We start from the raw sequence: 57,671 nt of genomic DNA, 5'->3' as shown, positions 1-57,671 counted from the left end.
CATTTAAATATTTTCAGAAACATCGAAATCATAACTCAGATCGGGCGTTACCTCTTCAGGCACCGGGCAGGTTTCATGCCGGACTACATTAAGTGGTCCACTAACTGATCAAAGGAGAATTTAATGAAGTTTACACAACACCTTAAGGTGGCTGCGCTGTCGTGCGCCTTTGCTTATCCAGCAATCACCTTTGCTCAACCAATGCATCAAGAAGCGATGGTTGATCAAGCAACTAAAGAGTCGATTGGTAGAGCAGGCCATCGAGTGACCGTGAGTGACTTGTTGCCACGTCTTGCTGACCTGACAGGAAAACGCATTATCACGTTTGATGGCACTGGTTTGATTCAACCTATTGTGATCACTGGGGGCGGTGACGTGAAAGATCTTCCGTTAGAGGCTATTTACACAGCCTTTGTTGCCAACAGTATCAGCACCGTTGAGTCAGGTGATGATATCGTTGTTGGTGCAACTTCTTCGCTCGTTAAGAATTATGCTGGCTTCGAAGTGGTCGGTCCGGGCGTCGAATTTGATCGAAGTAATCCGTCTGCACTGATTGTCAAAATCTTTTCTTTTGCAGATACTGAGGCGGCATCTGCGGCTTCTGACTATCTCTATGACATTCTTGATGGTGCCGCTTTGTCACTCGATGTTCAACGTGCGCAGCTCGCCGTGTTGGGGCCAGTAGTGCAGTGCTCGCAAATAGAAAAAATGCTTGCGAAATCGATACTATCAAGTGGTTCAAGAGCATCTCATGCCGCCAGCTTGGTGTCTCTGTCATTTTCTGGTGGCCTGGTCTCGGACTACGTCAAGAGTCTCCAAGCCGTGCAGCCGAAACTCAGTGTGTTAGTCGGGGCTGATGCAGGCAGTATTCAATTGCCTGCGATTGAACTACATCAGGTTTCTGCTCGTTCAGCATTGATGGTACTGGATGGATTATCGCCAGCGGGTGATGTCCTCAAGGCCATTCATGTTATGGAAACAACACCGTATCCATCGGTTGGAGGTGAACCGGTCTTTCAACTCACGCTGCATGAAGCAAGTGCACGTGGACGAGGTTCCTCTAGTTCTCCTTATCGTCGAACGAATGAGCTTGGTCTCGGGCGAGCAAAAGACTGGAATGTTTGGTCAATTCGTTCCATTTTATCTGGCGAGTTGACCAGTGACGATATCCTGGCGACGATGCAAGAAGGCTTGGCGATGGTCTCCAGTGATGGGCCTGCTGCAGAATTATCCTATGACAACAAGACAGGATTGTTAATGGCTGCTGGCACCCCTGCTCAGGTTGTGATGGTTGGCAGAATGATCGAACGTATGCCTGAAACGAAGTAAGCAACTATTCAATCGTCCGAAGCACGGTGGCTGAACTTGATTCAGTCGCCGTGCTTTTGGCGTAGTCGGGGGCTGAGCGAGAGAAGAAGTGATACACGTTCACACTCATCGAGTACTTCATCTAGTACTGCTCGAACAGGATTTTCTGGTGGGGGCGCCAGTACATTTGAATCAGGTCCCAGCGTTTTTCGGGCGATGGATCGGTATCGGCTTAAGGTGCGATCGCCTATTCGTGAAATGGGCTCGAAGTCTTCAGCCATAAACCACGTGATGGGTACTCGAAAACCTGCGTTGATGGGATTTGCAGTAATGAGTTCAGCAAAATTCTCAAGACGTGGGATAAAACGAATTCGAAGATGCGTTGGGTTTGCTTCGGTGATGCGTTGTAAAGAAGCGCCCTGTAGGGCGCAATCGCCACACCATGGCCCAGTCATGCACAAAATGTGAATAGTGCGTTCCCATTGTTGAGCGCGTTTTGTTTGATCGGGATCAAGTTCAAGGAGGTCATACCGATCACGCCACTGTGGCCGTCGGTCAGGTTCAGCCATGTCGATGAGGCCGGCAAAATCAACACCTTGGTCGTAATGGGCTTTCAGAATGGAAGCGTTCATTAACATTAGTAAGTTACTTTCTAATCTCCGTGAATGGCTCGTAGGCGACCACTGAGCCGAAGTAGAAGATGTACGCGTTCAAACTCGTCGAGCCACTGTTGTAACGTCTCGTGAATTTCATCTTCAGGTAATATTTGGCTTGGTAGTGGGCAGACTGCGACGCCATGTCGTTGTGCCATTGCACGATAGCGGCTTAGGGTTCGATCGCCCATGATCGACACTGGCTCGAAATCTTCAGCCATGAAGATCACAACGGGGACACGCTGCCCTGCATTGATCATGAAATGTTTCGTGAAATCAGCGTGCTGATCACGATCAATCCAACGGAGGTCCACGCATTTGTTCGCTTGAGCGATTCGCTCAAGGAGCGGTCCTTGTTGCACACAATCGCCACACCAAATGCCACTAATGCAAAGTACTCGCATGGTGCGGGTGAATCCATGAATCAGGCGTTCTTGGTCAGTGTTGAGTTGTATTTGGTCGTAGAACTCCTGCCATCGCTTGGCCTTTTCTGGATCTGTGGCGAGATAGGCGGAGAAATCAAGTGCTTGATTGAAAATACTGTTGAGTTGGGTTTTATTCATGCGATCAAACAGAAGGGGGGGGCGTGTTGTTGATGTCAGAGTTTATTTTACGAAGGAGGTCAAATGCAGCCATGGGTGTCATGGTATCGAGTTGGAGATCGCGTAGTTCCTGCATTGCAGGATGTTCGGTCGATGAGGCAAACAAAGAGAGTTGTTCATTGTCATTATTTGGTCTGTCAGGGAGTGCTGAAGAGTGTTCTACGGCAAGAGAATCGAGTAGTTCACTGGCACGTTGGAGCGTCTCTTTAGGGACACCAGCAATTCGTGCGACGTGGATGCCATAGCTTCGATCAGTGCGGCCTGGCTCGACGCGGTGAAGAAACACGATCTGATCACCCCATTCTCGCACCGTCACATGCAAATTCTTAATATTGGCATGGGTATCGGCGAGTGTGGTGAGCTCGTGATAGTGGGTGGCAAAAAGTGTTCGGCACCCGATGCTGGCCAGTGATTCGGTGATTGCCCATGCAAGGCTCAGGCCGTCAAGGGTGCTGGTGCCACGGCCAATCTCATCAAGAATGACCAGACTTCGATCAGTTGCATGATGGAGGATGTTTGCGGTCTCAGTCATTTCAACCATGAATGTTGAGGCGCCCGCATGTAGTTCATCTGAAGCACCGATGCGGGTGAAGATGCGGTCGGTGAGTCCGATTGTCGCCTTTTCAGCAGGAATGAAGCTGCCGGTATGAGCGAGTAGTACCAAGAGTGCCACCTGACGAATATAGGTGCTCTTGCCAGCCATGTTGGGGCCGGTGATGAGCCCAAGTGGTGGAGAGTTGAGGTCGGCTGCGCCACCGAGCTCAGTATCATTGGGCACAAAGCCATCTCTCAACATGCGGTCAAGTACTGGGTGTCGGCCACCTTCAATTGAAAGTACTGGTTCTTTAGAAATCTTTGGTCGAACATGTTTGTATGCGACAGCGTTTTCCGCAAAGCATAAGAGCACATCGATTTCGGAAACAAGCACTGCAAAATCTGAGATGCTCGCGGCAGCATCTTGTGCGCGATGGCAGAAATCTTCAAAAAGCGTTTGTTCTCTTTCCACGCTCAGTGTCTTTGCATGAAGAATCTTTTCCTCAAACTCTTTGAGTTCGGGGGTAATGTAGCGTTCAGCATTTTTGAGTGTCTGCTTGCGTGAAAAATGATCGGGAACATTTGAAGTATGAAGATGTGTGACTTCAATGTAATAACCGAATACTTTGTTGTATCCAACTTTGAGTGATGGAATAGAAGTTTCTTCGATCAAAGACGCTTGGTAGTTTGCGAGCCAACCTGATGCATCAGTTTGCAAAGTGCGTGCTTCGTCGAGCGCTGCATCAATGCCTGTACGGAAGAGGCCTCCATCTCTGAGATGGGGGGGCGGTGAATCGACACAAGCTTCAACAATATCTCTTGAGAGTGGCCGGAGTTGATCTGAAAGTTTCTCAAGCCTCTCTTGGAATGGAGCAAGGGCTGGAGCAGCATCAAGCGGTCCAATAAGCCCGTCAAGTCGACTGATCGACTGGCCAAGTGCAACGAGATCGCGAGGCGTTGCCCGCCGTGTAGCAATGCGACCCACAATCCTTGCGACATCCTGAATCGGAGCAATTTGCTTGGAGAGGGAGTTGGCTAGGGCGCGATCATCGAAGAAGACCTGCACGATATCTTGCCTGGATTCGATCGTTTCGACATCTCCAAGCGGGAAACAGAGCCATTGACGGAAGAGACGCTTGCCCATCGGTGTGGTACAGCTTTGAAGTGCTGCTAGTAGTGACCCATCAACTTGCCCGCTACGAAGTGTTCGCTCGATTTCGAGGCTTCGAATGGAGATGGCATCAATATGAAGTCCGGTGCCATCATTGATTCGCTGGGGAGGTTGCAGGTGGGAAAGTCGAGAAGGCGAGTTTTGATCATCACAAGCTTGTGTTTCTTGGAGATAGCGAAGCAAGCCGCCGGCAGGGGATAACTCAATATCACCCTTGCTGAGCCCAAACCCCTCGAGTGTGTTGACGCCAAAATGAGATTCGAGACGTTCGCGCGCATCGGATTGTGCAAAAGACCAGGCTGGTCGGCTGGTTAACGCGCAACCGGTAAGCTCGGCGCAGCGGCGAGCAATTTCTGGTGGCTCTTCGAGCGTGTCTTCATAAAGCAGCTCAGATGGTCCCATCGCTACCAAGACGTCCAGAAGTGCTAATTCGGGTTGAGCAGCAACCTGGAAACGTCCCGTTGATAACTCTGCGATAGCGACTGCTGGTTCAGGATCTAGAATGAATGCGGCCACATGATTGCAGGCAGCTTCATCTAAGAGTGTTTCATCAACAAGCGTTCCAGGTGTGACCAGTCGTGTTACAGCTCGATCAACAACACCCTTTGCATCGCGCGGGTCCTGGATTTGATCACAGATTGCCACACGTTGGCCATGTTCGACCAGTCGACGCAAGTATGCCTCAAGCGCATGGGCGGGGACCCCAGCCATGGGTACACCTTCACTGCGCTGCGTTAGGGTCAATCCCAGAAGCTTGCTGACATGGACTGCATCCTCATTGAAGAGCTCATAGAAATCACCCATTCGGAAGAGAAGTACACAATCGGGATGCTGCTTCTTAAAACGCGACCACTGTTGCATCGCAGGGGTCGCTTGGGGATCGCGAGCCTTCTTCTTGGGCTGCTTGCGGGGTGCCTTCTTGGCGGATGATGGACCTGGAGGATGCTTCACCATGAAGTCAGTATTGTACTGGTCAGGAGCAAGGATTTAGCAGTTGGGTTGATGCTCTGGACAACTTGACGTGATTGGTCTCTGGGGGCGAGCATTGCCCCACAGGTTTTGGGAATATGGCAGATTTGGAGAAGCCAGCAATGGGTCAAGCAGCCATTTTGGGACAGGTGGTTCGATGCAGTGAGCAATTCATGCTTCGGCTCATGGTCGGATTTGATGAACAATCAGCACTGGAACAAAGGCCTGGGCTTCCAAATCATCCGATTTGGACGTTGGGCCACTGCGCCTTCACCATGACTCGGGTGGCAGCTAGCTTAGATGGAACGGATTTGCCAGCTGATGACTTCACTGAATCTGATAGCGATCAAGGAGAAAGAGTTCGTTTTGAAATACCGTCAATTTGTCGAGGGTCGCTGCCAACAAGTGATTCCCACATGTATCCTTGCCTGATGCGGAGTCAATCAATCTTTGCCTTCGCTTGCCAGCGTCTGGCACATACAGTGAGTCATCTTAAAGATGATGAGCTAGAGGCTGAATTGCAATGGCATGATGGCTCAATCTCAGTCGTTAATCTTATTGCTAGAGTTTGTTTTCATAATGGAGCTCACAGCGGGCAACTTCTTGATCTCAGGCGAGTTCTTGATATGCCGCGGGTTATTGGATGATGTATGCCTAATCCATTGGCTTGAACCAAAAATAAATACGATTGGCCTTTCAGGCTCATACTGTTGGTTTCTACTTTGGCATGCGCGGGAAGTTATACTACGGCTTCCCATATCGGGGCAGTAGCTCAATTGGGAGAGCGCCTCGGTCGCATCGAGGAGGTTGTGAGTTCGAGTCTCATCTGCTCCATTGCCTCAATCTCAATAGAGAATCTTACGAACCTTCATAGACCGCTTGATTTGCGGAAGGACCTAGACAATGTTTATATCAACAGGCCTCGCAGTAATGACTCTTGCAATTGCCAGTACGTCATCGCCCACAGGACCGAGCAGTGGCAGTCGCTTGACGCTTGCAATTGGCAGTGCAATTCAGGATTCAGCGGCGGTTTCTTCCCAAGCCGATTCTGTAGATCAGGCAGCTGTCCCAGGGTTGGGGCAGGAAACATCATTTATTCCTGGGACCAGATTGACCACTTCAATAAGTTATGCCTATCTGTTCAACTCATCGATTGAAGGTGGTGGCTCATTTAGTCTGGGACGCTTTCGCATTCGTGGGCGAGGTGTAACAGCGCTGACTGATACGCTTGATCTCAGTTATGGCGCTCGGTACCAATTAGATTCGTTTGATTTTTCTGACCAGGGGAGCAATTCATTCTTCGGTAATTCCCCATGGAGCAGTGTGGATTCATTGCAGTTAAATATGGGCGGGGTGTTGACGATTGACAGACAATGGCGCGTCTTCGGCGGTGGTCAAGTGCGTTTTGGAGCGGAATCTGAAGCAGACTGGGCTGATGGCATTGAAGCTGGTGGTGCGGTGGGCGTAAGCTATTCGTTCAGTCCAAATCTGACGATTGGTGGGGGCTTTGGCGTGACCACGCGATTAGAAGATTCGCTCTACTTTTATCCAATTGTGATTGCTGACTGGCGCATTTATGACAATCTTCTATTCACGACACGCATGTCCACTGGTTGGGGTGATGAAACTGGTATTGAGTTGGTATATACCCTTGCCGAGGGTTGGGATGTTGGTTTGGGTGCTGCCTATGAATGGACTCGTTTTCGATTGGACGATGAGGGCCCAGCATCCAGAGGTGTTGGTGTCATACGTTCCTTGCCGGTCTATGGCTTCTTGCGGTGGAATGCGACGACACGATCTTCGATCTCTATCTATTCTGGATTAAATGCGTGGGGGCAGCTGGAAGCTTTAGATGCGAATGGCAATACAGTTGCAGATCAGAAATTTAGGCCGGGTTTCTTGCTGGGGATTCAAGGTCAAATTACCTTTTAGGGTCGTACTTATAATTTATTCAAACGAAGAGAGTCTCTGGTCGTGATTTCACCAATCTGGTTACTTGTTATTTACTGTGTCCTCATCATTCTTGCCTCCCTACTGGGAGGGTTTCTTCCTATCTATATGAAGATGACTCACACACGTCTGGCATTGGCTTCAAGTTTTGTTGGCGGGGCAATGTTGGGTGTGGCCCTTCTTCATCTGATGCCAGATGCGATAGACGCTCGTCTAGAATTGGTCGCGGATGAGGGTGGAGCAGTGCATGATGCTCTAGTTCCGGTGATGCTCTGGGTCATTGCAGGTTTTTTACTGATGTTCTTCCTGGAACGTTTCTTTTGTTATCACCACCATGGTGATGTTGAGCTCATATCAGATAATAAAAATAAAGATGATCGCTGCTCTGAACCTGGACATAGTCACGATGTGGGTTGGTTTGGTGCCATGATTGGACTGACGGTGCACAGTATGATTGCAGGCCTCGCTCTTGCGGCTAGTGTTTCTGCAGGACTTTTGCCTGATGGGAAAGTTCAGGGGCTTGCTGGCTTTGGTACCTTTCTCGTGATTGTGCTGCACAAACCTTTTGATAGTTTCACACTGGGAACCATAATGGCAGTGGAGAAAGCTCAGCGAGCACGACAACATCTTGTCAATTTATTCTTTAGTTTCGCGGTACCGGTTGGCGCGTTTTTCTTCTGGCTCGGCCTACTTGGTGATGAAGAAAGTCGGCTTATGGCCAGTACGGTGGGTCTGAGTATTTCTGCTGGGGCATTCTTATGTATTGCACTCAGTGATTTGCTCCCAGAGCTACAATTTCACTCTCACGATCGATACAAACTCTCAATGGCTCTTTTTCTTGGTCTTGGGTTGGCGTGGGGAATTACTCGATTAGAAGTTCTGGGAGAATCAATAGATGGCAAAAGCCATGAGCACGGCCATAAGCATGCTCAGGTGGACTTTGAGCCTAATCTTGTCCAGTCTGCAAAAAGCCATTGGGGCGCGTCTTGACCAGTCCAGCATGGTGGGTATGCTCACCCCGGCCTCTTTTGTTTCGCCGTCGTATTCAGCGGTATCAATTGACGGGTTTCCGTTGGCTGGCTTCAGGATGTGGTCGGCTGGATTATGAGGATGAAGGAGCGTCCCTGTCCTTTTGAGAGGCGTAACGAAGGACACCTAAATGCCCTATGAGCGATGCAACTGGAACTAATTTCAAGAAGACGCTGAACTTGCCTAAGACGCCGTTTCCGATGCGGGCGAACCTGGCTCAGAACGAGCCTGCCAGTATCAAACGCTGGGAGCAGTGGAAGCTATACGATCGAATTCAAGAGAGTTCAGATGATGCCCCGAAAGGTCTCTTTGCCTTTCATGATGGGCCGCCCTACGCCAATGGATCGTTACATGTTGGGCATTTACTGAATAAATGTCTCAAGGACATCACGGTTCGTAGTCGGATTTTGTTGGAGTATGCTTGCCCCTTTGTTCCTGGCTGGGATTGTCACGGGCTGCCCATTGAGCACAAAGTTCTTGGGGATATGGTTGAGTCAGGCAAAGTCGAAAAAATAAACGCACTCGATGAAGACACGCGACGGATGGCTATTCGCCGGCAGTGTCAGCAATCTGCTGAGAAGTTCATCAAGCTGCAGCGGTCGCAACTGCAGCGACTGATGACGTTTGCAGATTACGATAATCCGTACTTGACGATGGATCCGAATTACGAGCGTGAAGTACTGCATGTCTTCGCTGATCTCTTTAGTCAGGGCATTGTCTATCGAGCACTTAAGCCGGTGCACTGGTCAATTGCGAACCAAACGGCGCTCGCCGAGGCTGAACTTGAGTATGAAGATCGGGAAGATCTTTCTGTCTATGTACTCTTTCCCGCAGTTGATCATGATGCAATCGTGGGCGCCTTCGGTGTTGAGATTGCTGAGATCCCGGCGTTTATGATCTGGACAACCACGCCTTGGACGCTGCCAGCAAATATGGCCATTGCGGTGCATAAAAAATATCAATATGCGCTCGCTCGTTTCGGTGAGGTGATCGCAGTCGTGGCCGAAGAGATGATTCCGAGAATTGAAAAGGCAAAGGGTGTTAAAGCAGAGGTCTTAGCGGTGGCGCCAGGGAGTGCCCTGTTAGGACTGAGCTACCGTCATCCCTTCTGCCAGCGGGTCAGTCCAATCGTCCACGCTGAATACGTCACGCTCGAAGACGGCACTGGTTTGGTTCATACCGCACCTGGGCATGGCGTTGAAGATCATCAGACTTGTCTACACGAGGGTATCGAGGTTTATTGTCCTGTACTTGACGATGGGAGTTATGACGACTCCGTGCCCGATTGGCTTGTAGGCAAGAGTGTTTGGGAAGGCAATGATTTAGTCACAGAACATTTACGCGGCCAGAAATTCTTGTTTTATGACCATCGATTTACGCATAGTTATCCGCATGATTGGCGTTCGAAAACACCGGTCATCTTCAGATGTACAGAACAGTGGTTTGTTGGTGTTGATACGATTATGAAGTCGCCCGGTGAGTCACTCCGCCAGAGTGCGCTTCGAGATATTGAATCAAGTGTGAAGTTTGTTCCGGAATGGGGGCGCAATCGCATGCGAGGCATGCTTGATTCACGCCCCGACTGGTGTATTTCACGTCAGCGTGCTTGGGGACTACCAATTCCAGTCTTCCGCCGACCCAATGGATCTGTCTTTATGACACCAGCTTCGATCATGGCTATTTCTGATGCCTTTGGTGAGCGGGGCAGTAATGCCTGGTTCACGGATCCTCCAGAGCAGCTTCTGGCCACCTATGACCAAATGAATGATACGGATGCGCCGGATGACCTCGACATTCACAGTTTAGAAAAGATGTACGACATCTTTGATGTCTGGTTTGAATCAGGATCATCATGGCATGCTGTGATGGAATCACAGAACCGCGGTTACCCAATAGATCTTTATCTGGAAGGTTCTGATCAGCATCGCGGATGGTTTCAGTTGTCGATGCTCCCGGCAATTGCTTCAACTGGGCGACCACCATTCAAGACAGTCCTGACACATGGCTTTATGGTTGATAAAGACGGTCGTAAGATGAGTAAGTCCGGTGGTAATGCATTGGATTTCAATCTGCTGATTGAGAAGTATGGTGCCGAGGTTTGCCGCTGGTGGGTGAGTTCTCTTGCTTATGACAACGATATTAAAGTTGATATTTCGTTCTTTGACTTGGCTTCGGATGGATATCGGAAGATTCGGAATACGATTCGTTTTTTACTAAGCAATCTTTTTGACTACGATCCCTCATCAGAAAATGTGATTGATACTAAGTCGATTGACCCAGCAAGTATTGATGGATGGGTGCTCGATCGCACCGATCGCCTTGAGGCGGACGTCTTAGATGCATACCGTGATCTTGAATTCCGTCGGGTTCATCAGCAACTGTATGACTTCTGCAATGAGACACTCTCCTCGATTTACTGCGCAGCAGTGAAGGATCGTCTCTACTGTGATCAGCCAAGTAGCCCGCGACGCCGCGCAACGCAGGCCACGATGTGGGAAATTCTTGAAGTTCTTTGCCGTTTACTATCGCCAATTCTGCCCCATACTGCAGATGAAGCCTATCGAGCGATGGTGACAGATGATGCTGATCGCACTGTCCTGGATAAGACGATCTATCGATTGAGTTTTGATTGTTTGGAAGAGTGGGATTTGGTGATGCAACGACGTGATGAGGCGCTGAAGGCGCTCGAGGCTGCAAAGGCCAATGGCATCGACAATGCTCTTGATGCGGGATTGCGACTGCTTGATGAAGGCGGCGTTTTACTTCGCTTTCGTCCAGATCTTGCTGATTTGTGTGGTGTTTCGCGTGTGGAGCTAGTCACATCCGGGCCTGTGGTTGAGGTGATTGACCTGCGAGAGGAACCTCGATGTGAGCGATCTTGGAAGCGTGATGAGACCGTATCACAGCGTGAGGATGGATCGTTTCTCTCAACTCGGGATGCTGAGGCGATTGAGGCTCAGCTCTTGGACGATACAGACGAGTCAACGACGGCCAAGTAGGTCATCGCTTTTTGGTGGTTGTGGCTGGCTCCAATATGCCCACCATGCAAGACGCTTAAGCCGATAGCTGGTGCCATTTGGATTCGTGTATTTCACCATGACATGTCGCGCTTCGTCTGCCATCCAGAAATGAGTTGCCTGTCGGGCATCATCACCCTCCATCGTTAATGAAAGATGGTGTGTCCAGATGGTCCCAATCGGTACCGTCAGTTCTTCTCGTCCCTCATAAGTAATTGTGGCCTTGCGAGGTTTGTTGTTTGGTCGTTTTGTCGTTGTTTGGTCGGCGATGAGATCGACTTTTATGGTGGTCGGTGTTGTTTGGTTAGTGGGGAAGGGGAAGTTTCTGAGCGTCAGCGGAAGTGCATTAAAGAATGTGAGCTCTGTTGATTTGCCAAGGTTGCCATTGGCCTGGCCGGGGCCGGGGAAATAGTTGTATTGCTGAAAGGTAACGCCGTTGCCCTCGTCAAGAAACTGGCCGAATGTGCTGCCGCAGTCTTCTTGTGTTGAAGTGGTGAGTTTGTAAAGGCTCAAGTCAGTGCGGTGTACGAAGCTTGTTGTCAGAAATCGATAGACATAGTTCTCAGTGGGTATCTGCTCACTGAGATTGAGTTTGAAGACTTCGATAGCCCCAGGCACATTCTGGTTGCATTTGGTCGAGGTCTTTGGGTCCATCAGTTGTGTATTTGTAAAGAGGGTCGCCTCGTATGCTCGTGGTTGACCATAGATGGTTCGCTGAGCGTCATAGAGGGCCCACTCTGCCTTGCCCTGAAACCATGCGGGATCACGGCTCCAGTCACCAGTTGGACCGAGTGAGGAGGCAAGGCTAAGCGGAATGAGTAATGCAAACTGAGTCAGGGTTGTCATGATCGTCATAGAAGCAATCATAGCCCCATGAAAGGCAACTCGATCCCATTGAGTCAGTTCAGTCTCATTCTTATTGAGCCAGGCTTGTTACCATGCACTCTTGAAAGTGAGGATGGCCATGGCCGAGCAGGCAACGATTGCATTTGATGAATTTGTTCGAGTAGAACTGCGGGTTGGGATTGTTCGTGAGGCGGTGGCTCACCCCAATGCTGATAGGCTCATTCGGTTACAGATCGATGACGGCACCGCTGAGGGCCGACAAATCTGTGCTGGACTGCGGGGCCATTACGAGCCACCAGAGTCGCTCGAAGGCCGACAGGTGGTCTTTGTGGCCAACTTAGAGCCCCGCACGATTAGAGGGGAGATCTCGCAGGGTATGGTTTTGGCAGCCGTCGACGGTGAGGGTGATGGACAACGCGTTATTGCAATACAGCCAGATGCGCCAGTGCCAGGCGGCACTCGTGTGAGCTAAGTGCTGCTCCCTTGGACGAATGAAAATACGGTTCTATTTAGCTGTTGTCTGTTGCGTCGCTGGTCGTTTCCGAATCATCTGTTTCTTCATCGGTATTACCCAGTAACTCAAAGTTGTGGCGATTCGCCATGCCCTCATAACTAAAGACGCCGCTCATTTCATCTGGGTCCAACTCATCGATTGCCATCATGTTTTGCAATGCTCCGCTATGAGTGAGATTGCCATACATTTGAGTATCGAGCGGTTGAATATCATTGAGCTGTACGACGAGCAATGCCATCTTGTCATCAACTGGTAGGACAAAGGTGCGATCAGTCAGAGGTTGGTCTTTTAGAGGGCCACTGTCACTCAACAAAATCGCTCGATTCACTATTGATGAGACAGCTTCAGTGTGCGCACCAATCTTCGGTAGTGGTCGTGCAATTGGTCTAAGGAGACCGCCTTGTTGGAGTTGATAATTGAGCACGATCGGGTTGTACAGGGTGATCATTTCTTTAGGTGCAACTTCTGCATCTTCAGTCACCGTGAAATTCAGTAGGCCTTGATCAATAGCAAGGTTCGTCAGGGCGTCTGATCTTTCCGTCAAATGCTTGTAACTGTCGACACGTCTGATGTCATTGGTCACATCATCGCGGACCTCATCGATTGAAGCGGGCGCCCGCGCGGGGTCTGAGTCTGTAATTCGGAATAAGTAGAGGTCGCCGTTTTCCGCTCTCATGGGCGGTCCGTACATGCCAGTTTGAATCTGATATTTACCTGACCCGTTGAATTCCTTTGTTTCCTGCAATAAGCGCTGGATGGAAGTTGCACCTTGACCAAACTGATCATTGGTTGTGTCGCCAAGGCCGTCGAATTGCCCGGTCTTTGCAACTGGGGTCCACTGTTCATCGGCGGCACTGTAGGTGGGTAGTGAAACACCAAATTGGCCTTTGATCGCCTCAGCTAATTCTTGAAGCGAAAGTCGCTGGTCTGACCAATCCTCTGGAAGCTCAAAGAAATCACCTTTTCGGGGCACGCGGCGGGTTGGTGCCGCAAGCTCAGAACTTGCATAGCGTGAAATCAAATTCATCTGCTCAGTGGTCAGAGAGTCTAATAGGTCGTTGCGAACAGCTTCAGGAATCTCAATATCAGCGTCGACCGGTCCAAATGATGGGTTGTCGCTATTGCGTCGCCAGTGCTTATAGAGCTCGACCTCATTGAACTTAGTAGGTGACGCAGCGAGTTTTTCACGGATGTCCTGCTCAGGGATAGAGAGCCACTCTACTTTTACGCGGTTAGGAAGCTTGTAGCCGAAGCCGCGTTCGCCATCGCCAGGTTTATCATCTGCATAAGCGGCCAGTTGTGTTTCCAGTTCCTCGTCCGTTGGCTCATGCGTTGAAAGTTCAGCGTTCGCTTCAATGACTGCGATGTCTGCGTCAATGGTTGTAAACAACTCACGACCACGGGACATCAGTCGGTTGCTAGAGATGGCATTGCCAGATGCATAAAGAGCCATGACTCGCCGCGTGCCAGCCAGATTTGCCAAGGCTGCATAGACTTCCTGTTTTGAGAGCCCAATACGGCGTCGCTCTGCTTCATCCCGTTCAGTCATCTGCAGCGTTGGAAGATCACCAATCATCCCTGCCTGATCCGCTTCGCGAACGAGTAGATACCAGTGTTCTGGTGTCTGAACTTCCGCGGGGAAACCATTCGTGTTGCCTGTGGCTTGGAGCCACTCAAGTTGGCGACGAATCATTTCGAACTCACTTTGGCTTACCGCATCCTGATTTGTCCCAACAGTCGCGATACTGCCGGTTTGTGATCCAGCCCATCGAGAGAGCCCTTGAATTGCTTGAGGCATAAGGAACGCAATCAGTAGCAGTGTGCCACCAACAGCGAGAATCCACTTGTCGTATTTACGGAGCAGTTTGAACATAGTTGGTCAGTGACTTATATGGCTGCCCGAAGGGCAGCGGTGGTTCTAGTGGTCGGGTTGTCGGTCATTTTATACGAATGGTGCGGCCTGATTGTGCGGTTGCTTTTCAGACTCGGCATGGTAACGCGTTTTGGGTACAGGAAACCGCTCATTTGGCGGTTATCCCCGCTCTTCGCAGTCCGCAGTGCAGGAAGGAGTCCGATGAGCTCAAAATATGCGATGAGAGAGACCGCCCGGGCTGGCTCAAGAACCTCGGCATTCAACAGATCACGCTGCGGCAAAGTAGTGATGCCGGGACAGGGTGCGTTTATCGATAGAATTCGACGATCAGGTTGGTATTAATATCAAATGGAAGTTGGTCAGCAATCGGGGTGGACTGCACCACTGTCGATAGCTCCTTGGGATTGACTGCCAGCCAATCAGGCACAATATGCCCTGCCAAAGATTCCATGTTGTCTCGAACCATTTTGCCCGATTTTTCACGAATAGAGACAATGTCGCCAGGCTTTAGCTCATAACCGGGACGATCAACCTTGTGACCATTCACGAGGACATGGCCATGGGTCACGACTTGACGAGCTGACCAGATGGTCCGAGCAAAACCTGACCTGCGAACGATGTTATCGAGGCGAGCCTCAAGAAGTTGCAGGAGGTTCTGGCCAGTGTTGCCCTTTTGTCTGCCAGCCTTGTCGACATATCGACGGAATTGTTTCTCAAGCAAGTGATAGTGGAAGCGAAGCTTCTGTTTCTCAATCAAACGGATGCCGTAGTCCTTTGGCCGACGACCACGAAAGCCATGCATACCATTGCCGGTAAGCTGACGCTTTGTCGTGTGCTTAGGGATATCTGCGATGGGAACACCAACGCGACGCGAGAGTTTGACTTTGGGGCCGAGATACCTTGCCATTGAGTCCATCCACCAAGGAGGTAAGAGCCTCCTAAAAGATTGATGCCCTTCACCAGCGCATTGCCAGTGGTTCAATCGAGCAACAAATTAGAATTCCGAAGTCGCGGAGTGGACCATACTTCGGTGCAGTCGTCAAGGGCTCGCCGGTTGAGAAGGGGCATTGAGGGGCTGTTTCGTGTTCTGAAGGGCCTTTGCCTGCGTCTTGAGTGACAAGAGACATCAATAGAATCAGCTTGGGGTGCTCAATAGGCCCGACCATCAATCTGGTGGTACCAGTTGAGGAATGAGGTATTAACGACTTCTAGGCCCCCTGGAGTGGGGTAGTCTCCAGTGAAGTACCAGTCGCCAGTGAACTCAGGCATCGCTGATCTCAAATCCTCTACCCGCTGGTAAACAACTTCTAGTTTTCCACCCCAGCTAATGTCTTTTGGCCGAACAAGTTTACTAATTGTCTCGCTGAGTTGCTCCAATGAGAACTCGTCGTACAAACGCTTAACATGATTCTTCATTCGGCTCGCAGACCGCCTTGCCTGTGTGGCACAAGCTTTCTCGACATCCTTCAGAAGATCTTCCATGCTGTTTTCGCGAATCAGTGTGATCGCTGCCTCAAAGGCAATAAAACGACCGAGCTCACTCATGTCAATCCCGTAACAATCGGGGTACATGATTGGTGGCGCCGATGACACAATGATGATTCGCTTTGGCTCCAGCCGGCTCAGATTTTTGATAATGGACTCGCGAAGAGTCGTTCCGCGCACGATGGAGTCATCGAGTACGACAAGTGTGTCATCTTTGCTGACAACCCCTCTGAGAATATCGTAGATATGCATGACCAGACGCCGGCGTCCCCGATCATGGGTAATAAATGTGCGTAGCCTCTGATCCTTGTAGGCGATCCGTTCGTTGCGTACAACAATATCGAGACTCTTTAGCAAACTCTCTCGCGAGAAGGAACCATCTTCAACTGCTTCAATAATTTGGTCAGCTCGATCGTGCTGAGAGAGTCTTTCGATCTGCTCGATCAAGCCACTGTGGGCCGTCTCAGCAGTATTGGGGATGTAGCTAAAGACAGTGTTCTCAATATCGCCTTTAACGGCATCAAGTACCCGAGGCGCTAATGCACGACCAAGTTGCTTTCGCTGATGGTAGATATCTGGATCATTGACGCGACTGAAGTAGATCCGTTCAAAGGTGCACTGACGAATTGGTAGTGGGTCAGCAAATCTCTCTTCACGAACTTCGCCGTTGCGTTTGATGACCAAGACATGACCAGGTTGAACGGCCTGTACCTCGTCTACAGATGCGTTAAACACATTCAGCAACGCACCTCGCTCAGAAGCGACAGCCACCACACGATCATTCATCAGCCAATAACAAGGACGAATACCTGCGGGATCTCGGAAGGCAAATGCATCGCCATTGCCAAGGAGTACGGCAAATGCGTAGCCACCGTCCCATCCATCAGCCACTTTGCGAACGATACGGGTGGGATCAAGTTCCTGGGCGACAGCCGCGGCCAATTCACGTCCTTCAAGGTTTAATAGTGAGCCTGGACCCATCGTTGCATTGAGATGTCGATGCTCTTGATCAAGGAAGTAGCCCATGCGTTCAAGGACGACTTGAGTGTCTGAATCTCCAACAGGGCTTAACCCAAGTTCAACGAGCTGATCGAACAAGGCGCCGGAATTGGTCATATTGAAATTGCCGGCAATAGCGAGATTGCGACTGGCCGTAATGTTTCGGCGTATCAGTGGGTGGCAATTTGCCAGTGCATTTGACGAGTGCGTGCCATAACGGAGATGACCGATGGATGCCTCGCCCAGAAACGAGCAGGCCAGCTTGCAATCTTCGTCACTGGCGGTGGTCATATGATCAGCATCAAGCACATTGAGATCAGATGTGACTTCATCAATGACGTGCTCAATGGCGTTGTTTTTGTCTGAACGGGTGCGATTCAAAAAAGCAGCACCAGGAGGCATGTCAAACTTAACGGTTGTGAGTCCGGCGCCATCCTGGCCGCGGTTGTATTGCTTTTGCATGAGCAAGCAAAGGCGGCGGGTACACCAGGCCGCATCGCCTAATTCTTGCCGGTAGTAATCAAAACCATGGCGTTGCCTGACAAGGGTAATACCACAGTAGTGTCCGATTGAGTCGCTCATGGACAAGCAAGAGTAGAGACCTTGAGCATGCTCGGCAATGGCAGCTAGCCCGCGGGCATGCCCGTCGGCATTTTTGGAGGCCCGGCTTGCACAGGAAGATCTGCAATCCTCCAGGCATTCATGCCCCCAGCCAGGTCGCAGATTTGACTGTGACCGCATTGCATCAACAGGCTTATGGCGATGGCGCTTCTGTAACCGCCGCCACAGGTAACGACTAATGGCGTGTCAGTTGATGGCATTTCATCGAGGCGTTGAGCAAGAGTCTGTAGTGAGATGCTCTGGGCGTCTTGAATGTGGCCCTGCTCATATTCCGCATCAGTACGGACATCGAGCACTTGTGGTGCTTTGGCTGATTCAATCTGGTCATAAAGTGCCTGAGCATCAATGATCTGATTGCAATCAACAGGGCGATCAGCTGCTTGCCAGGCGCTCATTCCTCCGTCGAGGGAGCCTCGCACGTCATCTAAGCCGACGCGCACAAGATTCTCTCGTAGCGAAGTGGTATCCAAACGCCCATCTGTGACCAAGACAATGGGTTTGTCGTAGGGAACGACCCATGGGGCCCACGTCACAAACCCGCCCCCTTGCCCAACTGAAAGTGCCCCTGGGATATGTCCCTGCGCAAATGCATGCTGGTCACGAATATCCAGAATGGTGGCACCCTGGTCTGCAAGGGAGCTCACTTGATCAACACTGAGCAGCGCTGTTCCTGGGAGTTCCTTGAGAATCGCGGGCCCAGCAGCATTGAGGGCCTTCATCCGGGGGTAATAGGGTGGCGCTGGTGGCAGCGCTGCAAGGAGTTTTTCGACAAAGAGTTCTTCTGTCAGATTTGGATCGAGATACGGGTTGGCGATTCTCTCAAAGCCAAGTGTCGAGACGGGGCGGCCGCCAAGGCCAGCACCACATGAGGAGCCCGCTCCATGTCCTGGATTAATTTCGAGTCCATCAGGCAGCTCCGTTCTGGCTCGTTGGACAGAACGATAGAGTGCCTTGGCCAGGCCTTTGGTGGCTTCTTGTCCCAAGAGATCTGGTCGGCCTAGCGAGCCAACGAAGAGGAAGTCTCCCGAGAGAATAATCATTGGCACCTGATCTGAGCGGTCCCGATCGTAGAGCAAATAGCTCATGTGTTCGGGTGTGTGCCCCGGTGTGTGCATCGCTACCAAACGGACGGGACCAATCGTGAGCTCAAATCCATCTTCAATTGGAGTGTGCTCAAAGCTGACTTCGAATTGCTCGTCTTGGTCATAGGCAGACAGAAGCAGTTCAGCGCCTGTGGCTTCACTGAGTGCTTTTGCGCCAGATGCAAAGTCAGCATGAATATGCGTTTCAAGTATGTGTGTGATCTGAACTTTCTGTTCAGCAGCAAACTTGAGGTAGCCTTTAATATTACGTTCAGGGTCAACAACCATGATTGCACCTGCTTTGGTGCAACCGATGGCATACGAATAGTGTGCGAGGCCAGGTACCTCAAATCTCTCAATAAGCATGGCCGCCATTGTAGGGCACGATCGGCAAGATGCGTATCTGTTTGTGCTGCAAGATGCTTAGTAGCGGTAGTACTCAGGTTTATAGGGGCCTTGCACCTCGACGCCGATGTATGAGGCCTGCTCAGGTGTGAGCTCAGTCAGGTTAACACCGAGTTTTTCCAAATGCAGACGCGCCACTCGTTCATCGAGTTTCTTGGGCAGTGTAAAGACTTGGTTTTCGTAGTTCGTGTGGTTGGCGTGTAGTTCTAACTGAGCCAATACCTGATTCGTGAATGAATTGCTCATCACAAAGCTTGGATGGCCTGTCGCGCAGCCAAGATTTAAGAGACGCCCTTCGGCGAGCACGATGATGGAATGGCCATCAGGGAATTTCCATTCATCTACTTGTGGCTTGATATTGGTCTTCTTGCCGCCAACCTCTGTGCTTAGGCCAGCAATGTCGATTTCATTGTCGAAGTGACCAATGTTGCCAACAATTGCATTGTGTTTCATGCGGACCATGTGATCGGCGCGAATCACGTCTTTATTTCCAGTGGCCGTTACAAAGAGATCGGTGTCCCCAACGACGTCATCAAGTTTGACGACTTCATAGCCTTCCATTGCAGCCTGCAATGCGCAGATAGGATCTATTTCAGTGATCTTGACACGGCAGCCTTGGCTGCGAAGTGACTGTGCACAGCCCTTCCCAACGTCGCCATATCCGCAGACCACAGCGACCTTACCGGAAAGCATGATATCCGTCGCTCGCATAATTCCATCTACGCAGGAGTGTCGGCAGCCGTAGAGGTTGTCGAATTTACTCTTCGTGACAGAGTCGTTGACGTTTATTGCTGGGAAGAGCAGCGTTTTGTCATTGGCCATCTGGTAAAGCCTGTGGACGCCTGTCGTGGTCTCTTCAGAAACGCCAATAATTTCCGAAGCGTTATGCATCCAGAAATCAGGCGATAATTGATTCATATCCCGTAGTAAGTGGAGCACAGTAGAAAACTCTTCGCTCTCTGCTGTAGAGGGATCTGCAATTTTTTTCGTTTTATGTAGCTCTAGACCCTGGTGGACCAGTAATGTTGCGTCACCACCATCATCTAGCAGCATTGTTGGGCCTTTGTTATTACCCCAATCCAATGCTCGGAGACAGCACCACCAGTACTCTGGCAGTGTCTCGCCTTTCCATGCAAACACTGGTATGCCGCTCGGATTCTCGGGTGTTCCATTTGGGCCCACAGCCACGGCTGCAGCGGCATGGTCTTGCGTTGAAAAGATGTTGCAGCTTGCCCAACGAACATCTGCGCCCAATGCTGTGAGTGTCTCGATCAGCACCGCCGTTTGAATGGTCATGTGAAGCGAGCCAGTAATGCGAGCACCTTTGAGTGGCGCACTGTCAGCGTACTGTTCTCTCAGGGCCATCAGGCCTGGCATCTCATGTTCAGCAAGCTTGATTTCTTTACGCCCAAAGTCCACCACTTCCTGGCTCAGGTCTGCCACCTTGAAGGGCGCGTCGGACATCAGTGGAAGTTCTGTGTCAAGAAAGTTGATATTGGTCGTATCCGTAGGTGCTTGAGGTGCAGTGCTCACAAGATTCTCCAGTTCGGGGGGTCTTCAATTACTCGTCCTGATCATTGAAATTTCCAGGACAGATTTGCTCCACAGATTTACATTCATCCGTTTATCAGGATAAATGGATATATGGGGATGCTAGGGGTCAGATCTCCATTGGTCAATGCCTAAGCCATGATTCTGGTGTTCTTGATCTTGATCTCATGTGGACCAGCGAGGGCCTCTCTTGAGGGGTGTTTTAGACATTTCGAGATTCTCGGTGATGTTGATGTCGTCAAGGGCCTCGATATGGCGTATTGCTCTAATAGACAGAGCGATCACTTTTATGCATAAGACAATTATGAAAACACCAGATCCCGAGCCAAACAGTGGGCTTACCCAAACCAACTGGACCATGATCGATATGGCGGTCAGTGGCGAAGGGGAGGCAGCGGATGACGCCAAGGCAAGGTTCGTTCGCCGCTACTGGCCGGCGGTCTATGCCTACTTCCGAAAATCAGGTCAGTCATGTAATGATGCGAGTGATTTGTCTCAGGGCTTTTTCTGTGACGTGGTTTTTGGCCGTAATCTTCTAAGCAGTGCCTCACCAAAGCGAGGTCGATTCCGCTCACTATTGCTGACAGCAGCTCAAAATTATGTGCGTGAGCGTTTTCGGTACAGCCGCCGAGCAAAGCGATGGAGTGGCGCATCGCCTCTAAGTCTCAGCGAATCTGAAGCAGCTATACAGAAGAGTCAGACTGCAAAGACGCCCGAAGCGGCGTTTACTCAAGCTTGGGCGATGTCACAGATTGATGATGTCTTGCATCGCACAAAAACGCTTTGTCAAAGCGAAGGTCTTGATCTTCACTGGCTTATTTTTAAGGCTCGTATTGTTGATCCATCCTTCGAAGGTGAGCCTATTCCGAGTTACACAAAACTGGTCAAAAAATATGATCTCAATGGCCCAGGACAGGCCGCTAACATGATGGTGATCGTAAAACGGCACTTTGCAAGGTTGCTTTGGGAGGCGATTGGCGAGACGGTGAGTGATCCAATGATGGCAAAACTAGAGCTCGAAGATCTTTTGACTATGCTGGGTGATGGATCATGAAAGCAGCTATTGGACACTTCATGATTTATTCTGATGATGAACAAGAGATATCATCAACGAGTAGGGTGTCTTCGCATACTGAGGGGAGGTTGTTGATGTCCGAGCAGCCACTCAATGAGAACGAGAATAGCCAAGGGAATTGGCCACGAACCAGCTGGTCGCGGTTAGATTTATTGGGTGTTGACCAAGAGGACTCTACTCACAAAATCTACGAAGAGTTGATTTCTCGCTACTGGCCAGCAGTGTATTCCTACATTCGTAAAACAGGACGATCGCATGATCAGGCATCTGACCTCACGCAAGGTTTTATTTGTGATGTAGTCTTGGGGCGTCAGTTGTTTCATGCAGCGAGTCGCGACCGGGGGAGATTCCGGTCCTTGCTGCTCACGGCACTGAAGAATTACATTGTGGAACGCCATCGCTATGAGACAAGAGTCCGTCGAGGTGGTCGAGCGGTTCTTCTCTCATTCGACTTGGTAGAGCAAAATACCGCGCCGAGTCGTGCTGCTACATCCCCTGAACAGGCCTTCCAAATTGAGTGGGCTGGCTCTCTGATTCGTCACGTACTCGATAAGTGTCAGCAATCTTGTCGTGACGATGGTCTGAGTAGTCATTGGGAAATATTTGAGGCTCGTGTGGTGCGACCTGCGATGACTGGGGATCTCCCTTTGGGTTATGAAACTTTGATAAATAGATTTGGGCTGCCAGATGTATCCCAAGCCGCAAATATGATGGTGACGGCCAAAAGACGTTTTGCTCGATGTTTGCAAGATGAAATTTCAGCCACAGTCGAAGAGCCGATGGCAGCACCACTTGAATTGGATGGCTTATTACTGGCACTAGAAGGACGTTCGTCATGAATGACACAGATCAGTCAAGCTATTCACAAGTACTTCGCTGGGCGCTTCAAGATTCATCTGACTCGGCGATGGCATCGGCCAACTGGCTTGCAAGTGACATTGATAGTGGTCACGATTCTGTCGAGGCGCTGTTGGATGATCCGAAAGCACCTCTGAGCAATATCCAGCAGGCCAAGGGTGTATTCAAGACGATGCGAGTTGTTGGTGAGACAACAGCGGATCGCCGCCTGGGTGCAAGGCTTTATGCGGCGACGATTGCTTCTGCCCTTGTGCACCATAAAGAGCAAATATCGACGCAATCTGATGCCGCGATTACACGCAGTCTGACGGCATTGGCTGATGACAGAAAAATGCCATCGCGACTCAGGCGACTGGCACGTGAGGCGCTCTCTGGCCTTCAATAAAAACACCGGCGATATTTTGTTTTCTTTGGCTTTGATCGGTGTAAGTCGTCAATAGAGACATAGTTAACAGTATGGGGCCGTGTTTTCGGCCAACATATCTTTTTGTTTCTCAGTTTATTTCAATTTAACGGGTCCAAGAGTGTTTACACGGGGGGTGACTGCCAGCCGCGTTAACGGCATTGGTTTTGGTCTCAATGGGAGTGATGGACATGATTGGAGCAACTTGGTTCGACTCGAAAAATGTGGGGAGCAGTCGTTCATTTGTGTTACGAGGGTTGCCTGAGATGGACAAGGCCACAGAGATTCTCTGGATCGATCAGGGCTATCTTCCGTTCACAATGTCTACCGGTGAGATGGAATGGGCTGCTGGCGGCCGAATTCGTAGATTACTTCGTCGTAATGGTGATTGTGAGTGTGACCTCAAGCGGCACCGTGGGACAGATCAGATTACCCTCAACGAGATCTCGCCTATCCATGAAATGATGTTTTCTCGGCTTTGGGAGGCTGCAAAAGGACTGACATTTCGCAAGACCCGCTACCTCCTCAGGCTCGAAACTCATTTTTGGTACGTTGAGAGCATTACTGAATTGGGCCTGTTTATGGCCCGCTTACATAGCGAAGAGCAGGATGTTGCTCGGATCGAAGTCCCGAGCCGGCTGGGATCGGTGGTTCTGAGGGAAGTCACCGATGAGCCTGGATATCGCTCGATTGACTTTGCGCATCGTTTACGGCGCTGGCGTGAAGTACGTGAGCAAGCCTCGGCTGGTTGAAGCCTGGGATCACGCCGCTACACTGACCGCTCGGATTTGAGACGCAGGTGGCCGGAATACGTAGTTCATCATCGGCACTGCTCGAACGTAATAATCTGCATTCGGACGAATGCCAGGCTGAGAAACAGACCGGTGGATAACAAATCACTTAAGCCATTCAATTGCTCGATCGTTACACCTGATGCTGCTGTGTATGAGGGTGAAGTTCTCTATGCCTCAGTCCCTGCTTGGGATGGCCAGGTTGGTGTTATGCACAATCAGTCGCCATTACTGGCCCGGCTGGATATTGGACCGCTCCGGTTGGATTTTGCAGGCGGAGGCCGTCGTTGGTATCTGCTTGAAGGAGGCTTCGCTCAGATGCGAGACAACAATCTCACGCTGCTGACTGAGGGCGCCACTGGTGCTGAGCAGCTTGTGATTGAGGAAGCTGAGGCTGAGCTTGCGAAAGCCCGAGAATTAACAGCTACTTCTGGCGAGGAACGGTCAGATATCGAACAGCAGCAGCGGCTGGCCATTGCGAAGGTGAGCCTCGCTCGGGGATTCGAAGAACGTGGTGGAACGGTTTAAGGGCCTTATGCCAAGACATCTGCCCGGCCGCAACATACACTAAGACAATAACTGCAACGTGCCTTGATCTTGCGATCAGTGGCCTTGCTCAGGTTCGGGAATATGGATTTCCAAGATGTCTCACGATGCAAGTGCAACAACTACGCCAGCGGATGGAAACAACCCAACGGCTTCGTCCTCGCAAGTTGAGGAGCCTCTTCAGGAGGAACCTTTGTCTCGTCGGATAGAAGCGGTCCTTGCGGTGACTGACAAACCACTTGGTGAAGCGCGCCTGGGCGCTATTTTGGGGCTGCCTGGCCGTGGTGTCATCGGTCGTATCAAAGACGCGATTGCGATCTTGAATGAAGAGTACGCATCCACTGGGCGCGCCTTTAGAGCGCAACGGGTGGCTGGCGGTTATCGCTTGATGACGGAGCCATTGTTCGGGCCACTTCTCGCTCGACTGCGAGCCGAAAGGCAGCGACAGCGGTTGAGCCAAGCAGCGCTTGAGACACTCTCAATTATTGCTTATCGGCAACCGGTCATGCGAGCAGAGGTTGAGGCGATTCGTGGTGTTTCCTGTGGTGAGGTTTTGCGTGGCTTGCTGGAGCGGCGATTGATACGAGTTGCGGGCAGAGCAGAGGAGCTTGGACGTCCATTGCTTTACGGAACGACCAAGGAGTTCTTGATTGTCTTTGGCCTGGCCGATTTAGAAGATCTTCCAGAGATCGAGGGCCTTGAGGGAGCGGGGCGTGCTTACGGTCAAACAGTCATTCAGACTGAGGATGAAACCGACAAGGAAACCGAAGTCGAGACGCCCGATGATCAAGCCGTCGAAGTTGATGCTGACGGTACATGATGGTCTACAGGTGATCAGGAAAGAACAATGCGCATACCGCGGAATGTCTTTACCGGTTGGAGTGTTGTGCTGGTCTTGGCAACACTTCTCGTCGGAGTAGGTGGTAGCGCATTTTCTAATAACTTATTGGTTTGGCTGTTTGGTGTTCTTGTTGCCGAGATCATTCTTTCATTTCTGTTTGCCTGGTTGTCACTTGTTTTGATCAGTGTGCGTCGACTAGAGATGGCGCATGGGGAGGTCGGCGAACCACTTGTTGTTCGATATGAAGTTCGTAACCGAAGTCGTTGGTTACCTGCTTTCAATATCTGGATCAGTGAACGTTCGGTGCAGGATAAAAACGGTTGGCAAAAACGCTTGGATGGAACTTCGGCATGGATTCTCAATGCAAAAGCTCGGGGTGTTTGCCAGGGCGAAGCAGTCTATTGGCCTCATAAACGCGGTCCTGTGCTCTTTGAAAAGATTGAGATTACAACGAGCTTTCCATTCGGTATTTTTCGCATGCGTCGCAGCCACGTGCAGTCTCAGCAATGCCTCATTCATCCTGAGGTCAAGCCTCTTCAAGATCGTGTTCTTAAGTCGCTGGCTCCAATGGGTCTACTGGGGACCGGTTTCAGTCAGCAGTCAGGTTCTGGAGATGACTACTACGGGCTGCGTGAGGTCGGTGTCTTCCAACCACTGCGAATGATCGCATGGAAGGTTTCTGCTCGTCGTGAAAATCTTGTTGGGATTGAAAAGTCATTGCAAACTCGACCTCGGTTGAATGTGGTACTCGATCTACGAACGCCAACCAATGAACTCGAAGTTGAAGGGCACGACCTAAAGTTGGCTAGAAAACGTGAGGAAGAGGCAATCACGCTGGCCGCGTCCTTGTTGAAGATGGCTCAAAGAAATCAGATTGATACAGGGTTGCATATCTTGGGATTACCAGGTGTCGACTTTGGTCTGGGGCATGGGGCCTGGCATCGTCTTCGACTTACGGCTGCATTGGCGATGCTCGATCTGGATGAGCCTCGCCGAGAAGTAAGTGCAGTACCAGGAGATTTTGAGCGAGCCGCATTGATTGTTGTTCAATGCGACCTTATTCGTCCCTTGTCTGGTCGTCAGGATGCTTGGTACTACACCGCATCGCAATTATCTTTGCTGATAGATCATGGCTCAAATCAGTCAGATAGCAGCGAGGAGGCAGCATGACGCTACTCCGCCAACTTCCTTTTATTGTGTTTGTTCTGGCGCTGATCAGTGTCGTGGCTCAGGGTGTCGCTCAGGAAAACCCATTGCTCCTGATCATTGCCGGAACCATCGCAGTGGTGAGCTGGTATATCACTGAGTGGAAGGGGGGGCATACACTTCCAGTTTGGGTTGCTCGAGCACTACTGATACCGGTTGTTGCCTACGCATTAATAGAATCACTGCAGGGCAGCGCTGACTTACGCCCCATTTTGGGACGTTTTCTTCTGTTCCTGCTGCTCATCAAACTCTACGAAGAGAAGACCAGCCAGAATTATGGCCTGATACTTCTTTTGAGCTTTGTCTTGATGATTGTTGGTTGTTTGTTAGTGGCGGGGCCGTTGTTTGCAGTTCTCTTAATCAGTTATGCGGTACTTTCGACTCTGGGGTTAATGCTTTATCAGCTCTTTGATGCACGTGATATTGCGACTCATGATCGGGAACGCCCAGTTCCTGCTGGTGTCATCATGCCGCCACTGAGGCCAGTCTATTCTCGCGGTCTCCTAAGACAATTCTTCGTCTTGACTCTCATGCTTGGGGTGCTGGGCTTCATTATTAGTTGTTTTGTGTTCCTCTTTTATCCGAGGGTTATTCAAAGCGGAATGCTCAGTGGTGTCATGACCTCGACTCGTCGTGTTACGTCGTTTAATGACAATATTGATCTCTTTGGAAACCTGAGTGTGACGCCTTCGGCATCTCGTGTGTTTCGCTTGCAGCTTCGTGATGAACATGATCAACCGATTCGAATGTCATTGCCGCTTCGATTGAGAGCATCTGTATTCGAAGTTTACGAGGATGGATTGTGGTTTTCTAGACAAGCGGATCAGTCTGATTTAATAGCTGTAGATTCCAGTAAATTTCAATATTTCGCACCCATCGTAGCGCCAGAAGAATATGTGCGCCAGAAATTTCTACTGAGCTTGCGCATGCAGGCCTTGCCTTCTCTCTATGCGCCGTTCGCGCTCCGTGCAGATGATGAAATTGAAGTCAACTATAAGCCTGAAGTTCAGACAATTGCACTGTCTCCACCAAGGCAGCGGGTTGTTGAGTACGAGGTCTTGTCGAAGCTGCAGCCTTCCGATTTATTGTTGACAGAACTTACTGACGACGTAGATCCGCTCCCTATGGTTGAGCTTTCCACGCCTGATCCTCGTGTGCAGGCAATGGCTTATTCACTGATGGATGCTGCAGGTATTCCACGTCAGTCGCCGTCGTCACTCGATGAACGCTGGAATTGGTCAAGGCAAGCTGCCAACGTCTTCTTACGCGAATTGAGTTCGGGCCGTTACCGCTATTTGCTAGATATTGGTAGTCAATTCTCATTGAATGAAATTAGTCGTCTGGGCGATCCGATTAGCTGGTTTCTTCTTGACGCAAAACAGGGCCATTGTCAGTACTTTGCAACAGCCCTGGCAGTACTTTGTCAGTCAGTTGGTGTTGAGGCTCGGTTGGTCACTGGATTTTTGAGTGTGCTTTATGACGATGATGCCAATGAATACGTCGTCTTGGCGCAAAATGCGCATGCTTGGACCGAAGTGCGAACCGGTTTACGGGCATGGACACCAATGGACGCCACTCCTCCAGGCGCATTGAGCGAATTTTACATTCGCGATCTTTCTATCGCGAACAGTCTGAGATGGTTATATGAGGATCTTGAAAATACATGGAATACTTCGGTCTTAGAATTTGATTCAAACGCTCGAGAGCAGATTTCACGGAATCTTGGTTTGGATGTTTGGGGTTTTATCACTGGGGCATGGGAACAGATTGCAAAATGGGGGCAGTACTTTAATCGTTCATTTCATTATGGCGTGGGTGGTTATGTGTGGCTCGGTATTGTTACTGTAAGTGTGTTGCTTTTACTTTGCGTTTTCATTCAAGTTCGGGTGCGCTTTTCCCGAGCCGATCAAGCAATGCATCTCGCCAATTATGGTTACCAACGTCGGCGCGAACTAAGGCGAGAGGCGCATTTTTATGTAGATATGCTTGGGTTACTGGCAAAGAATGGAATTCGGAAACCCGCTTGGAAATCCCCGCTGTTTTTTGCTCAAGAAATTGCTGTTGATAGAGAACAGGTAGGCGGGTTGATAAGAATATTGACGCTGCGTTATTACGATATTCGCTTTGGGAGTGGGCAGTTATCTTTAGCAGAAAAAGAAGACTCGAAGGCCAAGTTTGAAGAGTTGCGTTCGTTACTGGAGCAAGCCAAGTGAGTGAATCGCATGAGCAGTGGTTTCTGAGCGGTGACGAGGTTTATGACCAAGATCGATCTGATGCGCAAATCTACGGTTTGTTGGATTGGCTTGGTGAAGCGCCAAAGCAAGTGATTGACCAGGGCTGTGGAACGGGGCGGGTGCTTGTGCCTCTCGCATCAGAAGGACATGAAGTTCTTGGTGTCGACCATGACCAGCAGAGCGTGGATTCTTGTTGCTCGTTGCTTCAATCTAAGGGAATCAAGGCCAAGGTCATCTGTGCTGATTTTCATCAACCGCTGCCAAATGAGACTGGTCGCGCCGATGCCATCATTTGTTTAGGTAACACTTTTATGCTTTTGGTGGATCCATTAGAAGCGGCTAACTTATTGGGGCAATGGCGAGCCCAATTGAAGCCTGGTGGGGCCATCATTATTGATGATATTCCTCAGGACCTACTCAGTGAACTGACCGAGGGACGATGGCAGGATGGAGTCAGCGAGGATGGCCACCTTCAGCTGGCTTGGGCTCACGGAGATCTTGTTTTTGCCATCCGCACTGGGGAGGCAGTCAACGAGGAAGAACCTGGCGTTCTGCCCGGCGAACCCTGCTTTCGCTTATGGACCATGGGTGCACTGGAATTAGTGGCCAGTCAGGCGGGATTTGAACGGCCTCAATGGCTCTCAAATGCGGGATTATTGGTCTTTAAGGCCATCTGATCGCCTCTCAAAATAGCTGCAACAAACTTACAGGATTCGACTTAAGGCCCCCTATGGACCCGTCGATGGTCCCAATAGGTCAGGTGGCGGGTGTTCCACTCGCGCTGGCCTATGTGTCAACACCACCAACGATCCAAAGTCTTGTCCCAGAGGACATTCAAAAACGGGAGCCCAATCGTGCCTGCGAATCGATCCAGAACCACCGGATGGCGTCGAAGCCTACAACAGATCAATGACCGCAATGGCTCGATCGAACTTGCTATTGCAAGCGATCGCGATGGAACGGAAAAGGGTGGGGATCTTATTTGGCGTTCACGCCTGATGCACCTTGATGGTGACGCGATGATTGTAGAGCGGCCCATGGCACTGGGGCAGGAGCTTCAAATTGATGAAGGCGTCGAGTTAATTGGAATTATGGCCATTGGACAAAATCGTTGGATGTTCTCGACAGTGAACATTGGAAATGTAAAACATGCAATTAACAGTAGCCGCACTATTCCAGCACTAAAGCTCAAGCTTCCTGCTGCAGTTGAGCGCTGCCAGCGACGTAACTTCTATCGTGTGGAAACAGCAGCATTGGTTCTTCCAGAGGTAGAGATATGGCCGCTTTTGGATCCCAAATCGGTCATGTTGGCCGAGCGTGCAAATGAGATTGAATTTGAGGCAGAGCAGCGGCGATCGTCAGTCGTGCCGCGTCCTCGCATTGAATTGCCGTTTGGTCCAGATGAAGTCATGCCCGATGTTGGGCCCCGCTTTGCTGGTCGATTGGTCAATATTGGTGGTGGCGGTTTGGGAATGCATATCTCAAGTGATGATTCAAGCCATCTGCACACCCGCAAATTATTCTGGCTACGTTTTTCATTGCCACCAGAATTGAGTACGCCGATTTGTGCGACTAGTAAGCTCGTGCATACGCATATGGAGGCAGATCGCCACACCTATGCAGGATTCACGTTTGAATTCACGTTCAATCCCTCGCACCGTTCATTTGTAGTCGATCAAATATGCCGCTACATCGCGGTGCAGCAACGAGCTCAACTTCAACGTCATCGTGAACGTTTGATTGCATGATGATCGGGCGTTGAAAATCTAAACGGTAACGGGGTTGGTTTGAGGTGTAGGAAGGGTCAGTAGATCTTCGACCACAGCCATCTTCTGCAAGCTCTCTTTGTATTCAGCTTGTGGATTGGAATCTGCCACGATGCCACCGCCAGCGCCATAGTACATCTTCGCCTGAATTGGATTGCCCAGTGTATTCGACTCATCGTACGCCCAAAGCGTTCTGATCGAGACGTTCAATTCGATGGAGCCATCGTTTCCGAAAAGGCCGATAGCGCCACAATACGGACCGCGCGGTTGTGGCTCAAGATCTCGAATAATCTGCATCGCTCGAACCTTGGGCGCGCCGGTGACTGAGCCTGGAGGAAAGGTTGCTTTGAGCAGTGAGCCAGGTTGAACCCCTTGTTTCAGGACTCCGGTGACTTCACCAATGGCATGATGGACTGTCGGATACGTCTCAATCCATCGATCACGGGAGACAGTGATGGAGCCAAAGGTACAAACACGACCTAGATCGTTGCGCATCAGATCAATGATCATATGGAGTTCAGCTTTGTCTTTTTCAGAATCAAGTAGTGTCTGAGCAGGTTGGTTGGCAGCTAATGTGCCTTTGATGGGACGCGTTTTTACTTCTCTTGTCTGAGGATTGAATGACAAGAAAAGCTCTGGGCTAAGAGATGCCAGCCATCGTCTTGCATTCGTGTCGCCATCTTGTGCTCCCAGCTCAAGATAGGCACCAAAATGTGCTTGAGGCTCGCAGGCAACGCGCGTGGCAAGTTGGCGGGGGCTACCTGTCACAGTTGTTTCGAACTGCTGGGTCAGATTGACTTGAAAGACATCGCCTGCAGCGATGTAGTCGAGTACGTCGTCGATTTTCTCAACATAGGCGTTCTCTGAAATCAGGGCGTTGGTTGAAACACACTGGATTGACTGTTCGCCGACATTTTCACCGAGCGCCATTGCGTTCATCAGTGTTTCTAATTCTGATTCAGTCCAGTGGCCAACGGCCCACCATTGGTCACGGTCGGCATCATGGACGAATGCTGTTGGGCACCAGAGCATTTCCAACAATGGCCAATGAGCCCTGTCTGGACTTATGGGCCTTGGTGTCACCGTTGGCTCAAGTTGGCTGCACAGTTCGTAGCCGATTGATGCGATCCAGCCACCAAGGAACGGTGAGGTCTGAGGATCATTTATGGGAGGTACCGCAGTCCAGCTCAGGAGAAGATCAAGGTCGTCGAGAGGCTGGCCAGTGAGATCATTGGGCTGAAATGGAGGTTGACTATCGTCATAGCTGCTCCAAAGTGGGCAGGATGTGGTCTTGTGATCTGGCATGCAGCAATAGCGGCCTTGGGGTCGGGCGATCACTGTTACTTTGGATGATGAATGCTGACGGTGTGCGTCTGCATGAGCGTCCACACAATCTCTGTGAGCAAAATTTGCCAAGGCCAGTGGCCAGTATTCTGGCCATGCGGCAATGAGTGTCTTGGGATCACATTGCCAGGAGAGCTTGTTTGCCGAGAGGCGCATCGTTCTATCATACGCCCCCAATCATGGAATCCCGAATCGAGAGCTGGGATGCGTCTTTGTTTGGAGGTGTTGCCACCCTGCTACACTGCCAGCCCCGTCCACTCAAATTGTTTAGGTAGCTAGGCAGGGTGATGGAGGGGGCGTGAAATTTGACCCTTTATGAATGGACCGAGTCCGCCCAGGACTCACACTTTTAGCCCCTTTACAGGAGCCTCAATCGAGATGCCCACCACGGTGAAAAGACGGAAGTCAACAGTCCGAAAGAAAAAGACAGTTCAGAAACGTTCATCGCGTCGATCTGGCAGCATGACCTATGCCTTTGGCCCCCGGCGCACTGATGGCCGTGGCAGTGATAAACAACTGCTTGGTGGAAAAGGTGCGAATCTGGCTGAGATGACCACTATTGGTTTACCAGTGCCGCCTGGTTTCACAATTACCACTGAGACCTGCGCCGCTTTTGACAAAGCTGGAGGTAAGTTGCCGCCCGGACTTATGGATGAGGTGCGCAGTCAAATTGGTCGCTTGGAGAAAGAGACCGGCAAACGTTTCGGAGATTCGTCTAATCCGTTGTTGGTTTCAGTGCGGAGTGGTGCTGCAGTTTCAATGCCTGGCATGATGGATACGGTGCTCAATCTTGGCTTAAATGATAAGGCTGTCAAAGGTCTCGCCAAAGTAACCGAAAATGAGCGGTTTGCATTAGATGCTTTCCGTCGACTCATCAATATGTTTGGTGATGTTGTGATGGATGTAGACCATCACCGCTTTGAAGCTGAATTTGCGAAGATCAAAAAACGTTACAAGACCCAAGTTGATGCTGACGTGCCTATAAAGGGCATGCAGTCTTTATGTGAGTCTTATAAAAAGGTTTATCGATCCCAAGTTGGAAAATCTTTTCCTCAAGATCCATACAAACAACTGGCTTTGTCAATCGAAGCGGTCTTTAAGTCTTGGAACTCTAAGCGAGCCATTCGTTACCGGCAGATCAATGAGATTACGGGTTTAGTTGGTACGGCTGTCAACGTGCAGGTCATGGTCTTTGGCAATATGGGTGATGACTCTGGTACGGGGGTTGGATTTACACGAGATCCCTCTACAGGTGAGAATAAGTTCTTTGGTGAGTTTCTCATCAATGCTCAGGGGGAAGATGTTGTCGCGGGTATTCGTACTCCAAAGCCCCTGAAAGAGATGAAGGACTGGAACCGAAAGGCCTTCAATCAGCTGATGGAGATCAAAAAGATCCTCGAAGATCATTACCACGATATGCAGGACATTGAATTCACGATTGAGCGTGAACGACTGTTCATGCTGCAAACGCGAAATGGCAAGCGAACGGGTGCCGCGTCACTGAAAATCGCTGTTGATATGGTTCGAGAGAAACGAATTACACGAGCTGAAGCACTGGGCCGTATCGCTCCAGATGACATCACTCAATTGCTACTCCCGAGCTTTGCGCCGGAGGCAAAGAAAAAAGCCAAGGTCCTTGCGACTGGTTTGCCAGCATCGCCGGGTGCCTCAACTGGCATGCTTGCGTTTACCGCTGAAGAAGCGGTGGCTCGCACACAGGCTGGTGAATCCGTATTGCTTGTGCGCAATGAAACATCACCTGAAGATGTCGATGGCATGCACCATGCAGCAGGTATTCTCACCTCAACTGGTGGTATGACTTCTCATGCAGCCGTCGTTGCACGTGGCTGGGGAAAATGTTGTGTGGCGGGTGCTGGTTCACTTCGAATTAATGAGAAAGCCCGGATCTTAAAAATTGATGGAAAAAACTACAATCATAAATCGGTTCTCTCTATCGATGGATCAACGGGTGAGGTAATGGATGGTGAGGTAGCAACACGCTTGCCACAGCTTTCCGGTGATTTTTCTACCATCATGCGTTGGTCTGATGATGTCCGCCGCTTGAAGGTGAGAACCAACGCTGATACGCCTGCCGACGCAAAACGCGCTCGCGATTTTGGGGCACAGGGGATCGGGCTATGTCGTACGGAGCACATGTTCTTCGAGGGCGACCGTATTAAAGCGATGCGCGAAATGATTATGGTTGAAGAAGAGCCAGCTCGGCGCCGCGCGCTTAAGAAGTTGTTGCCTTTTCAGCGACGCGACTTCGTGGGCATCTTTACAGCGATGAAGGGGTTGCCGGTGACGATCCGCTTGCTCGATCCTCCATTGCATGAGTTCTTGCCTCGTGAAGAGGCCACGCAAAAAGCACTCGCCAAAACAATGGGAATATCGCTTGCTCGCTTAAGAGAGCGCATCACTGAGCTCCATGAATTCAATCCAATGTTGGGACATCGGGGTTGCCGTCTGGTGGTCACGTATCCAGAAATTTTGGAGATGCAAGTGACTGCGATCGTGGAGGCCATGATTGCATGTAAGAAGAAACGCATTGCAGCCCTTCCTGAAATTATGATTCCACTGGTTGGTATGGAGCAAGAATTAGCCGTCTTGCGTAGCCAGGTTGAGGAAGTCATTGTTCGGGTTAAGAAAGCCAAGAAGTTCACAGGCAAACTAGACATTCCTATCGGGACCATGATTGAGATTCCGCGTGCGGCCTTGACCGCTGGAGATGTTGCTCAGCATGCAGATTTCTTTAGTTTTGGGACCAATGATCTCACGCAGTTGACCTATGGTTTTAGTCGTGATGATGTAGGCACCTTCTTGCCAGACTATATTGAGCGTGGACTGCTTGAGAGAGATCCTTTCCAGTCAATTGATGTTCCTGGTGTGGGTCAGTTGGTCAGTGAAGCTGTCTTGCGTGGTAGAGCAGTGCACCCAAACATGAAGCTCGGTGTTTGTGGTGAGCACGGCGGTGATCCCGCTTCTATTCGCTTCTTTGACGAGGTCGGTCTTGATTATGTGAGTTGTTCACCATTCCGTGTGCCGATTGCTCGGTTAGTGGCAGCTCAGTCAACTTTGGAGCAGTCGTAGATCGCGGAGTGCCCTGAGGTACGACCTTTGTTAGCGAATCTTTTCGGCAATGGCCTTGGCGAGCGTTTGGCCGTTGTCGAATGGATGAGTTGACCAATTCATATTGAGACCTTGGCCGTCGGGTATCTTGGGAATAATATGAAAGTGAACATGGAACACGGCTTGGTTTGCGCTATCGCCATTGTTTTGTAAGACGTTGTAGGCTTCAATATCGGTTGCTTCTCTTACGGCTCGGCACAGGCGAGGAAGCACGCGGCCGAGTGCTGCGGCTGCTTCATCGCTCAGTAAATGGAGTTGTGCCGCGCGTTCTTTTGGAATAACCAACAAATGTCCTGGAGACAGGGGGTTGATATCCAGAAATGCGAGTACAAGGTCATCCTCATAAACGCGGTGGCAGGGTATTTCACCGCTGATTATCTTGTCGAAAATGGTTGGTTCATGATGAGTCATTTGTGTACTCAGGTAGATCATCTCGGGCTTCTTAATGACGGGCTGGATACGAGACGATAGGCTGCAATCAATGTCAGATGCAAGCAGACATCATGATTCCACTTCAACAAGTGCTGTAGATAGGGGCCTTTGTGCTTCTATCGAGAATGCTGCCACGACGTTGATGCCGCCTCTTGTCGCAAGCGAGCTACTGATTCGTACCTTGGCGGAAGATGAAATTCACTTAGGTGACGTGACCACTCGTAGCATGGTTGGTGCTTCAGAGGTGTTGTCAGCTCAAATGATGACGCGAAAACCAGGGGTCATCGCAGGATTGGGGCCATTGGCCAGCGGTCTAAGAGAGACGCCCTGGGCCAAGGAACTTTCAATGACGCCAATCGTCGCTGATGGAGATCGCGTTGCCGCTGGGCAAGCGATTGCATCGGTTACGGGCTCGAGTCAAATTGCTCTTGAGCTTGAGAGAAGCTTGTTGAACTTACTCTGTCTTAGCTGTGGTGTTGCGACGCTCACCGCCCAATTTGTTGCAGCAGTATCGCATACCAAGGCGGTGATTTGTGGCACGCGTAAGACGATTCCAGGTTTGCGCGCATGGCAGAAATACGCGGTGATTTGTGGCGGTGGTGAGCCGCATCGCATGAGCCTCGCTGATGCAGCCATGTTTAAGGACAACCATCTTGCAGGGGTTAAGAATGTCGATTTGGCGCATCGTGTAGCAGAGGCATCTCGTCGAGCTCGCGCGCTCAGGCCGTTGAAATTTGTTGCGGTTGAAGTTGACACAATTGATCAGTTTCAGTCGCTGCTCAATGTTGATGACGCGCTAGTGGATATCGCGTTGATGGACAATATGCCAGCTGATCTCTTGGCTCGGTGTGTTGCCTTGCGAGATAAAGCAAAGAGTCGTTTGCTCTTAGAGGCAACGGGTAATGTCACATTGGCTAATGTCGCAGCACTTGCAGAGAGTGGTGTCGATCGAATTTCGACTGGATCAATTACACATAGCGCTTCCTGGCTCGACATCGGACTAGACATTACATTTGAATCTGATTCTCGTGAGGCTATTTCTTAATGCCAGCGCTCACGCCACTCGATCAATGGGCGGACATGCTCGAAGCGGTTACTGCCAACAGCGTGCATTTGAATCGTGTGGTTGTTCTTGCTGAAACAGATTCAACTCAGGATGCCTGTCGACGTCTGGGGTTGGAACCTGGTCTGGTTGTTGCAACTGGTCGTCAGAAGTCTGGGCGAGGTCGGTTAGGGCGTACCTGGTTGGACACAGAAGAGCATGGTGTTGCACTGAGTGTTGTTTTAGATGATCCGCGCGGTGTTCTACCACTTGCCGCGCCAATTGCGACAGCGATGGCATTGGAGTCATTCATAGACATGCCAATCTCACTGAAGTGGCCCAACGATGTATTAGTCGCCGCAGCTTCTGAGACGTCATCAGTTGGTCGTAAGCTGGCGGGCATTCTGATCGAACGAACGAGTGAAGTGGCGATTGTTGGCATTGGTATCAATGTCGGTCAATCAACTTGGCCTGAGCCAGTCGCTCAACGAGCGGTCAGTTTGAGACAGATGGGCTATGAAGTCGACCGCATCAGCGTTTGCCAGCGTCTGCTCATCGAGCTGGATCAACAACTGGATGCATCATTGGGATCGCTTCGTGAGCAATGGGGGAACCGTGATGCGCTGCGGGGCCAGCAGGTCACCGTCACTTCCGGTAAGCAACAGCATCAGGGCATCGTAGAAGCCACAGATCCCACTGGGACACTGCGATTGATCAGTGATGGCAGGGTGCTGGAGTTGGAGTCGGCGACCGCCACCATCGCATCCATATAAACCTGTGCTCCAAACCCATTTCTGGCCCGACATGAAACGTAAGTTGCTAAACTACGCGGCCACGTCAAGCGCCCGAGCAGCCCGGTGGTCCTGGATCGAAATGTGCTTATGGATGTAATTGAGAAAAATGCGTATACCTGGAAGGTTCATCCCGCGCGGCAGCGTTGGGTGGCAGCCATGGTCGCGCTCGTGGTGATTGTTTGCGCTGGTTGGTTGATTGCAACATGGGTTGATTCACCATCCTGGGCCCCATGGGTTGGACTGGGCGCTGTTGTAATCCTGATCTTGAGCCTGAATAGATTCTTCTTTCCAAGCACTTTCACCATTGATCAGCGCGGTATCACTGCTGTCTTTCCGATGACACGAAAGCGCTATCAATGGCGACAGCTGCGGCGTTTTGTGCATGATGATGCTGGTGGATTCTTATCAACGCGATCGCGTCGGAGTCGATTTGATGCATTTTCTGGATTGCACTTGGTTTTTCCAAACAAGAGGGAACCCATTGTGTCCATGATCAAAAGCTACATGCAGGAGCAGCCGGCATGAGCTGGATCAAGAATGCCTTTGCGGTGGATCCGCCCGGCCCCCAGGAGCCAACAGAGCCACAGCGCAAGGTGATTGACAAAGTTTGCCGAGCGGTGGTGAGTCGTCGGATGACAACACCCGCTATCGTGGCACTGCAGATGAGTCGTCCTCTGAACTATCTTAGTTCGCAGGCGATGCACTTTTTTCGGCCGATCCTGGCTACCGTCACAGATACAGAGGGGCTCCGCCATTTTGCCGAATTTGTCGAACATCGCGGGGCGTTTGAGTACATTCTTATGCGGCTTGAGGAGATCGAGGCAATAGTAGAGTCAGAGGAAGCCGGTTCAAGTGTTCATCAGGACCAGGTTTCAGTAGTTCAGCATTCCCAAGGAAAGGACGACGATGTCGCAGGCAACGTCCCACGAAACAATCAAGATTGATACAGACAAGGTCAAGATTATTCTTGCCACCGACTGTGGTAGTACTACGACGAAGGCAGTTTTTATCGAGCTCATCGATGGTGTCTATCGTCAGACCCAACGAGGTGAAGCCCCAACAACTGTTGAGCAACCTTTTGCGGATGTCACCATTGGTGCCGTCAATGCAATTACTGAGGTTGGCGAGTTGGCGGATCGCAAATTAGTCGATGACAACGGTCGCATTATTCAGCCAGCAACAGATACGGAAGGTTGTGATATCTATATCTCAACATCAAGTGCTGGCGGCGGGCTCCAGATGATGGTTGCCGGTGTGATTGCTGAGATGACTGCTGCCAGTGCGAAGCGCGCCGCGTTAGGCGCAGGCGCCATTGTGATGGATGTCATTTCGTCAAATGATAAACGTCGTCCCCACGAGCAGATTCAGCGCATTCGCGAACTTCGTCCAGACATGATCCTGCTTTCTGGGGGTACTGATGGAGGCACTACTGAGAAGGTTGTTGAGCTTGCGGAGTTGATTGCGCCAGCTCGTCCCCAGCCTCGTTTTGGTAGTGAGTATGAAATGCCAATTATCTATGCGGGGAACTCAGCTGCTCGCGATCAGGTTGGCGATGTCCTGGATGAGGGATGGATCGACTTAGAGATGGTTGATAATTTGCGACCAGTGCTCGAACGCGAGAATCTAGGCCCAGCACGAGATAAGATTCATGACGTCTTCCTGGAACATGTCATGGCCCATGCGCCTGGTTATGACAGGCTAATGGAGTGGACAGACGCGCCCATCATGCCAACGCCTGGTGCCGTGGGTGATATTTTGCAGCAGATTGCGAAAGATCAGGACATTAATGTTGTGGGCGTGGATATCGGTGGGGCGACCACAGACGTCTTTAGTGTCTTTGATAAGACGTTTAACCGTACTGTGAGTGCCAATCTCGGCATGAGTTATTCAATCTCGAATGTCTGCGCTGAGGCCACGATGGCAAGTGTGCTGCGTTGGGTTCATTTCGATATGAATGAACGTGAACTACGCAATCGGGTCAAGAACAAGATGATTCGGCCAACGACGATTCCTCAATCTCATGAGGCATTGGTCTTTGAGCAAGCAGTGGCTCGCGAAGCACTGCGTTTGGCCTATCAACAGCACAAAGAGTTTGCGACCACACTCAAAGGTGTCCAGCAGCAGCGTACGGTTGGTGATACGTTCAGTCAGCAGGTTGGCGGCCAAACAATTGTCGACAACATGGCGCTGAATTTATTAGTGGCTTCTGGCGGCGTACTAAGTCATGCCCCATGCATGGAACAGACGGCGATGATGTTGGTTGATGCATTTGAACCTGAGGGCGTCACCAAACTGGCCAAAGATTCGATTTTCATGATGCCTCACCTCGGTGTTCTCGCCGCAGTGCATCCCAAGGCAGCCATGGAGGTGTTTGATCGAGATTGCCTGGTCTATCTCGGTACCAATGTGTCAGCTAAGGGCATCGGCAAGCCCGGCAAGAAGTGTTTCAGCTGGGAGCTACAGGGCGATGGTATACAGGCTTCTGGTGAGATGAACTTTGGCGATCTTGAATTGATTCGTATGGGCCAGGATCAAACGGCCACAATTACTTGTGATCCTGCTCGTGGATTTGATCTTGGCGCCGGGCCAGGGAAGAAAATGACCGCTGAAGTTCGTGGCGGCTCCGTCGGCTTGATACTCGATGGGCGTGGCCGGCCGCTCGCGCTGCCAGAGGAACGCGAAGCCTGTAAGGCCGCAATTGGGGCTTGGGTGAAGGAGCTTGAGCTCTATCCAAAGGTAGATGAGACTATTGCAGCAACGGTTTGAGTTACAAATTGTTTGACGCCAGGAGTTAGTTTGACATGGCACATGCCTATACACCAGGACTTAAAGTCAGTCGTTGGCTGACACATCAATGCAAGCGAATGCTTCCAATTCAGGGCGACGTGCTTGTGGAAGTTGGCCAAACTGTTGATGCCAATGACATCGTGGCGCAAACAGCAATGCCAGGTGATGTGTACCCAATTAATATGGCCAATCTGCTTTCACTGCCACCAGCAGATGTTCCAGAATGCCTGGTTAAAAAAGAGGGTGATGCCATTGAGAAGGGGGAGCTTCTTGCTCAGACCAAGGGCATCTTCGGGATGATGAAGAAATCACAGGTTTCTCCATATTCTGGAACCATTGAGACTGTTTCTGAGATCACCGGTCAGCTGATTCTTCGCGGTCCAGCGATTCCGATTCAGGTTCGGGCCTATGTTTCAGGCCGTATTCTTGAGGTGCTGCCGAAAGAAGGCTGTGTCATTGAAACGCAGGGCACCTATATGCAAGGCATCTTTGGCATCGGTGGTGAGACCAGCGGGAACATCAGGATGGCATGTGAGCGGCATGATGAAGTCCTGACAGAAGATCTGATCAAAGCCGATATGAAAGACTGCATTGTGGTTGGCGGAGGTCAAGTGACGGATGCCGCGATTGAACGGGCTGTCGCCATCGGGGCCGCTGCCATTGTTTCTGGGGGAATCGATGACCAAGATCTGAAGGACTTTCTCGGCTACGACCTGGGTGTCGCGATCACAGGCTCAGAGCGAAAGGGCATCACCATTGTCATCACTGAGGGCTTTGGTGATATTGCCATGGCCAAGAGGAGTTTTGAGTTACTCCAGGCTCGAGAAGGACGCCAGGCTTCAGTCAATGGGGCCACTCAGATCCGGGCTGGCGTGATGCGGCCGGAGATTATTGTGCCTTTAAAGCCCGATGAGAGCCCTCAAGGTGGGGTAGAAGAGGGCGTTGAGGGGCTTCTGGCCATGGGACGTCCGGTCCGAATTATTCGCGATCCCTACTTTGGTGAGATCGGTCAAGTGGCTGGTTTGCCACCCCAGCCAGCAGTGCTTGGCTCCGGGTCAAAGGCGCGGGTACTTGAAGTCAAACTCGATTCCGGGGAGAGTGTTGTTATTCCACGAGCGAATGTGGAATTGATCGAGGGCTAAGACGCCTTGAACCGATTGACTAGACTGTGCATTGACCGATTGAATTTTCCCCTCGCTTATAGAGCCCCCCACGGATGAAGACTCGGTTTATCTTGCCTCTGCCTGCACTGGCCGCTTTGATGCTGGTCATGCTTTTGATGCCGCGTGATATAGCGCAGGCTCAGAGTCCAGCAGGTGGAATTCCGGCGCCGCCTGAAAAAATTAACGCGGTTGATAAGGAAGGTGACAAAGGCGAGGCCATTGAGGTTTACTGGTCGCTTTCACCGAATGATCCTTCAGCCAGTGCAATGCCTGATCTCAATACGGATTCACCATCACAAGTCAAGGATTACCTCATCTACCGTCGCTTGGCAGATTGCGATGACGACTTTGTAAAGGTTGGTAGCCAAACGTATGGGGTCAACTCATACACCGATAGTAATGTGAAGGAAGGTGTGTCATACCGGTACGGTGTTGCCGCGATGAGCCCTGGCGGCAATGTCTCGGCGATGACGACGATGGACTATCCGGTCGCTGCAGTCATGCAGTGGTTTGACTATGAGAAGGCTTGGATGGGCATCATGCTACTTATCATTAGTGGCTGCATCATTACGTATATCAGGATTGCCCGTTCGGGACGGAAGTTGAAAGTTCGCGAGATCGCGGGCCTGAGTGCAGTCGATGAAGCGGTTGGGCGAGCCACCGAGATGGGCCGGCCAATCCTGTTTATTAACGGCATTCTCGATATCAACGATATTCAGACGTTGGCGGGCCTCACGGTACTTTCGCGTGTTGCTAAAACGGCAGCTGAGTACGGCGCTACACTTGAAGTGCCGACAGCTCGTGCACTGGTTATGACGACGGCACGCGAAACTGTCCAAGAAGCTTATTTGTCGGCGGGGCGGCCAGATGCCTATCAAGAAGATCGCATTTACTATCTGACCGATGAGCAATTCGGTTATGTGGCAGGTGTGACTGGCTTCATGGTGCGAGAAAAGCCTGCGGCCTGTATTTACATGGGTGCGTTTTATGCCGAGTCTCTGATTCTGGCAGAGACGGGCAATCATATTGGCGCTATCCAAGTGGCTGGTACAGCCATGCCATCACAGCTGCCCTTCTTCGTGGCGGCCTGTGATTACACGCTCATTGGTGAAGAGTTTTTTGCAGCCAGTGCATATCTTTCTGGCGATCCTCAGCAGCTTGGTTCACTTAAGGGCCAGGATCTTGGAAAATTGTTGGGTGGCGGACTCATTATCATTGGTGTGGTCTTTGCCACACTTGAGCTCATCTGGACTGATTCCACTGATATCACGGATGTTCGTGAATACATCAGTGACAATATTCTGGGTAGTAGTGGTTTGACCATGACATCAATGGAGGCAGGAACTGCTGAGTGGTTTGAACAGATCTTGCAGGATCAACAAGATTATGAGTTGAAAACCAATGCACTTGAGAGTGGAGGCATTGACGCATGAAGCGCACCGTCCCACTTATGATTGCTATTGTTGCTGGGTTCGTTGTTATCCTATCGACCTTCATTCCTTATACGGAGGAGTGGGGTGAGAAGGGAATGATTTGGTTCGACATTTTAGCTGTCGGAGCATTTGTTCTCGGTGGCGGGAACTTACTCAAACTGCATTTAGAGAAGATCTCTGGCCAACGTGCTGGTTGGATGTACTCGGTCATTATCATCGTTAGCTTTGTGGTGACGTTGGTTATTGGCTTACTTCAAGTCGGTGTGCACCCGAATCCGAAGTACCCTGACTTTGCTTGGGGCGGCAACTATCTTGAAGAGGGTGCAAGCTTCTGGTGGATTTACCAATATGTGATTTATCCGCTGACGTCGACGATGTTTGCCATGCTGGCGTTCTATGTTGCATCAGCGGCATTCCGAGCCTTTAGAGCCAAGAACTTTGAGGCCACACTGCTGCTTTTGACTGCTTTTATCGTGCTCCTCGGGCGTACCTATGCAGGTGTTTGGCTCACAGGTTGGGTGCCAGGAACGATGGTTGATATCTGTAATTGGTTCAACATCGCCTCGACGGTTGATGACTGGAAGACCATGCGACTTGACCGTTTGACCGAGTGGCTTGCATTGGACGGACCGACAAAGGGTGCTGGCCGGGCGATCATCATTGGCATCGCGCTGGGCGTGGTGTCTGTCTCGCTCAAGATTCTCTTAGGTGTCGATCGTTCTTATCTGGGACAGGACTAATCAGCTTGGGAACACACTGACCAACTACTTATGTACAAGCTTCTTAAGAATCTCGATCGCCGCTGGGTCTTCCTACTAATGGGATTGGCTGTGGCTATACCGATTCTTACAAACTTGACGTTTCCTGAAGAAACGTCGCCTATGGTTCAGGATATTTATGATGCAATCGAGGACCTTCCGGATGGATCCCGCATCTTGATGGCGTATGACTACGACCCTGGTTCGATGGGTGAATTGCAGCCAATGGCGAAAGCATTCACTCGGCAATGCGCTGAGAAAAACCACAAGCTCTACTACATGGCGCTTTGGCCGCTCGGTGAGCCGATGATCGATGTTGCCGGTGTGCGGATTCTGATGGAGGAATATCCGCACTACAAATACGGCGAAGATTACGTCAACCTTGGCTTTAAGCCAGGTGCTGAAGCGGTTATAACGGTCATCGTTACGGACATGCAAAAGCTTTTCATCACCGATCAGCAGGGCACCAGCTTTGACGAGATTCCGATGTGCCAGGGAATCAAGAATATCCAGCAGATGGATTTGATTGTCAGTATTTCGGCGGGTGACCCGGGTACCAAGCAATGGGTGCAGTATGCGGGGACACCACATGACATTCCGATTGTTGCTGGCGTCACTGGTGTCCAGGCAACACAGCTTGTGGCTTATATTCCTGATCAACTGATTGGTCTGCTGGGCGCCATTAAGGGCGCGGCAGAATACGAGCAGATACTTGATGAAAATTTTCCATTGATTGCCGCCAATCCTGATGCTCAGGAAGCAAAGAAACGGATGGGGCCACAGCTTGTCGGTCATGCGCTTATGGTGGCATTGATCATCATGGGCAACATCATCTACTTCGTCGGGCGAAGGCGAGGTGAAGAGCGATGACAAAAGAGAAGCTCATTTGGACCCTGATATTCGTGATTGGCATTGGCGCTTTGGGATGGCGATTTTTCACCACAGGTATGTCATTGACTTATGTCGCGGGCACAAACTATGAGTTTGTCGAGGTTGAGGTCAAAGCGAAGGATGCGGGTGCGGCTCTTCAGTTGACTGCATCAGCAGCGGCTTTGTCTTGTGAGGACAAAGCGAAGGATGCTGAGGAAAAAGCGAAGGATGCGGGTGAGGCACAGCTGCTTCCGGAATCAGATGTACCTGAGACGGTATGGGTCAATTTGGCTGACGAGACAGATCCCGGTGTTGAATCTGGTAAAGACAAGATCATTAGCAAGCTGACGCCATGGACGACGTGGCGTGATATCAGTATGGAGATCATGCCCGTCCAGGCAGCACTCAAAGAGGTAGGGCTGCCCCCAGCATTGGCCCTTGATCCCACGACTGCAAAGCAAAAAATCGTTCAAGCCAAAGCTGAAGGTTTGATCACTCAAAGCCAGGAAGATGGTTTGCAGGTACTCGTGAGCGGTTTGGATCGCTATCCAGAAATTTCTATGAGCTGGCAGCGAACTTTCGGTGTTTGGGTCGCCGCGCTACTCACGCTGGCCATCATGTCTTTCCTGTACCGCGATAATCCCTTCTACAAGGTTGCAGAAGCAGTGGTTATTGGCAGTTCTGCTGGTTACGTGATGGTGGCGGGCTTTTGGACCACCTTCGTCAAGAATCTGCTTGTCGTACTTTTTCCAGCCGAAATGCGTGATTCTCTGGTCCCCGGCCTTGGTGCTGATACGCCGCCGGACTACATCTACATCATTCCACTGGTAATGATCGTGCTCCTGCTCTGGCGCCTTGCTCCAAGAGGTGGATGGATCAGCCGCTGGCCATTGGCTTTCTTTATTGGCGTGACAGCTGGTTTTCGCCTGATTGGCTACCTCGAGGCTGACTTCCTAGGGCAGATCTCTGCAGCCGTTATTCCGCTCTATGTGCCGACAGAGGTAGCAGGGGGCGGTTTTAGTGTCTGGCTTACAATCTGGGCATCGTTCAGCAATATCGTGATTACGCTGTCAACCTTAACTGGCTTGGTCTACTTCTTCTTCTCAGTTGAGCACACTGGACTGGTTGGCCGGACCGCAAAGGTCGGTATCTGGTTCCTAATGGTGGCCTTCGGCGCGATGTTTGGATTTACCGTGATGGGCCGTATTGCGCTGCTCAGTCAGCGGCTAGAGTTCCTCTTCGGCAACTGGCTTGATCTGATACCGCGTATCTGATGGTGGCCACTTAAACCGCTTTTCTGGTGGTTTGACATGCTCTGGACCCCTTCGTACAGTGAGCCATCCGGGTTTGCCGCTATCTCACTGAGCGGCGCCGTACTTATGAGGTATTCAGATGGCCGTTCCAGCTCTTCGAACATCCCCAAGTCGTAAACGCAAGCGTCGTTCTCACCTAGCGATCACGCCTCGCCAGTCAGGTAATTGCCCAAGTTGCGGCGCTGCAAAATTGCCGCATCGCACTTGTCGGGCCTGCGGCTATGTTCGACCCGGTCTACAGGTGACCACTAGCGGAGATGAGTAGACCATGCGTATCGGGATCGATGTCATGGGAGGCGATAATGCGCCCCACGCGATCCTTGATGGAGCTGTCTCGGGTCTTTCCGAGATTGATGAGGGTGACGGCTTAGTTCTGTTTGGTGATGAGCGTCTGATCAAAGACCATATTGGCAAAGCAGAAGTCGACTGCAGTCGAATTGAAGTCGTCGGAACTTCACAAGTTATTGAAATGGACGATCCGCCGGTTGAGGCGGTGCGCAGTCTTCCCGATAGTTCACTGGTGCGCTTAGTTGAAGCAGCTGGACGTCGAGCAAGCAATAGACTTGATGCCGTCCTATCAGCGGGCAACACAGGTGCTTTTGTTGCCGCAGCTCAGATGCATATGCGTCGGTTGAAGAACGTAACACGACCAGGCATTGCTGCAGTGATTCCCACATTTGGTGGCGCTCTCACTGTCATTGATGTTGGTGCCAATATTGAGCCTAAGCCATTGCACCTGGCTCAGTATGGATTGATGGGTGGTCTTTATGCACGAAGTATGCTTGGCATAGAGAATCCAAGGGTGGCACTTCTGAATGTCGGCGGTGAAGAGCAAAAGGGCACCAAGGATATTCAGGCTGCTCGAGAATTACTGCTACAAGTCAGTGAGCTGAATTTCATCGGCTCAGTTGAGGGGCGTGGCCTCTTTGAAGGCGAAGCTGATGTCGTGATCACTGACGGCGTTGTTGGAAACGTGGTGCTCAAGCTTACTGAGGGACTTTCAACCTCGATTATGAAGCAAATGGCCTCTGAAATGGGCGGGCTGTCTAATGAACTCCAAGCGGAGTTCCAGAGCGTTGTTCGGAAGCTCTATGCAAAGTATGACTATCACGAGTATGGCGGAGCACCGCTGTTAGGCGTGAATGGTGTCTGTCTCATCTGTCATGGATCGAGCCAGGCGAGAACGATCTCAAATGCAGTTAGGGCTGCTCGCAAACTTGTGGCTCAGAATATTAATGAAGCGATCAGTGACTACCTTAGCCAGTCTGAAGAAGAAGTAGTTGCATGAATAATTCCACCTATGGGGTGAGAATTGCTGGAGTCGGGTCTGCGGTTCCCGACCGGCGGTTGACAAACCAAGACTTTGAAAAGATGTTCGATACCAGCGATGAGTGGATCAGGACTCGTACGGGTATCCGTGAACGTCGCGTTGTTGATCAAGAGACCGAAGGTACATTCACGCTTTCGGTAGAAGCCGTCCAAAAAGCACTTGATGATGCAGGCATCGATGGTTCATCGATTGACTTGTTGATCAACGCCTCTGTCAGCTCGGAAATGACTTGTCCATCGAATGGATGCCGAGTTGCCCACGCAATAGGCGCGGTTCCAACGCCAGCATTTGATTTGGTAGCCGCATGTTCTGGTTTTGTGTATGCCCTTAATGTTGCGGATCCACTTATTCGTGGAGGTGCGTTCAAAAGAATTGCCGTTATAGGTTGTGATTCTATGAGCACTCTTTGTGACTATTCGGATCGAAGTGTCTCTATCTTGTTTGGAGATGCGGCTGGGGCGGTCATTCTTGAAAGGGATGAAGACACTGACCGAGGTAGCATCTACAGCTCAATGAAGTCTGATGCTTCAAATTGGCCATGTCTTTATATTCCTCAGCGGGCACAAGAAGTCCAAGATCATTCTGCTGTAGAGCATATTGCCCTGGGTAAGCTGCGAATGCTCGGGCGAGAGGTGTATAAATTCGCAGTGCCGAAGCTCATAGAGATGATTGAGGAAGCGTTGGCCGCAGCGAATTTGAGTCCTGATGATGTGTCACAATTCGTTTGTCATCAGTCAAATGCTCGGATTATTGAATCAGCAATTACAAAGCTCGGTTTGCCTGCAGAAAAAGTGCATATGAACATACAGCACTACGGCAACTCTTCGGCAGGTTCTGTAGGACTCTGCTTAGATGAAGTTTGGCGAGCAGGTAAAATCAAGACAGGTGATATTATTCTCATTGCGGCAGTTGGTGGCGGTATGACATGGGCCGTCAACTTGTGGCGTGTGTAAACAAGTTAGCCGAAAGGGAAAAAGTGACATCGACAGCGGTGCTATGTCCTGGGCAAGGATCGCAGTATGTTGGCATGGGTGCGAAATGGTGCGCAGCCTCTTCTGCAGCAGCTGATGTATTCAAGCAAGCGGATGAGATTTTAGATGGCGTATTCTCAGCGCCGCTCAGTACCTTGTGCTTTGAGGGGCCAGCAGAAGAATTGAACAAGACAAGTGTAAGTCAGCCAGCGATCTATACTTGCTCGGTGGCGAGTTATCATGGTCTTATTGAGATGGGGCAACCACTCAGTCCGGTATGCCTTGCCGGTCTCTCTTTAGGTGAGTACACAGCATTGCATTTGGCAGATGCATTTGACTTTGATCAGGGGTTGCAGCTTGTCACCGAACGTGGCCGCTTAATGCAGCAGGCAGCAGAGGCCTCCGATGGTGGCATGTTGGCGCTGATCGGAGCTGACGAGGAACAGGCGACAAGCCTTTGTGAGCAGGTCTCAGCAGATGGCGCCATTTTGGTGCCTGCGAATTTCAACGCACCTGGTCAAATTGTGCTTTCAGGTCAGGCCGCTGCTTGTGAGCGAGCAGCCGTCATTGCTGCTGAACAAGGTCTTCGGGCAACGCCGCTCACCGTGGCTGGAGCCTTCCATAGCCCGCTAATGGAGTTGGCAGGGGTCGGTTTGGCCTCTGCGCTAGCCTCAAGTACGATCAGGCCACTAGTCATACCAGTTTGGTCGAATGTGACTGCTAAACTCCATAGTCAAGATGATGAGGAACTTCTACGAAAAAGACTCGTCCAACAACTCACGTCGCCTGTCCGCTGGAGTCAAAGTTGTAGCCATATGATTGAAAGTGGCCCAGAAGCAATGGCTGAGTTGGCACCAGGAACTGTGCTTCGCGGTCTGATGCGGAGAATTGATCGAGCAAAAAAGGTAGTAAGCCATGATGAACCGCAAGATAAATCGTAAACAACTTCTCGTGAAAATTACTCGGTTGGGAGTGGCTACCTTAATGACGTCTGCATTCATGACGGGATGCGGAGGTAAAGATGAAAAGCCTAAGCCGGTGTCTACTGCTTATGTGCCACCAGTTGCACCGCCGCCACCAGTTGCTTCGGTGGCTGATCTGCAGAGTCAGATGGGAACCGACGATCGCATCATCTGGAATGAAAATGATGCGCCCTTTGATACAGAGGAACGCAGGGCCATTCTGTCATTTGTAGATGGCTTTGCGAATACCGACGTAGATGCTATTCGCCCGCAACTCACATTAGTTGATCAGCTTGAGCTAGATCAATTGTCTAAGAATCCACACTGGAACGGTTTGGGCGAAGATCTTCGAATGATCGAACTTCAGACTGGGGTGGCGAATGGTCAAAAGTGCTTGCTCGTTGTTTATCAAGTGGGTTATGTGTTTCAGCCACAGATGTGGTACTACGATCAGTCTGGCGATAGCTTTCTCTTTGAGTCGGTCTGGACGCCACCTGACATGATGAACAAGCTCTCTGGCGGTTGGGGCAACTGGATTGAGTCGTGGCATGACATCATTCAAGAGGAGCTGGAGGTCTCAGACGAACCAGATGTTGAATTGGTCAGCTTGGAGGATTTCTTGGAGAGCTCAAGTACCAGTGATGCCGACGGTGGTGGCAAAGGTAGTGGGGGCAATCCAGGTAAGGGTGGTGGTGGTTCTCCAAATAGTGCGCCCGGATTCGCTCCTAATGGATTGGTGGGTCAGTAGTTCAGTCGGGGGCAAAAGGCAACTTTTGTAAAGGCTGTAAGGAGCTTGGTGCTCGCTTGTGGCATTGGCTCTGGGGTGTACAATCAGGCGCTAGATATGTGGGTATGAAGTGATTTTGATGTCTCAGGCATGAATACCCGATCACAGGCCATTACAACCCGTTCAACCATCTCACTCTGGATCAAATAAAATCGAAAAACGCGTTGCCATTGTCACAGGAGCGAGCCGGGGAATCGGTAAAGCTATCTCTGTGCAGCTAGCGGCTGCAGGGCACCACACAGTGCTTGTCAGTCGAACGGCAGAGCATCTACAGGCACTTGCAGAAGAGATTCGCAGTGCAGGCGGTCATTGTGATGTTGAGCCGTGTGATGTCGGTGATGGTGATGCATTAGCCGCCATGGTAGATCGTGTGGCTGATACCCATGAGCGACTAGACATCCTGGTTAATAATGCGGGAATCAATCGTGATGGTCTCTTGTTGCGAATGAGTGACGAGGATTTTGACCAGGTCATCCAGGTGAATCTGCGTTCAGCATTTGTGACTTGTCGTGCAGCAGCACGCCCAATGATGCGAAACCGATATGGGCGTATTATCAATATTGCCTCAGTGACTGGAATTCGGGGGAATCCTGGCCAGGCCAACTATGCTGCAGCAAAGGCTGGCATGATTGGTATGACCAAGACCATTGCCAGAGAATTTGCGGCCAAGGGCATATTGGCCAATGTGGTGGCCCCTGGGTTTATTCAGACGGATATGACCGATTCCCTCAGTGACGCTATTCTGGAAGAAGCAAAAAAGCAGATACCGGCACGTCGGATGGGTACGCCTGACGATATTGCACATTTAGTAGCCTTCCTCGCCTCTGAAGAGGCTGGATATATCACGGGACAGGTATTAGTGGTCGATGGAGGCATGACTTGTTAGATTTCTGACTCTTTAAGTGCCTCATGGGTACCCTTGATTGCAGACGGGCCCCAAAAGTGGATATATTTCGTATCTAAAGAAAATGCGGCGGCAAGCAAAACGGAACAGTCGCAAACATCAGGAGAATTGCCGTGACCGAAGCGGAAATTGAAGCAAAAGTCATCGAAATAGTGGCCGAGCAAATGGGCGTAGACAAAGGTGAGGTGAGTAGAGACACCAGCTTTGCGAACGATCTAAATGCAGACAGCCTGGACACCGTTGAACTTGTCATGGAGTTTGAGGATCAATTTGAAACCTCTATCCCTGATGATGAAGCGGAGAAGATTCAAACGGTAGGACAAGCTATTGACTACATCGTGACTGCTTCTAACTCCTGAGCCGGATCAGCAAAGGCCTGCTTCTTCTCCAGACCTCAGCAGACCACAGGTAGTTTGAGACTACTTGGCTGGCTTTAGACCTACTGTAGACTGCTTCCTGGCGGTGGATTGAATGTCCAGATGACATATACACAGCAGCGACGTGTTGTTATCACAGGCCTTGGTGCTGTATGTGATCTTGGCTGTGAAGTATCCAAAATCTGGGATAGCCTATGCAATGGTGTTTCAGGCATCGGTGCTCTTGATGCTTTTGGTCAGGATGAAAGCTGGTCAGTACGCATTGCTGGGCAAGCAACCTGTTTCGACCCACTGGCTCATATCCCAAAGGTTGAAGTCAAGCGCATGGATCGTTTCGCTGCAATGGCGCTCTCTGCTGCAATCGGCGCAGCAGAGTCAACTGGCATTGACTTCGAACAGGGGGATCCTTATCAGCGTGGCGTCGCTATTGGCAGTGGTGTTGGGGGCATCATTACGGTTGCAGAGGGCATGACTAAGATTCTCAAGGGTGGGGGCTCGGCCAGTCGGCTCAGTCCATTTACCGTTCCTAAACTTATGGTCAATGCTGCAGCAGGCAATGTTTCCATTCGATTCAACTTACGTGGTGCCAATACCTCGCCTGCGACAGCCTGTGCCACGGGCGGGCATGCGATTGGTGAGGCATTTCATTGCATCAGCCGCGGCGATGCGGATCTGATGTTTGCTGGCGGTGCTGAGGCGGCGATTACAGAGATTTGTGTTGGTGCCTTTGCGGCGATGAAGGCACTATCAACTCGCAATGATGATCCAAAGCGTGCGTCAAGACCTTTCGATCGCGATCGAGACGGATTCGTACTTGCTGAGGGGGCTGCAGTCGTCGTACTTGAGGAGCTCGAAACAGCAAAGGCACGTGGCGCCACAATCTACGCTGAGGTACTTGGCTTTGGCTGTACTGGTGATGCTCATCACATTGCTGCGCCTGACCCAGAGGGGACGGGGGCGCTTAAGGCCATGGAGAAGGCCATTAGTCGATCCGGGATTAATCTAAAAGACGTTGATTACATCAATGCACACGGTACTTCTACGCCACTTGGTGATGCGGCTGAAGTACATGCTGTCAAAAATCTTTTTGGTGACCACGCCCACGACTTGGCAATGTCGTCAACGAAGTCAATGACAGGTCATATGCTTGGCGCTGCTGGAGGCATTGAGACGCTTGCAGTTGCACTGTCTCTGAAAAACGGGCTGATGCTGCCGACGATCAATTGTGATAATCCTGATGATGGCTTTGATCTGAACTTTGTAGCCAATGAAGTGCAGGAGCGGCCAATCCGCTACGCCCTGAATAACTCATTCGGGTTTGGCGGTCACAACGTGAGTCTTGTGATGGCTCGTTACGACGGTGACTAGAAGACTGTCTTACGACGTTCCTCTTATTCAACAAGACATCAATCAAAATGGCAGTGTGATGCCCGCGTAAACCTCAATGCTATCTCGCCCAGGATTTGACGAATAGAGGTTGGCGTTTGAGATGTGTAGCCAGCGAACGCCAGTGATGACACGTGCATTGCCGCCCACGCCAATCGTGCAACCAACGCCGGCCTGAGGCGTAAAGTTAAAACGACTTCCATTGTCCGGGACGTTTTCAGTCGTCCATAAGAGACCAGCTCCGCCATCAACAAAGAAGGACCAGTTCTCTTGAGCGATGATGTGCCAGCGGGCAATGAGATTGAAATTGAAGCCCCAAGCGTCTGGGCCTACTTGATTCACATAGGCGCCATTGAACTCACCATTGATCGATAAGTTATCTATCAGGAAGTAGTCGATTCCAAAGCCAAGCAGACCAGATTGATCCTCAGCGTCTTTGACACTAATCGACCAAGCGCCCTGTATGGTCCAGCGTAGTTGGCCTTGAGTGCCAAAGGCAATACGAGAAGCGGTCTCATTAATAGCTGGCGCGTCGGTGCTCTCTGGATTGCTTTCTGATGAATCCTGAGTAGAGACAAGGCTGGTACGGAAGCGTTTGTTCCATGTGTGTGGTGTATTAAGATCGCTGGATAGGTCTAATACGGCAATTTCATGAAGATCGCTGCGCCCATCATCGAGTGTCGGGATATGAAAAGCATTGATCGATGTGCCATTCTTTAGGGTCAGAAAGTCTGATGCCTGGGTGGCGTCTGGTAACGGTGTGATCGCCATTTGAGCAATGATTGTCGTCGTAGTTAGTGAACTGAGCATTAGGTGTACCTCCACAGGACGATTGTATTGTAATGAGAATCTTAATCTCATTGCTCGACATGTCACTGTGGGGTTCCCACGCCACTCTGTTTGAAAAGCGGGTGTTCTTGGTAGTTCACATTCGATGGGCAAAAATGAAGCCGCCGCCCGATCGCTCCGACACTCCCGGGCGGCGATGTGCAGTAGTCCAAGGACTACTTCGTTGCAGCATCTCAGGCGGCTTCTACAGCACAATAGACACTGGGTACTCGGTGGGCAATAGCCACGTCCTCGGAACCCACGAAATTTCGTAAAGCATTGCAAGGCAAAGGCTTGTGAGCGACCTTGTGCAGGCGTCTTAGCATCCACTGTGGCCGCTCAGGCGGCACATGGCCTTGGGGGTCGCAGATACGTCCGCGATGCCCTGTAGGGGGCCGAGAGAGGGCCGGGGAGGCCTTGCCCAATAGGTCATCGAAGTCTCAAGAGGCTTGTTTCTGTATCGAAGCGATCAGGCAAGCCGCCACGGAATCGAGTGCTCGTCGGGCATGACGCCCAAGAGCCAGAAGCGCGGGTATTTGCTGAGGGTGAGAAGCGATTGCCCAGGCCATTTGCCACATTTGCGGGCGGCCAGTTGTCATTGTCATTTTTTCAACAAGAGGGGGGAGTTCTTGATCACTGGCATCACTGATCCCTTTGATCACACCCCATTCCCATCCTTTTTCTTCGGCAATTTGAGCAAAAGCCATCGCCTCCATGTCAACAAGATCGGATTGGGTATCCGCATAGGTTTTGGCCTTTTGGTCGATTGAAGCCAGGGGTTGATCGACTGAGACGATCGTGGCAGCTGGGGCAAGGGCTTGCAGCGGTGGCTTGAGATCGGCGTCAGAAGTGCCCAAAACGCCGCTAATTGCGTATGCCTGCCCCATTTTGAGGTGTGGGTTCAATCCGCCAGCGAGCCCAGCAAGCCAAACTTTGGACCCAGCTGGAATATTGACGGACTGTGACCATCGACTGAGTGATACGGCTCCCATCCCACAGAGCTCCATATTGAAGTGCCTGGAAACGCCACGTCGGCGTAAACCAGCGAGCTCGTAGGCCAGTGGGCAGACCACATAATGGTTATCGCTGGCATCCTCAGTCATATTCCTATCCTAAATAGTCTGCAAAGATACTGGCCGAAAGGGCGGTTTTTCTCTTATGATCTGCCGACCTGACTGACCCCATCGTCTAGTCTGGTCTAGGACACCAGGTTTTCATCCTGGGAACAGGGGTTCAAATCCCCTTGGGGTCGCTTTCCAATGGCTGCTTAAAACGATCTGCGCAGATCGTGAAGCGACCATGTATTCCTTGCAAGTGGTGCGTGTAACGTATCTACGCCTTGGAGTGAGATGGCACTCTTGATGGCGATCTTTTTCCTGCCACTGCAGGTGACTAGCCAGTTCCCTGGCCTCTTTTCTGCTGAACAAGTTGAGCAACTTCAAGCGGCGCGCGACGATCAAGAAATTGGTGAGTCAGCTTTTGCGGTTCTTGTTGAAGTCGCGAATCATCAGGACCAGTCGGTCAATCATAGTGAGTCGACCCTGGTTGCATCTGATCACTCCATGATTCTCAAAGATCCAGCGCGTTTTCGTGGACAACAATTCCAACTCAATGGAACGCTTGTCATGAATACTGATGTGACCCGTCCATTGGGCCTCAAGCCTGGAACGCGCGCGATTGAAGAGTGGGTCATCCGAAGCGATCAAGGTATTCCATTTATTGTTTATGTTTTGCATGACGGAAATCGATCGTCATCGGTGGGGCAGTCGGTCAGACTGAATGGTCGCTTTTATAAACGCTTGCTCATTCAAGCACGTAGTGGCGAAATGAAAAACTACTTAGCATTTGTGAGTCCTGGACCTACTCGGATACCACGTCCGCCAGGCTTAACCGCAGAACATGCTTGGGGCATCGTTGTTCTAGTTGTTTTTCTGGGGGCTATTTTCTTGTTTGTGTTTGTTGTGACAAGACGAGCTCGCCGTGCTAGAGAGCCAATCAATGCTCGAGTCGGTCATGATCTGGCTGATGAGGTTGATGACATGAGGCCACTTCCTCAAGATCCAGCGATTGCACTTGGTGAACTCAAACGTCGAGCAGAAGGAAAACCATGATTTATCGCACGGAAGTGAATCTTCCAACGGCTTCTTATCCAATCATCGTTGAGCCCGGTGCCATTAGTCGCTTGGTCACAATTTCAGTGGTCGAAGATCTTCAATCTCGTCGTTGTTTACTTGTGCTCGATGCTGCGGTGAAAGAAACGCATGGTCAAGCAGTGCATCGCGCACTAGAGGCAATGGGCGTTGATGTTATTGAATGGGAAATTCACGCCAAGGAGTCCAACAAGCGATTGGCGACAGTGAGCGATGGATACAACAAGATGTTAGAAGGTCATCTTGATCGGTCCCATCCGGTGATTGCTGTTGGCGGTGGTCTGACTGGAGATGTGGCAGGCTTTCTCGCCGCGACCTACCTTCGGGGTGTGCCTCTGATTCAAGTTCCGACCACGCTCCTTGCGATGGTCGATGCTTCGATCGGAGGGAAGACTGGCGTTAACTTTGATTTACCCAGCGGGACTTTGGGGAAGAACCTTGTTGGCTCCTTTTGGCAACCAACAGCTGTGATCGTTGATCCGCGCACCCTCACAACGCTCTCGCGTAGAGATCGTTGCTGTGGCTTGGCAGAGTGTGTGAAGCATGCCATGATCGCTGATGAAAGTTTGTTTGACTGGATCGAAAGTCAGGGTGAAACGCTCCTAACAGATAATGAGGCAATCCAAACAGAGTTGATCAGCCGCTCGATAGAAATCAAAGTTGATATCGTTCAACAGGATGAGCGTGAGGCAGGGCGGCGAGCACTCCTGAATCTAGGCCATACATTCGCTCACGTTATTGAGCCCTTACCGGCTCTAGATCTTCTTCATGGTGAGGCTGTTGCTATTGGGATTGTGGCTGCTTGCCGGGTCAGCCAGCAATCAGGCAAGCTTTCGGCAGCGACCTGCCTACGAATCGAGCAACTCCTTGCTTCGCTTGGCTTGCCAACTCGGCTGCCAAGTCCTGTTAAAGCGGCATCCCTTGTCGAGGCAATGCAGTTCGACAAAAAGGTCCTCAATGGTGTGATAAGGCTGATCGTGCCCGATGCAATCGGAGCGGTCTCGATTGTTGAGGACGTTGATCATCAAGCGGTGGTGGAAGCATGGAATTATGTTGGTGCTGAACTTGATTGATTTCAAGCATACGAGCAAGGTCTTCCGATAAACTAGTTGAAGAGTGACCGCAGTGGCGGTTGCCGTGGCCTTGACGGATCGGGGCCCCAAGGCCCGCCCGTCTTACCTCATGAACATTAAAGGTAGATCTTGCGGGTTTTTGCAATAGTCAATCAAAAGGGTGGCTCCGGGAAGACGACCACAGCAATCAACCTGGCTGCAGTCTTTGCAGCGCGCGGCAAGCGAACCCTGTTGGTTGATCTTGATCCCCAGTCACACTGTGCTGCAGGTCTTGGTGTTCCCGAAGACGATATCGAATTCAGTGTTTCAGAGGCACTCTTAGCTGAGCATGAGCAGGGTCTTAATTTAAAGTCGGTGGTTTGGGAGGTCGGAAGAAGCTTTCACCTGCTTCCCAGTACGATGCGACTAGCCGCTGTGGAGGCTCCAGGTGGCGGATTGCACCAGCGAGCCGATCGCGATCGCAGGCTTGAGAGTCTGTTGAAGTTGATCAAACCGGATTATGACATTTGCCTCATTGACTGTTCGCCAGCGATTGGATTACTAACATTCAATGCACTTCGGGCGGCCGATGACGCATTGATTCCGGTCGAGTCAGGATTCTTTGCAATGCGCGGTGCGCATAAACAGTTTCGCACTGTTCAGAACTTAATTAGTCGAATGGGTCGTCCGCTGCAGTGTCATCTTCTTGCCACGATGTATGACCCTGAATCCAAACTTGCAACAACAATTCTTGAGTCGCTACGCCGCGACTTCCCTGGTGAGTTATTGCGGACCGTCATTCGTCGTCATGAAGAGCTGCGAGAGGCGGTGAGTATGGGCCAGCCCATCCTCGAATATGCCCCGCAGTCAATGGCACATCAAGAGTTTGAAGATCTTGCTGATGAGTTAGAGCGTTTGCGTATTTTGGCGGCACCACAAGAGCAATTCAGTGTGCCGATGACCGAGAGTCGTGTTGCGCCACCGATCTCTGATCGGGGACATCGTGCTGCCGAGTTAGTGGCGAGAATCAATCGAGCTGAAAGCAAAGTAAAAAGTGAAGCAGAGTCCTCAGAGTTTTTGGGGCAGTCAGTGACTGATCAGCCATCCGATGAGCAGATCGGCAATGAGCCCGTGCCTGATGCGATGCTGGAGAAGGCGCCTCTGGATCCCCCTGAGATTGAAGTGAATCGCTTCTTGGGTGCTGAAGTAACTTCAGGCGGTGTCCGCTTTGTGCAGCCCGATTCGGGGGCGCAAGTTGTCTCTGTGGCTGGAGACTTTAATGCTTGGGCACCAATCAGATTGAAACGTAGCGAGCAAACTGGAATGCTTGAGATAACAGTACCTCTTCCAGAGGGGCGGTATCGCTATCAGATTCTGGTCGACGGGCAGGCGGGGCTCGATTCATACAACGATCAACGACAGAACGACCCGGCAATCGGCCCTTGTAACGTGCTGATCGTCGGCTGAGGCGACTAATCATGTCCCAACACATCGATCCCATTGATGAACTCGCTGAGCTCTTCCTCACAC

The 57,671-nt window shown here is 50.9% G+C and carries 52 protein-coding genes and 2 tRNA genes (1 of these 54 cut by a window edge); 41 read left to right on the top strand and 13 right to left on the bottom strand.

What is annotated here, in order from left to right:
* Positions 1-123: 123 nt before the first annotated feature.
* Complete coding sequence (locus tag P8J86_11170) at positions 124-1,329, top strand: hypothetical protein (protein ID MDG2055254.1); 1,206 nt, start codon at positions 124-126, stop codon at positions 1,327-1,329.
* 41 nt (positions 1,330-1,370) lie between these two features.
* On the opposite strand, the gene P8J86_11165 is transcribed toward P8J86_11170, so the two are convergent.
* The 3 genes from P8J86_11165 to mutS are packed head-to-tail and all read right to left on the bottom strand — an operon-like array spanning position 1,371 to position 5,222.
* Positions 1,371-1,940 (bottom strand): thioredoxin family protein, encoded by a 570-nt coding sequence (locus tag P8J86_11165; protein ID MDG2055253.1) that lies wholly within the window; start codon positions 1,938-1,940, stop codon positions 1,371-1,373.
* A gap of 20 nt (positions 1,941-1,960) precedes the next feature.
* Complete coding sequence (locus tag P8J86_11160; protein MDG2055252.1) at positions 1,961-2,524, bottom strand: thioredoxin family protein; 564 nt, start codon at positions 2,522-2,524, stop codon at positions 1,961-1,963.
* A gap of 4 nt (positions 2,525-2,528) precedes the next feature.
* Complete coding sequence (mutS, locus tag P8J86_11155) at positions 2,529-5,222, bottom strand: DNA mismatch repair protein MutS (protein MDG2055251.1); 2,694 nt, start codon at positions 5,220-5,222, stop codon at positions 2,529-2,531.
* Between the two features lie 113 nt (positions 5,223-5,335).
* Between mutS and P8J86_11150 the strand changes: the two genes are divergently transcribed.
* From P8J86_11150 to ileS, 5 genes are all read left to right on the top strand, one after another.
* A complete protein-coding gene (locus P8J86_11150; protein MDG2055250.1) occupies positions 5,336-5,884 on the top strand; it encodes a DinB family protein in 549 nt (182 codons plus the stop codon).
* 114 nt (positions 5,885-5,998) lie between these two features.
* A tRNA-Ala gene (locus P8J86_11145) sits at positions 5,999-6,071 on the top strand.
* Between the two features lie 69 nt (positions 6,072-6,140).
* Complete coding sequence (locus P8J86_11140) at positions 6,141-7,169, top strand: hypothetical protein (protein ID MDG2055249.1); 1,029 nt, start codon at positions 6,141-6,143, stop codon at positions 7,167-7,169.
* A gap of 42 nt (positions 7,170-7,211) precedes the next feature.
* A complete protein-coding gene (locus P8J86_11135; protein ID MDG2055248.1) occupies positions 7,212-8,177 on the top strand; it encodes a ZIP family metal transporter in 966 nt (321 codons plus the stop codon).
* A 176-nt stretch (positions 8,178-8,353) separates the two neighbouring features.
* Positions 8,354-11,215 carry an isoleucine--tRNA ligase gene (gene ileS / locus P8J86_11130; GenBank protein ID MDG2055247.1) on the top strand — a complete coding sequence of 954 codons (2,862 nt, stop codon included), beginning with the start codon at positions 8,354-8,356 and terminating at the stop codon, positions 11,213-11,215.
* On the opposite strand, the gene P8J86_11125 is transcribed toward ileS, so the two are convergent.
* Positions 11,198-12,088 carry a DUF3108 domain-containing protein gene (locus tag P8J86_11125; GenBank protein ID MDG2055246.1) on the bottom strand — a complete coding sequence of 297 codons (891 nt, stop codon included), beginning with the start codon at positions 12,086-12,088 and terminating at the stop codon, positions 11,198-11,200. The two genes, ileS and P8J86_11125, sit on opposite strands and share 18 nt — an antisense overlap.
* Before the next feature lie 109 nt (positions 12,089-12,197).
* Between P8J86_11125 and P8J86_11120 the strand changes: the two genes are divergently transcribed.
* Complete coding sequence (locus tag P8J86_11120) at positions 12,198-12,551, top strand: hypothetical protein (protein ID MDG2055245.1); 354 nt, start codon at positions 12,198-12,200, stop codon at positions 12,549-12,551.
* 37 nt (positions 12,552-12,588) lie between these two features.
* On the opposite strand, the gene P8J86_11115 is transcribed toward P8J86_11120, so the two are convergent.
* The 5 genes from P8J86_11115 to ahcY form a co-directional block, all read right to left on the bottom strand.
* Positions 12,589-14,466 carry a hypothetical protein gene (locus tag P8J86_11115; protein MDG2055244.1) on the bottom strand — a complete coding sequence of 626 codons (1,878 nt, stop codon included), beginning with the start codon at positions 14,464-14,466 and terminating at the stop codon, positions 12,589-12,591.
* A gap of 307 nt (positions 14,467-14,773) precedes the next feature.
* Complete coding sequence (gene rpsD, locus P8J86_11110; protein ID MDG2055243.1) at positions 14,774-15,373, bottom strand: 30S ribosomal protein S4; 600 nt, start codon at positions 15,371-15,373, stop codon at positions 14,774-14,776.
* 242 nt (positions 15,374-15,615) lie between these two features.
* Positions 15,616-17,532, bottom strand: coding sequence for a hypothetical protein (locus P8J86_11105; protein MDG2055242.1), 1,917 nt, complete (start codon positions 17,530-17,532; stop codon positions 15,616-15,618).
* 44 nt (positions 17,533-17,576) lie between these two features.
* Entirely contained in the window at positions 17,577-19,028 is a 1,452-nt protein-coding gene (locus tag P8J86_11100; GenBank protein MDG2055241.1) for a rhodanese-like domain-containing protein, read from the bottom strand.
* A 48-nt stretch (positions 19,029-19,076) separates the two neighbouring features.
* The gene (gene ahcY / locus P8J86_11095; GenBank protein MDG2055240.1) at positions 19,077-20,591 is read right to left on the bottom strand and encodes an adenosylhomocysteinase; all 1,515 of its coding nucleotides are present in this window, start codon (positions 20,589-20,591) and stop codon (positions 19,077-19,079) included.
* 307 nt (positions 20,592-20,898) lie between these two features.
* On the opposite strand from ahcY, the gene P8J86_11090 reads away from it, so the two are divergent.
* From P8J86_11090 to P8J86_11045, 10 genes are all read left to right on the top strand, one after another.
* Positions 20,899-21,663 (top strand): hypothetical protein, encoded by a 765-nt coding sequence (locus tag P8J86_11090; protein ID MDG2055239.1) that lies wholly within the window; start codon positions 20,899-20,901, stop codon positions 21,661-21,663.
* 95 nt (positions 21,664-21,758) lie between these two features.
* Positions 21,759-22,523 carry a hypothetical protein gene (locus tag P8J86_11085; protein ID MDG2055238.1) on the top strand — a complete coding sequence of 255 codons (765 nt, stop codon included), beginning with the start codon at positions 21,759-21,761 and terminating at the stop codon, positions 22,521-22,523.
* On the top strand, positions 22,520-22,927 hold the full coding sequence (locus P8J86_11080; protein ID MDG2055237.1) for a hypothetical protein: 408 nt from the start codon (positions 22,520-22,522) through the stop codon (positions 22,925-22,927). The genes P8J86_11085 and P8J86_11080 overlap by 4 nt, the downstream gene beginning before the upstream one ends.
* Positions 22,928-23,136: 209 nt before the next feature.
* The gene (locus P8J86_11075) at positions 23,137-23,697 is read left to right on the top strand and encodes a hypothetical protein (protein MDG2055236.1); all 561 of its coding nucleotides are present in this window, start codon (positions 23,137-23,139) and stop codon (positions 23,695-23,697) included.
* A gap of 132 nt (positions 23,698-23,829) precedes the next feature.
* Positions 23,830-24,264, top strand: coding sequence for an ATP synthase F1 subunit epsilon (gene atpC, locus P8J86_11070; GenBank protein ID MDG2055235.1), 435 nt, complete (start codon positions 23,830-23,832; stop codon positions 24,262-24,264).
* A 115-nt stretch (positions 24,265-24,379) separates the two neighbouring features.
* Positions 24,380-25,102, top strand: a complete 723-nt coding sequence (scpB, locus tag P8J86_11065; protein MDG2055234.1) for an SMC-Scp complex subunit ScpB — start codon at positions 24,380-24,382, stop codon at positions 25,100-25,102.
* A 27-nt stretch (positions 25,103-25,129) separates the two neighbouring features.
* Entirely contained in the window at positions 25,130-26,293 is a 1,164-nt protein-coding gene (locus tag P8J86_11060) for a DUF58 domain-containing protein (GenBank protein MDG2055233.1), read from the top strand.
* On the top strand, positions 26,290-28,542 hold the full coding sequence (locus P8J86_11055; GenBank protein ID MDG2055232.1) for a DUF3488 and transglutaminase-like domain-containing protein: 2,253 nt from the start codon (positions 26,290-26,292) through the stop codon (positions 28,540-28,542). Before P8J86_11060 ends, P8J86_11055 begins: the two co-directional genes overlap by 4 nt.
* On the top strand, positions 28,539-29,240 hold the full coding sequence (locus tag P8J86_11050) for a class I SAM-dependent methyltransferase (protein MDG2055231.1): 702 nt from the start codon (positions 28,539-28,541) through the stop codon (positions 29,238-29,240). The genes P8J86_11055 and P8J86_11050 overlap by 4 nt, the downstream gene beginning before the upstream one ends.
* Positions 29,241-29,417: 177 nt before the next feature.
* Positions 29,418-30,311 (top strand): hypothetical protein, encoded by an 894-nt coding sequence (locus P8J86_11045; protein MDG2055230.1) that lies wholly within the window; start codon positions 29,418-29,420, stop codon positions 30,309-30,311.
* A gap of 18 nt (positions 30,312-30,329) precedes the next feature.
* Here P8J86_11045 and P8J86_11040 read toward each other — a convergent pair whose 3' ends face one another.
* Entirely contained in the window at positions 30,330-31,829 is a 1,500-nt protein-coding gene (locus P8J86_11040) for an anthranilate synthase component I family protein (GenBank protein ID MDG2055229.1), read from the bottom strand.
* A gap of 222 nt (positions 31,830-32,051) precedes the next feature.
* On the opposite strand from P8J86_11040, the gene ppdK reads away from it, so the two are divergent.
* Positions 32,052-34,763, top strand: coding sequence for a pyruvate, phosphate dikinase (ppdK, locus tag P8J86_11035; protein ID MDG2055228.1), 2,712 nt, complete (start codon positions 32,052-32,054; stop codon positions 34,761-34,763).
* Positions 34,764-34,793: 30 nt separating this feature from the next.
* Here ppdK and P8J86_11030 read toward each other — a convergent pair whose 3' ends face one another.
* Entirely contained in the window at positions 34,794-35,213 is a 420-nt protein-coding gene (locus tag P8J86_11030; GenBank protein ID MDG2055227.1) for an HIT family protein, read from the bottom strand.
* Positions 35,214-35,283: 70 nt separating this feature from the next.
* On the opposite strand from P8J86_11030, the gene nadC reads away from it, so the two are divergent.
* From nadC to fabF, 18 genes are all read left to right on the top strand, one after another.
* Complete coding sequence (gene nadC, locus P8J86_11025; GenBank protein ID MDG2055226.1) at positions 35,284-36,279, top strand: carboxylating nicotinate-nucleotide diphosphorylase; 996 nt, start codon at positions 35,284-35,286, stop codon at positions 36,277-36,279.
* Positions 36,279-37,049, top strand: a complete 771-nt coding sequence (locus P8J86_11020; GenBank protein MDG2055225.1) for a biotin--[acetyl-CoA-carboxylase] ligase — start codon at positions 36,279-36,281, stop codon at positions 37,047-37,049. Before nadC ends, P8J86_11020 begins: the two co-directional genes overlap by 1 nt.
* Before the next feature lie 102 nt (positions 37,050-37,151).
* The gene (locus tag P8J86_11015) at positions 37,152-37,595 is read left to right on the top strand and encodes a hypothetical protein (protein ID MDG2055224.1); all 444 of its coding nucleotides are present in this window, start codon (positions 37,152-37,154) and stop codon (positions 37,593-37,595) included.
* Positions 37,592-38,014 (top strand): hypothetical protein, encoded by a 423-nt coding sequence (locus P8J86_11010; protein ID MDG2055223.1) that lies wholly within the window; start codon positions 37,592-37,594, stop codon positions 38,012-38,014. The genes P8J86_11015 and P8J86_11010 overlap by 4 nt, the downstream gene beginning before the upstream one ends.
* Complete coding sequence (locus tag P8J86_11005) at positions 37,977-39,836, top strand: glutamate mutase L (protein ID MDG2055222.1); 1,860 nt, start codon at positions 37,977-37,979, stop codon at positions 39,834-39,836. Before P8J86_11010 ends, P8J86_11005 begins: the two co-directional genes overlap by 38 nt.
* Before the next feature lie 35 nt (positions 39,837-39,871).
* On the top strand, positions 39,872-40,999 hold the full coding sequence (locus tag P8J86_11000; GenBank protein ID MDG2055221.1) for a hypothetical protein: 1,128 nt from the start codon (positions 39,872-39,874) through the stop codon (positions 40,997-40,999).
* Between the two features lie 74 nt (positions 41,000-41,073).
* On the top strand, positions 41,074-42,453 hold the full coding sequence (locus P8J86_10995) for a fibronectin type III domain-containing protein (protein ID MDG2055220.1): 1,380 nt from the start codon (positions 41,074-41,076) through the stop codon (positions 42,451-42,453).
* Positions 42,450-43,193 (top strand): hypothetical protein, encoded by a 744-nt coding sequence (locus P8J86_10990; protein MDG2055219.1) that lies wholly within the window; start codon positions 42,450-42,452, stop codon positions 43,191-43,193. The genes P8J86_10995 and P8J86_10990 overlap by 4 nt, the downstream gene beginning before the upstream one ends.
* A 30-nt stretch (positions 43,194-43,223) precedes the next feature.
* The gene (locus tag P8J86_10985) at positions 43,224-44,081 is read left to right on the top strand and encodes a hypothetical protein (GenBank protein ID MDG2055218.1); all 858 of its coding nucleotides are present in this window, start codon (positions 43,224-43,226) and stop codon (positions 44,079-44,081) included.
* A complete protein-coding gene (locus P8J86_10980; protein MDG2055217.1) occupies positions 44,078-45,355 on the top strand; it encodes a hypothetical protein in 1,278 nt (425 codons plus the stop codon). Before P8J86_10985 ends, P8J86_10980 begins: the two co-directional genes overlap by 4 nt.
* 118 nt (positions 45,356-45,473) lie before the next feature.
* Positions 45,474-45,659 (top strand): 50S ribosomal protein L32, encoded by a 186-nt coding sequence (gene rpmF / locus P8J86_10975; protein ID MDG2055216.1) that lies wholly within the window; start codon positions 45,474-45,476, stop codon positions 45,657-45,659.
* Positions 45,660-45,662: 3 nt separating this feature from the next.
* Complete coding sequence (gene plsX / locus P8J86_10970) at positions 45,663-46,682, top strand: phosphate acyltransferase PlsX (GenBank protein ID MDG2055215.1); 1,020 nt, start codon at positions 45,663-45,665, stop codon at positions 46,680-46,682.
* Positions 46,679-47,677, top strand: coding sequence for a ketoacyl-ACP synthase III (locus P8J86_10965; GenBank protein MDG2055214.1), 999 nt, complete (start codon positions 46,679-46,681; stop codon positions 47,675-47,677). The genes plsX and P8J86_10965 overlap by 4 nt, the downstream gene beginning before the upstream one ends.
* Entirely contained in the window at positions 47,650-48,636 is a 987-nt protein-coding gene (fabD, locus tag P8J86_10960; GenBank protein MDG2055213.1) for an ACP S-malonyltransferase, read from the top strand. The genes P8J86_10965 and fabD overlap by 28 nt, the downstream gene beginning before the upstream one ends.
* Before the next feature lie 43 nt (positions 48,637-48,679).
* Entirely contained in the window at positions 48,680-49,405 is a 726-nt protein-coding gene (locus P8J86_10955; protein MDG2055212.1) for a hypothetical protein, read from the top strand.
* A gap of 190 nt (positions 49,406-49,595) precedes the next feature.
* The gene (gene fabG, locus P8J86_10950) at positions 49,596-50,330 is read left to right on the top strand and encodes a 3-oxoacyl-[acyl-carrier-protein] reductase (GenBank protein MDG2055211.1); all 735 of its coding nucleotides are present in this window, start codon (positions 49,596-49,598) and stop codon (positions 50,328-50,330) included.
* 131 nt (positions 50,331-50,461) lie between these two features.
* Entirely contained in the window at positions 50,462-50,707 is a 246-nt protein-coding gene (acpP, locus tag P8J86_10945; protein ID MDG2055210.1) for an acyl carrier protein, read from the top strand.
* 120 nt (positions 50,708-50,827) lie between these two features.
* Positions 50,828-52,093 (top strand): beta-ketoacyl-ACP synthase II, encoded by a 1,266-nt coding sequence (fabF, locus tag P8J86_10940; protein ID MDG2055209.1) that lies wholly within the window; start codon positions 50,828-50,830, stop codon positions 52,091-52,093.
* Positions 52,094-52,135: 42 nt separating this feature from the next.
* Here fabF and P8J86_10935 read toward each other — a convergent pair whose 3' ends face one another.
* Together P8J86_10935 and P8J86_10930 are read right to left on the bottom strand one after the other, a co-directional pair.
* Positions 52,136-52,921, bottom strand: coding sequence for an acyloxyacyl hydrolase (locus P8J86_10935; protein ID MDG2055208.1), 786 nt, complete (start codon positions 52,919-52,921; stop codon positions 52,136-52,138).
* 458 nt (positions 52,922-53,379) lie between these two features.
* Positions 53,380-54,042 (bottom strand): hypothetical protein, encoded by a 663-nt coding sequence (locus P8J86_10930; GenBank protein ID MDG2055207.1) that lies wholly within the window; start codon positions 54,040-54,042, stop codon positions 53,380-53,382.
* Positions 54,043-54,116: 74 nt separating this feature from the next.
* On the opposite strand from P8J86_10930, the gene P8J86_10925 reads away from it, so the two are divergent.
* From P8J86_10925 to P8J86_10905, 5 genes are all read left to right on the top strand, one after another.
* Positions 54,117-54,191, top strand: a tRNA-Glu gene (locus tag P8J86_10925).
* A gap of 97 nt (positions 54,192-54,288) precedes the next feature.
* Entirely contained in the window at positions 54,289-55,050 is a 762-nt protein-coding gene (locus P8J86_10920) for a hypothetical protein (protein MDG2055206.1), read from the top strand.
* The gene (aroB, locus tag P8J86_10915; protein ID MDG2055205.1) at positions 55,047-56,162 is read left to right on the top strand and encodes a 3-dehydroquinate synthase; all 1,116 of its coding nucleotides are present in this window, start codon (positions 55,047-55,049) and stop codon (positions 56,160-56,162) included. Before P8J86_10920 ends, aroB begins: the two co-directional genes overlap by 4 nt.
* 129 nt (positions 56,163-56,291) lie before the next feature.
* Complete coding sequence (locus P8J86_10910) at positions 56,292-57,608, top strand: AAA family ATPase (GenBank protein MDG2055204.1); 1,317 nt, start codon at positions 56,292-56,294, stop codon at positions 57,606-57,608.
* Positions 57,609-57,619: 11 nt separating this feature from the next.
* A protein-coding gene (locus P8J86_10905; protein MDG2055203.1) for a hypothetical protein crosses the window boundary here: on the top strand, positions 57,620-57,671 show its 5' end (the start). The gene runs 1,226 nt beyond the window's last position; the window shows 52 of its 1,278 coding nt (coding positions 1-52); the start codon lies at positions 57,620-57,622; the stop codon falls past the right edge of the window.

Source organism: Phycisphaerales bacterium, from assembly GCA_029268515.1.
Lineage (GTDB): Bacteria > Planctomycetota > Phycisphaerae > Phycisphaerales > SM1A02 > JAQWNP01.
This window is presented reverse-complemented; position numbering and strand designations above follow the sequence as displayed.

Coding starts and splice junctions, on each gene's coding strand:
- P8J86_11170 (MDG2055254.1), top strand. CDS start 124: ATGAAGTTTACACAACACCTTAAGGTGGCTGCGCTGTCGTGCGCCTTT.
- P8J86_11165 (MDG2055253.1), bottom strand. CDS start 1,940: ATGAACGCTTCCATTCTGAAAGCCCATTACGACCAAGGTGTTGATTTT.
- P8J86_11160 (MDG2055252.1), bottom strand. CDS start 2,524: ATGAATAAAACCCAACTCAACAGTATTTTCAATCAAGCACTTGATTTC.
- mutS (MDG2055251.1), bottom strand. CDS start 5,222: ATGGTGAAGCATCCTCCAGGTCCATCATCCGCCAAGAAGGCACCCCGC.
- P8J86_11150 (MDG2055250.1), top strand. CDS start 5,336: ATGGCAGATTTGGAGAAGCCAGCAATGGGTCAAGCAGCCATTTTGGGA.
- P8J86_11140 (MDG2055249.1), top strand. CDS start 6,141: ATGTTTATATCAACAGGCCTCGCAGTAATGACTCTTGCAATTGCCAGT.
- ileS (MDG2055247.1), top strand. CDS start 8,354: ATGAGCGATGCAACTGGAACTAATTTCAAGAAGACGCTGAACTTGCCT.
- P8J86_11125 (MDG2055246.1), bottom strand. CDS start 12,088: ATGACGATCATGACAACCCTGACTCAGTTTGCATTACTCATTCCGCTT.
- P8J86_11120 (MDG2055245.1), top strand. CDS start 12,198: ATGGCCGAGCAGGCAACGATTGCATTTGATGAATTTGTTCGAGTAGAA.
- P8J86_11115 (MDG2055244.1), bottom strand. CDS start 14,466: ATGTTCAAACTGCTCCGTAAATACGACAAGTGGATTCTCGCTGTTGGT.
- rpsD (MDG2055243.1), bottom strand. CDS start 15,373: ATGGCAAGGTATCTCGGCCCCAAAGTCAAACTCTCGCGTCGCGTTGGT.
- P8J86_11105 (MDG2055242.1), bottom strand. CDS start 17,532: ATGAGCGACTCAATCGGACACTACTGTGGTATTACCCTTGTCAGGCAA.
- P8J86_11100 (MDG2055241.1), bottom strand. CDS start 19,028: ATGGCGGCCATGCTTATTGAGAGATTTGAGGTACCTGGCCTCGCACAC.
- P8J86_11090 (MDG2055239.1), top strand. CDS start 20,899: ATGCATAAGACAATTATGAAAACACCAGATCCCGAGCCAAACAGTGGG.
- P8J86_11085 (MDG2055238.1), top strand. CDS start 21,759: ATGTCCGAGCAGCCACTCAATGAGAACGAGAATAGCCAAGGGAATTGG.
- P8J86_11080 (MDG2055237.1), top strand. CDS start 22,520: ATGAATGACACAGATCAGTCAAGCTATTCACAAGTACTTCGCTGGGCG.
- P8J86_11075 (MDG2055236.1), top strand. CDS start 23,137: ATGATTGGAGCAACTTGGTTCGACTCGAAAAATGTGGGGAGCAGTCGT.
- scpB (MDG2055234.1), top strand. CDS start 24,380: ATGTCTCACGATGCAAGTGCAACAACTACGCCAGCGGATGGAAACAAC.
- P8J86_11060 (MDG2055233.1), top strand. CDS start 25,130: ATGCGCATACCGCGGAATGTCTTTACCGGTTGGAGTGTTGTGCTGGTC.
- P8J86_11055 (MDG2055232.1), top strand. CDS start 26,290: ATGACGCTACTCCGCCAACTTCCTTTTATTGTGTTTGTTCTGGCGCTG.
- P8J86_11040 (MDG2055229.1), bottom strand. CDS start 31,829: ATGCGCCTCTCGGCAAACAAGCTCTCCTGGCAATGTGATCCCAAGACA.
- ppdK (MDG2055228.1), top strand. CDS start 32,052: ATGCCCACCACGGTGAAAAGACGGAAGTCAACAGTCCGAAAGAAAAAG.
- P8J86_11030 (MDG2055227.1), bottom strand. CDS start 35,213: ATGACTCATCATGAACCAACCATTTTCGACAAGATAATCAGCGGTGAA.
- nadC (MDG2055226.1), top strand. CDS start 35,284: ATGTCAGATGCAAGCAGACATCATGATTCCACTTCAACAAGTGCTGTA.
- P8J86_11020 (MDG2055225.1), top strand. CDS start 36,279: ATGCCAGCGCTCACGCCACTCGATCAATGGGCGGACATGCTCGAAGCG.
- P8J86_11010 (MDG2055223.1), top strand. CDS start 37,592: ATGAGCTGGATCAAGAATGCCTTTGCGGTGGATCCGCCCGGCCCCCAG.
- P8J86_11005 (MDG2055222.1), top strand. CDS start 37,977: ATGTCGCAGGCAACGTCCCACGAAACAATCAAGATTGATACAGACAAG.
- P8J86_11000 (MDG2055221.1), top strand. CDS start 39,872: ATGGCACATGCCTATACACCAGGACTTAAAGTCAGTCGTTGGCTGACA.
- P8J86_10995 (MDG2055220.1), top strand. CDS start 41,074: ATGAAGACTCGGTTTATCTTGCCTCTGCCTGCACTGGCCGCTTTGATG.
- P8J86_10990 (MDG2055219.1), top strand. CDS start 42,450: ATGAAGCGCACCGTCCCACTTATGATTGCTATTGTTGCTGGGTTCGTT.
- P8J86_10985 (MDG2055218.1), top strand. CDS start 43,224: ATGTACAAGCTTCTTAAGAATCTCGATCGCCGCTGGGTCTTCCTACTA.
- P8J86_10980 (MDG2055217.1), top strand. CDS start 44,078: ATGACAAAAGAGAAGCTCATTTGGACCCTGATATTCGTGATTGGCATT.
- rpmF (MDG2055216.1), top strand. CDS start 45,474: ATGGCCGTTCCAGCTCTTCGAACATCCCCAAGTCGTAAACGCAAGCGT.
- plsX (MDG2055215.1), top strand. CDS start 45,663: ATGCGTATCGGGATCGATGTCATGGGAGGCGATAATGCGCCCCACGCG.
- P8J86_10965 (MDG2055214.1), top strand. CDS start 46,679: ATGAATAATTCCACCTATGGGGTGAGAATTGCTGGAGTCGGGTCTGCG.
- fabD (MDG2055213.1), top strand. CDS start 47,650: ATGGGCCGTCAACTTGTGGCGTGTGTAAACAAGTTAGCCGAAAGGGAA.
- P8J86_10955 (MDG2055212.1), top strand. CDS start 48,680: ATGACGTCTGCATTCATGACGGGATGCGGAGGTAAAGATGAAAAGCCT.
- fabF (MDG2055209.1), top strand. CDS start 50,828: ATGACATATACACAGCAGCGACGTGTTGTTATCACAGGCCTTGGTGCT.
- P8J86_10935 (MDG2055208.1), bottom strand. CDS start 52,921: ATGCTCAGTTCACTAACTACGACGACAATCATTGCTCAAATGGCGATC.
- P8J86_10930 (MDG2055207.1), bottom strand. CDS start 54,042: ATGACTGAGGATGCCAGCGATAACCATTATGTGGTCTGCCCACTGGCC.
- P8J86_10920 (MDG2055206.1), top strand. CDS start 54,289: ATGGCACTCTTGATGGCGATCTTTTTCCTGCCACTGCAGGTGACTAGC.
- aroB (MDG2055205.1), top strand. CDS start 55,047: ATGATTTATCGCACGGAAGTGAATCTTCCAACGGCTTCTTATCCAATC.